At 43.6% G+C, this 57,671-nt stretch carries 48 protein-coding genes, 2 tRNA genes and 1 pseudogene (2 of these 51 only partly in view); 24 read left to right on the top strand and 27 right to left on the bottom strand.

Annotated elements, in window-relative coordinates; all coding sequences use genetic code 11:
* The 4 genes from fucP to KCV26_06880 form a co-directional block, all read left to right on the top strand.
* Nucleotides 1–264 carry the 3' portion of an L-fucose:H+ symporter permease gene (gene fucP / locus KCV26_06895; GenBank protein ID WZX38090.1) on the top strand. It extends 1,050 nt beyond the left edge of the window, so the window shows 264 of its 1,314 coding nt (coding positions 1,051–1,314); its start codon lies off the left edge, out of view; the stop codon is at nt 262–264.
* A gap of 166 nt (nt 265–430) precedes the next feature.
* On the top strand, nt 431–1,840 hold the full coding sequence (locus KCV26_06890; GenBank protein ID WZX38089.1) for a Gfo/Idh/MocA family oxidoreductase: 1,410 nt from the start codon (nt 431–433) through the stop codon (nt 1,838–1,840).
* 221 nt (nt 1,841–2,061) lie between these two features.
* Nucleotides 2,062–3,021 carry a BACON domain-containing protein gene (locus tag KCV26_06885; protein ID WZX38088.1) on the top strand — a complete coding sequence of 320 codons (960 nt, stop codon included), beginning with the start codon at nt 2,062–2,064 and terminating at the stop codon, nt 3,019–3,021.
* 19 nt (nt 3,022–3,040) lie between these two features.
* Nucleotides 3,041–5,584, top strand: a complete 2,544-nt coding sequence (locus KCV26_06880) for a hypothetical protein (protein WZX38087.1) — start codon at nt 3,041–3,043, stop codon at nt 5,582–5,584.
* A gap of 16 nt (nt 5,585–5,600) precedes the next feature.
* On the opposite strand, the gene KCV26_06875 is transcribed toward KCV26_06880, so the two are convergent.
* The gene (locus tag KCV26_06875; protein ID WZX38086.1) at nt 5,601–6,770 is read right to left on the bottom strand and encodes a helix-turn-helix transcriptional regulator; all 1,170 of its coding nucleotides are present in this window, start codon (nt 6,768–6,770) and stop codon (nt 5,601–5,603) included.
* 613 nt (nt 6,771–7,383) lie between these two features.
* On the opposite strand from KCV26_06875, the pseudogene KCV26_06870 reads away from it, so the two are divergent.
* From KCV26_06870 to KCV26_06850, 5 genes and pseudogenes are all read left to right on the top strand, one after another.
* A pseudogene (locus tag KCV26_06870) lies at nt 7,384–10,449 on the top strand (TonB-dependent receptor).
* 13 nt (nt 10,450–10,462) lie between these two features.
* The gene (locus KCV26_06865; GenBank protein WZX38085.1) at nt 10,463–12,187 is read left to right on the top strand and encodes a RagB/SusD family nutrient uptake outer membrane protein; all 1,725 of its coding nucleotides are present in this window, start codon (nt 10,463–10,465) and stop codon (nt 12,185–12,187) included.
* Between the two features lie 23 nt (nt 12,188–12,210).
* Nucleotides 12,211–12,678, top strand: coding sequence for a hypothetical protein (locus KCV26_06860; GenBank protein ID WZX38084.1), 468 nt, complete (start codon nt 12,211–12,213; stop codon nt 12,676–12,678).
* A gap of 135 nt (nt 12,679–12,813) precedes the next feature.
* Nucleotides 12,814–14,652: a right-handed parallel beta-helix repeat-containing protein gene (locus KCV26_06855; protein WZX38083.1), complete on the top strand. Its 1,839-nt coding sequence runs from the start codon at nt 12,814–12,816 to the stop codon at nt 14,650–14,652.
* A gap of 24 nt (nt 14,653–14,676) precedes the next feature.
* The gene (locus KCV26_06850; GenBank protein ID WZX38082.1) at nt 14,677–17,085 is read left to right on the top strand and encodes a glycoside hydrolase family 95 protein; all 2,409 of its coding nucleotides are present in this window, start codon (nt 14,677–14,679) and stop codon (nt 17,083–17,085) included.
* A gap of 3 nt (nt 17,086–17,088) precedes the next feature.
* On the opposite strand, the gene KCV26_06845 is transcribed toward KCV26_06850, so the two are convergent.
* Genes KCV26_06845 through KCV26_06835 form a run of 3 tightly spaced genes read right to left on the bottom strand, consistent with a single transcriptional unit; the run spans nt 17,089 to nt 21,209 of the window.
* On the bottom strand, nt 17,089–19,161 hold the full coding sequence (locus KCV26_06845) for a tetratricopeptide repeat protein (protein WZX38081.1): 2,073 nt from the start codon (nt 19,159–19,161) through the stop codon (nt 17,089–17,091).
* 57 nt (nt 19,162–19,218) lie between these two features.
* Complete coding sequence (gene tsaE / locus KCV26_06840; protein ID WZX38080.1) at nt 19,219–19,641, bottom strand: tRNA (adenosine(37)-N6)-threonylcarbamoyltransferase complex ATPase subunit type 1 TsaE; 423 nt, start codon at nt 19,639–19,641, stop codon at nt 19,219–19,221.
* Between the two features lie 23 nt (nt 19,642–19,664).
* Nucleotides 19,665–21,209 (bottom strand): PglZ domain-containing protein, encoded by a 1,545-nt coding sequence (locus tag KCV26_06835; GenBank protein WZX38079.1) that lies wholly within the window; start codon nt 21,207–21,209, stop codon nt 19,665–19,667.
* 190 nt (nt 21,210–21,399) lie between these two features.
* Here KCV26_06835 and KCV26_06830 point away from each other — a divergent pair, with 190 nt between their 5' ends.
* The 4 genes from KCV26_06830 to mscL all read left to right on the top strand — a co-directional run bounded on the left by KCV26_06830 (nt 21,400) and on the right by mscL (nt 24,811).
* Nucleotides 21,400–22,038, top strand: a complete 639-nt coding sequence (locus KCV26_06830) for a DUF1080 domain-containing protein (protein WZX38078.1) — start codon at nt 21,400–21,402, stop codon at nt 22,036–22,038.
* A gap of 20 nt (nt 22,039–22,058) precedes the next feature.
* Nucleotides 22,059–23,288 (top strand): ornithine--oxo-acid transaminase, encoded by a 1,230-nt coding sequence (gene rocD / locus KCV26_06825; protein ID WZX38077.1) that lies wholly within the window; start codon nt 22,059–22,061, stop codon nt 23,286–23,288.
* 132 nt (nt 23,289–23,420) lie between these two features.
* On the top strand, nt 23,421–24,299 hold the full coding sequence (locus tag KCV26_06820; protein ID WZX38342.1) for an amidinotransferase: 879 nt from the start codon (nt 23,421–23,423) through the stop codon (nt 24,297–24,299).
* A 95-nt stretch (nt 24,300–24,394) separates the two neighbouring features.
* On the top strand, nt 24,395–24,811 hold the full coding sequence (mscL, locus tag KCV26_06815) for a large-conductance mechanosensitive channel protein MscL (protein WZX38076.1): 417 nt from the start codon (nt 24,395–24,397) through the stop codon (nt 24,809–24,811).
* Between the two features lie 56 nt (nt 24,812–24,867).
* On the opposite strand, the gene KCV26_06810 is transcribed toward mscL, so the two are convergent.
* Nucleotides 24,868–25,635, bottom strand: a complete 768-nt coding sequence (locus tag KCV26_06810) for a TIGR03915 family putative DNA repair protein (protein ID WZX38075.1) — start codon at nt 25,633–25,635, stop codon at nt 24,868–24,870.
* Nucleotides 25,636–25,642: 7 nt separating this feature from the next.
* Nucleotides 25,643–26,905, bottom strand: a complete 1,263-nt coding sequence (locus KCV26_06805) for a putative DNA modification/repair radical SAM protein (protein ID WZX38074.1) — start codon at nt 26,903–26,905, stop codon at nt 25,643–25,645.
* A 221-nt stretch (nt 26,906–27,126) separates the two neighbouring features.
* Here KCV26_06805 and KCV26_06800 point away from each other — a divergent pair, with 221 nt between their 5' ends.
* Genes KCV26_06800 through KCV26_06790 form a run of 3 tightly spaced genes read left to right on the top strand, consistent with a single transcriptional unit; the run spans nt 27,127 to nt 28,496 of the window.
* Nucleotides 27,127–27,522: a hypothetical protein gene (locus tag KCV26_06800; GenBank protein WZX38073.1), complete on the top strand. Its 396-nt coding sequence runs from the start codon at nt 27,127–27,129 to the stop codon at nt 27,520–27,522.
* 9 nt (nt 27,523–27,531) lie between these two features.
* A complete protein-coding gene (locus KCV26_06795; GenBank protein ID WZX38072.1) occupies nt 27,532–28,089 on the top strand; it encodes an RNA polymerase sigma factor in 558 nt (185 codons plus the stop codon).
* 14 nt (nt 28,090–28,103) lie between these two features.
* A complete protein-coding gene (locus tag KCV26_06790; GenBank protein WZX38071.1) occupies nt 28,104–28,496 on the top strand; it encodes a hypothetical protein in 393 nt (130 codons plus the stop codon).
* 17 nt (nt 28,497–28,513) lie between these two features.
* Here KCV26_06790 and KCV26_06785 read toward each other — a convergent pair whose 3' ends face one another.
* The 3 genes from KCV26_06785 to KCV26_06775 all read right to left on the bottom strand — a co-directional run bounded on the left by KCV26_06785 (nt 28,514) and on the right by KCV26_06775 (nt 31,068).
* Nucleotides 28,514–29,386: a polyphosphate kinase 2 family protein gene (locus KCV26_06785; protein ID WZX38070.1), complete on the bottom strand. Its 873-nt coding sequence runs from the start codon at nt 29,384–29,386 to the stop codon at nt 28,514–28,516.
* A 292-nt stretch (nt 29,387–29,678) separates the two neighbouring features.
* A complete protein-coding gene (locus KCV26_06780) occupies nt 29,679–30,803 on the bottom strand; it encodes a Fic family protein (protein ID WZX38069.1) in 1,125 nt (374 codons plus the stop codon).
* A gap of 70 nt (nt 30,804–30,873) precedes the next feature.
* A complete protein-coding gene (locus KCV26_06775) occupies nt 30,874–31,068 on the bottom strand; it encodes a hypothetical protein (GenBank protein ID WZX38068.1) in 195 nt (64 codons plus the stop codon).
* Between the two features lie 511 nt (nt 31,069–31,579).
* Here KCV26_06775 and KCV26_06770 point away from each other — a divergent pair.
* The 6 genes from KCV26_06770 to KCV26_06745 all read left to right on the top strand — a co-directional run bounded on the left by KCV26_06770 (nt 31,580) and on the right by KCV26_06745 (nt 38,120).
* Nucleotides 31,580–33,025, top strand: a complete 1,446-nt coding sequence (locus KCV26_06770; protein ID WZX38067.1) for a site-specific integrase — start codon at nt 31,580–31,582, stop codon at nt 33,023–33,025.
* Between the two features lie 307 nt (nt 33,026–33,332).
* The gene (locus tag KCV26_06765; protein WZX38066.1) at nt 33,333–33,632 is read left to right on the top strand and encodes a helix-turn-helix domain-containing protein; all 300 of its coding nucleotides are present in this window, start codon (nt 33,333–33,335) and stop codon (nt 33,630–33,632) included.
* Between the two features lie 15 nt (nt 33,633–33,647).
* Nucleotides 33,648–34,145, top strand: coding sequence for a hypothetical protein (locus KCV26_06760; GenBank protein ID WZX38065.1), 498 nt, complete (start codon nt 33,648–33,650; stop codon nt 34,143–34,145).
* Between the two features lie 48 nt (nt 34,146–34,193).
* Nucleotides 34,194–35,156, top strand: coding sequence for a hypothetical protein (locus tag KCV26_06755; protein WZX38064.1), 963 nt, complete (start codon nt 34,194–34,196; stop codon nt 35,154–35,156).
* A gap of 588 nt (nt 35,157–35,744) precedes the next feature.
* On the top strand, nt 35,745–36,938 hold the full coding sequence (locus KCV26_06750) for a site-specific integrase (protein ID WZX38063.1): 1,194 nt from the start codon (nt 35,745–35,747) through the stop codon (nt 36,936–36,938).
* A 57-nt stretch (nt 36,939–36,995) separates the two neighbouring features.
* Entirely contained in the window at nt 36,996–38,120 is a 1,125-nt protein-coding gene (locus KCV26_06745; protein ID WZX38062.1) for a DUF1016 family protein, read from the top strand.
* 71 nt (nt 38,121–38,191) lie between these two features.
* Here the strand turns inward: KCV26_06745 and KCV26_06740 are convergent, their stop codons facing one another.
* Nucleotides 38,192–40,030, bottom strand: coding sequence for a S8 family serine peptidase (locus tag KCV26_06740; GenBank protein WZX38061.1), 1,839 nt, complete (start codon nt 40,028–40,030; stop codon nt 38,192–38,194).
* A 42-nt stretch (nt 40,031–40,072) separates the two neighbouring features.
* Nucleotides 40,073–40,684, bottom strand: coding sequence for a tail fiber domain-containing protein (locus KCV26_06735; GenBank protein WZX38341.1), 612 nt, complete (start codon nt 40,682–40,684; stop codon nt 40,073–40,075).
* 96 nt (nt 40,685–40,780) lie between these two features.
* Here KCV26_06735 and KCV26_06730 point away from each other — a divergent pair, with 96 nt between their 5' ends.
* On the top strand, nt 40,781–42,289 hold the full coding sequence (locus KCV26_06730; protein ID WZX38060.1) for an IS5 family transposase: 1,509 nt from the start codon (nt 40,781–40,783) through the stop codon (nt 42,287–42,289).
* A gap of 102 nt (nt 42,290–42,391) precedes the next feature.
* Here KCV26_06730 and KCV26_06725 read toward each other — a convergent pair whose 3' ends face one another.
* From KCV26_06725 to KCV26_06715, 3 genes are all read right to left on the bottom strand, one after another.
* On the bottom strand, nt 42,392–43,177 hold the full coding sequence (locus KCV26_06725) for a class I SAM-dependent methyltransferase (GenBank protein ID WZX38059.1): 786 nt from the start codon (nt 43,175–43,177) through the stop codon (nt 42,392–42,394).
* Nucleotides 43,178–43,262: 85 nt separating this feature from the next.
* Nucleotides 43,263–46,238 carry a TonB-dependent receptor gene (locus KCV26_06720; protein WZX38058.1) on the bottom strand — a complete coding sequence of 992 codons (2,976 nt, stop codon included), beginning with the start codon at nt 46,236–46,238 and terminating at the stop codon, nt 43,263–43,265.
* Complete coding sequence (locus KCV26_06715) at nt 46,219–47,190, bottom strand: FecR domain-containing protein (protein WZX38057.1); 972 nt, start codon at nt 47,188–47,190, stop codon at nt 46,219–46,221. The genes KCV26_06720 and KCV26_06715 overlap by 20 nt, the downstream gene beginning before the upstream one ends.
* Before the next feature lie 77 nt (nt 47,191–47,267).
* On the opposite strand from KCV26_06715, the gene KCV26_06710 reads away from it, so the two are divergent.
* Nucleotides 47,268–47,834 (top strand): sigma-70 family RNA polymerase sigma factor, encoded by a 567-nt coding sequence (locus KCV26_06710; protein WZX38056.1) that lies wholly within the window; start codon nt 47,268–47,270, stop codon nt 47,832–47,834.
* Here the strand turns inward: KCV26_06710 and KCV26_06705 are convergent.
* The 13 genes from KCV26_06705 to mutL all read right to left on the bottom strand — a co-directional run.
* A complete protein-coding gene (locus KCV26_06705) occupies nt 47,819–48,388 on the bottom strand; it encodes a hypothetical protein (protein ID WZX38055.1) in 570 nt (189 codons plus the stop codon). The two genes, KCV26_06710 and KCV26_06705, sit on opposite strands and share 16 nt — an antisense overlap.
* A gap of 148 nt (nt 48,389–48,536) precedes the next feature.
* The gene (locus KCV26_06700; protein ID WZX38054.1) at nt 48,537–49,112 is read right to left on the bottom strand and encodes a hypothetical protein; all 576 of its coding nucleotides are present in this window, start codon (nt 49,110–49,112) and stop codon (nt 48,537–48,539) included.
* A gap of 48 nt (nt 49,113–49,160) precedes the next feature.
* Nucleotides 49,161–50,129: a relaxase/mobilization nuclease domain-containing protein gene (locus KCV26_06695; GenBank protein WZX38053.1), complete on the bottom strand. Its 969-nt coding sequence runs from the start codon at nt 50,127–50,129 to the stop codon at nt 49,161–49,163.
* Entirely contained in the window at nt 50,126–50,482 is a 357-nt protein-coding gene (gene mobC / locus KCV26_06690; GenBank protein WZX38052.1) for a plasmid mobilization relaxosome protein MobC, read from the bottom strand. The genes KCV26_06695 and mobC overlap by 4 nt, the downstream gene beginning before the upstream one ends.
* Nucleotides 50,483–50,721: 239 nt before the next feature.
* Nucleotides 50,722–51,627, bottom strand: coding sequence for a toprim domain-containing protein (locus KCV26_06685; protein ID WZX38051.1), 906 nt, complete (start codon nt 51,625–51,627; stop codon nt 50,722–50,724).
* Between the two features lie 294 nt (nt 51,628–51,921).
* Nucleotides 51,922–53,133 (bottom strand): virulence protein, encoded by a 1,212-nt coding sequence (locus KCV26_06680; GenBank protein WZX38050.1) that lies wholly within the window; start codon nt 53,131–53,133, stop codon nt 51,922–51,924.
* A complete protein-coding gene (locus KCV26_06675) occupies nt 53,130–53,426 on the bottom strand; it encodes a helix-turn-helix domain-containing protein (protein ID WZX38049.1) in 297 nt (98 codons plus the stop codon). Before KCV26_06675 ends, KCV26_06680 begins: the two co-directional genes overlap by 4 nt.
* A 125-nt stretch (nt 53,427–53,551) precedes the next feature.
* The gene (locus KCV26_06670; GenBank protein ID WZX38048.1) at nt 53,552–54,391 is read right to left on the bottom strand and encodes a hypothetical protein; all 840 of its coding nucleotides are present in this window, start codon (nt 54,389–54,391) and stop codon (nt 53,552–53,554) included.
* Between the two features lie 188 nt (nt 54,392–54,579).
* A tRNA-Leu gene (locus tag KCV26_06665) sits at nt 54,580–54,663 on the bottom strand.
* A gap of 8 nt (nt 54,664–54,671) precedes the next feature.
* Nucleotides 54,672–54,744, bottom strand: a tRNA-Gly gene (locus KCV26_06660).
* A gap of 325 nt (nt 54,745–55,069) precedes the next feature.
* Nucleotides 55,070–55,522 carry a Rieske 2Fe-2S domain-containing protein gene (locus KCV26_06655; protein WZX38047.1) on the bottom strand — a complete coding sequence of 151 codons (453 nt, stop codon included), beginning with the start codon at nt 55,520–55,522 and terminating at the stop codon, nt 55,070–55,072.
* 24 nt (nt 55,523–55,546) lie between these two features.
* Entirely contained in the window at nt 55,547–56,512 is a 966-nt protein-coding gene (locus KCV26_06650; protein ID WZX38046.1) for an aldo/keto reductase, read from the bottom strand.
* Nucleotides 56,513–56,529: 17 nt separating this feature from the next.
* Nucleotides 56,530–57,671: the 3' portion of a DNA mismatch repair endonuclease MutL gene (gene mutL / locus KCV26_06645; protein WZX38045.1), read on the bottom strand. The gene runs 670 nt beyond the window's last position; the window shows 1,142 of its 1,812 coding nt (coding positions 671–1,812); the start codon falls outside the window, past its right edge; it ends in the stop codon at nt 56,530–56,532.

Below are 57,671 nucleotides of genomic sequence, written 5' to 3'. Positions count from 1 at the left end.
TCCGTTTTCATGTCGCTGATGTTCCCAACCATTTACGGGATCGCACTCAAAGGGTTGGGCGACGACTCAACGTTGGGAGCGGCTGGCCTGGTTATGGCCATTGTCGGCGGTGCATTGATGCCTCCCCTGCAGGGAGCCATTATCGATTTGGGCACCATAGCTTGGCTACCCGCCGTGAACGCATCGTTTGTTTTGCCATTTATCTGTTTCACGGTTATCTGCATTTACGGTTTACGGACAAACAGAAGGAGAATTATGGGCTGAAACAGTATATGTTATACAACATATTAAAGGATTATCAAAAAGTGGCAAAAATACACTATTTTTGTCTTCTAAACGGTTTACTTTTTTGTGTTTTTTATACACCGGCCCCAACTCCGGGCATATTTTCTTGTGAACACCTCCTGAATTAATTAAATAATTTAAAATAATGAAGCAACTGATTTATTTATTTACCATCACAGCCGTTCTTTTTGCATCCTGTAACACCGATTCGCAAAAAGGAAAAACGGCAGAAACTTTTCAACCCATCGAAACCAACGTTTCGGCTCGCCCTGCCGGACAAAAGCATGTAGTGGGATTGACCTCACCCAAAATGGATACCGTCCGTGTAGGGTTTATCGGGCTGGGAATGCGTGGCCCGAGTGCCGTACAACGATTCACCCATATACCGGGAGCAAAAATTGTCGCACTGTGCGACCTTCATCCCGACAGGGTTGAAAAATCTCAACAAATTCTCGACAAAGCGGGGGTGCCCCGTGCCGCAGCGTACAGCGGAAGCGAGGACGCCTGGAAAGAACTTTGCCAAAGGGACGACATCGATCTGGTTTACATAGCTACGGACTGGAAACGTCACGCTCAGATGATGATCTACGCTATGGAGCAAGGGAAACACGTAGCTTGTGAAGTACCGGCTGCTATGACCATGGAGGAAATCTGGGACGTTGTCAACACGGCAGAACGTACCCAGAAACATTGCATGCAACTCGAAAACTGCGTGTATGATTTCTTTGAACTGACCACACTCAACATGGCGCAACAAGGTGTTCTTGGAGACATCCTCTACGCTGAAGGCGCTTATATCCATCAACTGGAAGATTTTTGGGATTCTTACGAAAACGACTGGCGCATGGAATATAACAAAACACACCGGGGAGACATTTACGCTACGCACGGAATGGGCCCTGCCTGTCAGGTTCTCGACATCCACCGAGGCGATAAAATGAACTACTTGGTGGCTATGGACAGCAAGCCGGTAAGCATCCCCGCCTACCTGAAAGAAAAGCGAGGTGAGGAAGCACCCGATTTCAAAAACGGACAACACACCATGACTATGATTCGTACCGAAAACGGGAAAACCATCCATATTCAACACGATGTTGCCTCTCCTCGTCCATACAGCCGTATGTATCAGGTACAGGGGACCAACGGATTTGCGAATAAATATCCGAATGAAGGTTATGCCCTTAAAGCCGATGCTGTTGAAGCCGGCACTGTCCCCAACCACGAAAACCTGTCCGCTCACTCTTATGTGTCGGATGAAGTTAAAAAAGTACTGATGGATAAGTACAAACATCCGATTCACATCGAACTCGAAGAGACTGCCAAAAAAGTAGGCGGACACGGAGGAATGGACTTTATCATGGATTATCGCCTGGTCTACTGCCTGCAAAACGGACTTCCACTGGACATGGACGTATACGACCTGGCAGAATGGTGCAGCCTAGCCCCTCTTACGGCTTTATCGCTCGAAAACAACTCTGCCCCGGTAGCGGTTCCCGACTTCACGCGGGGGCACTGGAATGATGTAAAAGGATTCAGGCACGCGTTTGTAAATTAGGCTATTATTGATCACTGTTTTTATATTGTTTAACAAGGCCGCTCAACTGAGTCGGCCTTGTTTTTTTGCCCCTATTTTTGTCGGTTTTGTCCATTTTTTTGTGAAAACAAAAGATTTTTTTGTCTATTTGGGAAAAAACTCCGGCCGGTTAACACTATTTTTGCTGCCACGCTACGGCGCCAGCCGTTGAATAAATGAAGCATCAATACCTGTAAGATAATATGCATACATCAACACTCGCACTATCTGTCGCGGCCTTGATTTTATTTTTTTTGCCCGGTTGCGGCAAGGGTGAAATCCCCGGTGGAGGGGAAAACGAGACAATCACCCTGGAGGTATCCACCTCACCCATCCACTTCGCCGCTGAAGGAGGAAGCAAGGAGATCACAGTCGTAACGAACGCCAAAAGCTGGAGCGTCACATCCAGCAAGAGCTGGTGCACGGTCAACAAGGGAGCCTCCAACTTCACGGTAACTGCAACTGAAAACAAGGCTTTCGCCCCTCCGGAGAAAGCAATCCTAATCGTTGCAGCTGAGGGAACCGCCAAAAAGGTGACCATCGAGGTGACGCAAGATGCAGCCGTAGAGCCCGAGGAGGCTTACATCAGGCCGGTTGTCGATAAGGTGATCATGAATTATCAGGGGGGTAATAACGGAATTGGGATTGAAACCAACGTAACCGGCTGGAGCTATCGTTCTGATCAGTCCTGGTGCCTACTTGAAAAAATTTCGGACGAAGGCATTAACATCACCGTTGATGAAAGTTGGACGGGCAACATTCCCCGACAAGCCTTGGTCACCCTCTATGGGAATGAGGGCGACTCGCTCGCCTCCATCACGGTTTACCAGGATCCTTTGCCGGAGCTCGACCTCTTCTCCTCTCATGGGAACACCAACATACCCCTCCCTTCATACGGCGGCACCATCGTGGTCACGGTGATGACCAACGTGACCGAGTTCACCCTGGGATATGTTGGAGAGTGGTTGCAGGTGAATAAGATCAACGATACGCAGTTCACCATCACCTCAACGCCCAACAACAGCACCCAGATGAGACCGGAGCAGGAGATCATTGTCTATGCCAGCACGCTGACTCGAAAACTATGGGTATACGAAGAAGAGGCGGAAGAGGCTTCCGACAATGATGATTACGATTACAATGACCCCACGGGATGGGATTAACCACAAACAGCACCGCATCATGAAGAGAACAGATAAAACAAACAACCTGATAAAATCATCCCTGCTGGTGATTGGCCTCGCACTACTGGGATGTACCAACGAGCCTTTTGAACAGGGAGCAGCTCCCGGCGACAACGTATTGACAGCTACCATCATTGACGGTGAAGAAACGACCCGAACCGCAGTGATTGATCAACCCGGCATCAAGGCAGAAGTCCGTTGGGAGGTGAACGACCGGATCGGCGTCTTCGGCAAGGGAGGGGGTAGCAACCTGCTCTTCACTGCCGGAGTGGATGACATCCTGGAAAACGGCAAAAAAGCCCGGTTCAGGACAACCGGCAGCATGCCCACGGGCGAGGTGACGGCCTATTACCCCTATCGGGAGGGAACTTCTATTGGCAACAACAGCGAGTTGACGCTCACCTTCCCGGCCACACAGCCTTATACCCTCAAGGAGCGGGTGTCGCAACCCTATGCCCCTGCTAATTTCATGGCCGGCAAGGGCAGTGCGTCGGGCATCGGCTTCCGCAACCTCTTTGCGCTGCTCAAGGTGGGTTACAGCGGTACTGAGGGTGACCGTCTGCGCAAGGTACATTTCCGGGATCTCTCGGGGAGACCGGTTAGTGGTTCTTTCACGGTGGCCTGGAACGAGGATCTCCCGGAAGCACGCTTCCCGGAGAGCGGCAGCGGCCCGGCACTCATCCTTACCGTAGACTGTGGTGAAGGGCTAGAGCTCGATGGCACCCTACACCATTTCTATCTCTTTATCCCTCCCCGCGATTATACCAAAGGGTTTGAGGTGAAATTCGTGATGGATGACGGCAGGGAAGTGATAAAGACGATCGGTACGACATCTGGAAAAAAGATTGAACGCAGCAGGGTCTACCCGGTGGGCGAGACAGTCACCGCATCGGACGAGGCGGAATATAAACTGCAGGAGGATGCTACCCTGGTCGATGCTGACAGGATGGATTACATCGTGGATGCCCGACTGGCGAGCTACGACAAGTGGGTTGGTGAGGTGAAGTTCGAGACCCATACCCTCTTTATGACGGTGAAAAAAGAATTTGAGCCCAGGATGGGTGAGGTATTGCTTTTCAATACTCCCTCCAAATTGTTCCCGGAAGGATATATCGGCAGAATCGTCTCGGTGGGCAACCCGGAAAGCGAATACATCGCCGTGGTGGCTGAACCGGTGAACGATATCACCGAGGTATTTGAGGAGCTCTCGCTGGGAGAACCGATCTGGAACGAGGATGGCTCCCTCAACGAAGAGGGTGGTGTTGAGTTGGAACTAGGGGCCTATCTCAGCCGGGTGGAGACGCCCGACGGGGAAGCGGTGAGCTTCACCCGGAACGGTTCACAAATTGAACTTTCTATGCCTGCAACAAGGGCCAGTGGAAGAAAAAACTACAACTATTCCTCCGGCAACATGAGCTTTACGCTGGAGCCTGGCGACAACTCCGAAATTGAGGTTTCGGCCAGCATGGATCTCAGCATGCGGCTGCTGGTGGGCATCTTCGACAAGAAACTGCACTATTTCCATGCCAGCATATCGCCCGACATCCAGCTTTCGGCCGATATGACCGTTCAGGTGGAAGCCGATGCAGTGGACAAATCGTTCCACCTGCTAACCGCCTATTTCGCCCCCATCCCCGTGCCGCCGCTCACCATTGTACCGGTGATCCATTTTTACGGTGTTGCCGGTGTGGGGGGAGAAGTAGAGATCAGGGCAGGTATGAGCTACAGTGCCGCGATGGATCTCGGATTCTCCTACAACAGCAACGAGGGATTCAGAACCCGCAGCACCACCCGGGCGTCCAAGTTCAGCGAGAATGGCCTCTCCTTCACGGGTGGAGAACTGTCGAGCAGCGTGCACACCACAGCAGGCGTAAGGGTAGATGCGGGCATCAAGGTATGGGGCGTGATGGAAGCGCTTTGCAGTGCCGATGCACGCATGAAGTTGGGATACTACTGGGATGTCTTTGAACAGACCCAGAAGATGTCACTCAACACCGAGAGCAAAATCAAGGGATCGCTCACCACGCTGGGAGGTGTCTTCAACTACGAGACCGATGAGCTGACGCTGGAAGGAGATCCCATCTGGGAGCGGTACTTCTCTCCCCTATGCGATCTCAATGCCAGTGATGTCAACTTGTCGGCCGACAGCACACAGGTTCATTGCAAGTTCAAGGTGATGCGCCACCTGTTGCAGCCGGTGCAGATCGGAGCCATCCTATACAGCGGTGTACCATACGGCTATTTGGAAAGCGGGATGCCGTATGGCTTCAAACCCACAGAAAAGATCATGGAGGTTGATTTCGGACAAAGTTACATTGGATCGGGCATGTCACGACGGGAGGACAACAGGGTTGTGTATGATAATTTCGAGCTGTATGAACATACCTTCCGTTTCACACCCGAGCCCGGAGGTTATTACGGCATCCTTCCGGCTAATGGAACTGTTGGCAGCGGAAATTTCGGGGATATGCCGGTAAACAGCACGGACTACTATGGACTCAGGTATTTCACCTTTCGGGGAAATAAGCTCCCGGCCGATTAATGTTGCTTTTGCACCCCTAAACCTGTTTCCTGAATTTGCCGGGTGGGATTCCGTTCTTCTTGACAAAAGCGCGGTAGAACGAGCTGCTCCCGGAAAAACCGGAGTTGAAAGCAACCTCATCGATAGTCAGGCGGAACTGCTCCGGTGAAGAGAGCACTGCTTCGGCGTAGCGAACGCGGTAATCGTTCACAAAATCGCAAAAGGTCATGTCCCGCCTGTGGCGGATCAGCCTGGACAGGTAAGTGCGGTTGGTTCCCAACTCCTGGGCCACATCGTTCAACCGCAGATCAGGGTTTTTAAAGATCTGATCCTCCTCGAAAAGGGTTTCCAGCTTCGATAGGAGCTGGTCATATTCCATCCCGGTCATTGCCTCACTCTCCGACTCAACGCCACAACAGCACTCCCCTTCCTGCTGATCCTGACACAGGTCACGGATAGAAAAATGTTGCCGGTAACCCACATAGCTGATACCGAAAAGGGCCATCGAGTGAGCAAGGGAGGGAAGGGCCAGAAGCGAGGGATGATCTGAAAAAAAATGCTTCCCCACAACATTGGATACCAAAGAAATCAGGGCTGTCAAAACCAGAAAAAACAACAACGTCCTGATTTTGGAGATCTCCCTGTTTTCCACGTTTGAATAGAAAGCGTGTACTTTCTCGTTGAAAAGTCTGATCAGACGAAGCCCGAAATAGAGGGTCAGCAAAACTTCCATGGCAAAAATCACCTTGAACAGGACGAGCCTCATTACTTGAAGACGGACAAGCAATGGGTAACCGACCCTGTACTCCCGGTTATGATACAGTACCTCATGTGTGAACACATCAAGCTCAGCCGAACTCATCAGCAGGTAGAGTACAGTGGAAAAGGAGGAGAGCAGAATTGCAGGGATCAATATCCATCCCCACTTCCAGTCAAGCTTCAAATCCTCGGTCAACAGACGAATATAGTAGTAATACAACGGATAAACCGCTAGGGAAGTAAACACCCATACGCTGTCGAGCAAGCGATAAACCGAATAGTTGTGGTTGAAATAAAACCAGTGTGCAAGATAATTTACCAAAGCGACTCCTAAAAAGAGTGTGAGAAATCGCTTTGCAGTATCGTTTCTTCGGAAATCCAGCAAAAAGAGAATCAACCAAAAGAAAACAACGAACAGGGGCATCACGGTAAAAAAATAGTGTGTCATTTGTGTTAAAAGATCTGTTTTTGTAAAGTTAAGAATATTTTACTGTTTTGGGAAAAGACACCGGTAAAGCATTTCATTTTTTTATAATTTGAAAACGTTCTTTTTAAAAAATCAATCAACAACGGAAAGCAAATTATTTTTCGCCGCGTTAACGGAATTCAATAGGAACAGAATGTGTTTGAAAAGTAGGGAAGTAATTGACCGTGAAGAATTAGCCGATATTTAGTAAATATTTTTAACTTAAAAATTCATTGACTACGTATATTTAATTAAAACAGGGGTTATATATTAAATTCAGCATTATTTATGCTGTAAAACATATTTATTTTTGCTAATATATCCCAAAAAACAATATATCTTTGCGTCGTCACAGTACAGTTCAGGATGACACCCAAAATTTTCTGATTAAAAATTCTATTACGATTTGATTCACAGTCTTGCACGTATAGGGTAAGGTTGCTATTTTTTGAACTATTGCACACATACAACTAACATGTATCCGCTTTACTGTCTGACAGGAAATACTATGTACAACGACCAGATTGCTTAAATGATATCGAATCAACCAAATGAGACTAATGAAATGTGTATTAATTTTTAAAATGAGAACAGAATGAAAAAAAGACATTCAATTACTAAATGGAAAGGCCTGTTGTTCGCCATGCTGTGGACAATATCCTTAGGAATGTTTGCTCAAAACATTACCATTAGCGGTAACGTGAAAGACGATACCGGACTTGAGGTGATCGGAGCAACTATTATCGTGGAAGGTAATGCTACCACCGGTACCACTACCGATATTGACGGGAACTAGGTTCTGAATAACGTACCTTCAAACGGGAAACTGGTGTTCAGTTACGTAGGCATGAAACCGCAAACCGTAGCGGTGAATGGACGTTCGACTATAAATGTCTTAATGGTCTCCGACACCGAACTTCTGGATGAGGTAGTAGTGGTGGGATACGGAACAACGTCAACCCGTATGGCTGTTGGTGCCGTAACTTCGTTAAAAACAGATAAGATAGAAGATCTGCCCTTTACGAACACTGCATCAGCCCTACAGGGACGTACCCCCGGGTTGGTAATTGAGGCGGGCGGTGGCGCACCCGGCTCTAAGCCGCGTTTATCCATTCGCGGAGGTAAAACACCTTTATACGTTATTGATGGCGTTATTAGAAGCGAAAATGACTTTAACTCACTCAACTCATCGGACATTGAAAAATTGAGTATTTTGAAAGACGCAAGTGCAACTGCCGTTTACGGGTCAAGGGCTGGCGATGGGATTGTGCTTGTTCAGACCAAAAGAGGAAAACAAGAAAAAATTTCCATTCAGTATAGCGGTGGATTTGATTTCAGCAGACCCGTTGTTCTTCCCGAAAAATTGAACTCACTGGATTATGTGTTAGCCGTAAACCAAGCTGCAGAGTACGACGGAAGAACTTCGCTGCCTTATACTGAAGAAGACATAAAGAAGATTCGGGAAAACTCCGATCCTTACGGAAGCATTACAGCAAATACGGATTGGATGGGATTGGCTTTGAACAAATATGCATTTGGCAATAGGCACAACCTTTCCTTATCGGGAGTCAGCTCCAACGGTATCAATTTTTACACTGCCATCGGTTACCTGAAACAAAACTCGCTTTTTAAAGAATCTCACAACAACAAGTACGACCGGTTAAACCTTCGCAGTAATGTCTCCACTACCTTCAAAGAAATTGGCCTGGAGGTAGGCGTTAATATTGATGCTGCATTAGAAAGAAGAAATCCGACCGTTTGGGGGGATTACAGTGTGTGGTCGCAGTTGCAAAACGTGAAGCCAAACTATGCGGCGTTCAATCCCGACGGGACCTACACGTCAATTTCCATACACCCCCTGGTAATCCTGGACAAACGTGCCGGATACAATAATGAAAATGACAAATACCTCAACACACAAATTTACGCCAACTGGGATGTTCCCACTGTACAAGGATTACGATTCGGCGTGTTGGGTAATGTACGCTATGGAGATTGGAACCAAAAAATATTTCAATCCAAAGCTCCTCAATATCAACCCGATGGCCAAGCCGTCCCTTACACGAGCAACTACCTCAGAATGTCAAATTCAAGAGGAACCGACACTTCGTTTGACGTCAATGTCCAGTACAAAAAAACCGTGGATTTGCACAATTTTGAGTTGCAGGGTGTATACAGCTTCTTCAAGGCCTACAGTGAAAACTTCTGGGCACAACGGGAACGTTACCTGTCATCCCAGTTCGACCAACTGTTTGCAGGGGACGCTTCGACTCAAAAAAACTCAGGATCGGCTGAAGAGAGAGCGCGCTTGGGATATGTTGGGCGTGTGAAATACGACTGGAACAGACGTTATATGTTTGAAGGAAACTTCAGGGTTGACCAGTCCGACAACTTTCCTTCGGGAAAGAGAACCGGTTTCTTCCCTTCAGGAGCACTCGCCTGGGTAGTTTCGGAAGAATCATTCATGGATAAGCTCAGGGAAGACAATTTGATAAACTTCCTTAAGTTCAGGGCTTCGTATGGTGTTGTAGGGCTGGAAGACGGCGTAAGGTTCGGATACCTGCCGGTATACGACATGGAAGCACAGTCAACAATCATTGACGGAAAGTTCACCACTGGCTTCCGGGAAGGGCCGCTCGTATCCAACGACTTAAGCTGGTACACGAGACAGGTGTTTGACGTTGGCGCCGACCTATCTTTCCTGGATGACAGACTTTTTGCATCTATTGATTATTATTACTACAGAACAAAAGGATACTTGATTGCACCGCAGAACCGCTACACAACCCCGCTGGGTAAAAGTCTTCCTTTTGTTAAAAGTGAAAGCGCCCACAGAAGAGCCGGGCTGGAAGCCAACATCCGCTGGAAAGACAAAATTCAGGATTTCACGTATGACTTGGGAGTCAACCTCACCAGCTATGATGAGTTGTGGGAGAAAAAAGAAGATGAATCCCTGTCGAGTTTAATGAATCCGAATTCACGGGTGACACATGTGAAGAACTACTACGGTAGTGCTTACAAAACAAACGGGATGTATCAGACAATCGATGAGATCATCAACAATCCAAGACGCGAAACCGCGAATGCCTTGAAACCCGGAGACCTGTTTTTCGCGGATTTGAACGGCGATGGAAAAATTGACGGTGAAGACTTCCAGCGCATCGGAAAACCCACCTTCCCGTCATTTTCTTACGGGTTCGACTTTAATTTGGAGTACAAGAATTTCTTTCTGTTTGGATTATTACAGGGAACAGGAACTAGGTATAAACAGTTGTCCGAGTTTATGAGAGCTACGAATTCGGAGTACCTGACCTATGCATTTCAACTCGATTCATGGAGGCCGGACAACAAAGATGCCCTTTTCCCCCGTTTATCGACCTATCAGAACCTGAACGCCGGTCAAAACTACACGGTTTCATCCGATTTCTGGTACCACAACGCAGCCTATTTAAGGCTTAAGACAATACAGGTAGGGTATGACTTTAAAGACTTTTTGAAAAATAGCAAGTCAATTTCGTCCCTGAAAGTATCCTTAACAGGAACGAATGTACTTACGTTCTCTAAAGTAAACAAGTTTTATGACCCGGAAATTTCTGCTGAAACAGGATATGCCTATCCTACCCAAAAGTCTTATTCTGTTGTAGTAAATGTTACATTCTAAAAACATAGGAATTATGAAACTAAGAAATATTTTACAAATTATTGTTATAACGTCTGCCGTACTTCTTGGCTCTTGCCAGGATGCGTTGGACACAAAACCTCTGGATAAGTTCTCCGGGGATTTGGTATGGGCTGATGCCGTTACTGCACGCTCATTTGTAAACGATGCATACTCCATCAACAACAGGTTGATTCAGGATGATGAATGGTCTGACAACATGGTTCTGAACCCGTCACAGGGCGCTGCCAGCAACATGGTACAGGAAAACATCACCAACGAAACAGGTTTTGGCTGGAACATATTCGAAGACATAAGAAAATGCAACATGATCATTGAAAGGGTTACCAACTCTTCTTATCTCGAAAGCGATAAAAACGTTATGTTGGGTGAAGCCTATTTTCTGCGCGCCGTAACAAACTTTACCGCAGCACGTAAGTTCGGTAAAATAATGATTGTTGACAAAGTGCTTACTCCGCAGGATGATTTGAATCTTTCGCGCACGGCAACCATCAAAGAGACGTATGATTTCATTTTGAAAGATCTTGACCAGGCAGCAAACCTGCTTCCCGCCAACGTGTCAAAAGGAAGAGTAAGCAAAGGCGCTGCCTATGCATTAAAAGCGGAAGCTTGTTTACAAGGTGCTGCTTATCTTGAAAACAACTCAGACAAAGCAGGGTATTATCAACAAGGTAAAAAAGCCAGCGAGGACCTGTTCGCATTGGGTACATATGCATTGGACAATGATTATAAAAGCATGTTCAATACTTACTCGGGTGGCATGAATTCTCCCGAAATCATCTTAGCATCTTACAGGCTTGAAACCAACACCCAAATGATGAACACATGGATGCAAAATCTGACTCCGAATATGGGGGGGGACAAAGCAAAAGAGGGTGTTTTAGAAAAATGGCCGCTCGACAAACCGCTTGAAGGCTGGTTAGAGAAAACACCTTCTCAGGAAGCCACCGATGCCTATCTGGTGATTGACTCGGACGGAAATGCTAAACATTGGAGTGAGACATCTTACTACCAATCGTTTGAACCCGGAAAAAGCAGTGTTTTTAATGTGCTGTACACCAACCGGGATAAAAGGTTTCATGCGAACATTGTATGCGACAGCACCATGTATTTCACCTCACTCATTACAACAAGATTAGGGGGTAATGTAAACTATGCTTCCAACGTACAGCAAGACCGTCACATGACCAAAAGCGGGTACCTGTTCCGTAAAAACATTTACGAAGATAAATGGCTCTATTACAATGTCCCAACCAATTATCACTATGTAATGCTGAGGTTAGGCCGTTCATACCTCAATTACGCCGAACTGCTACTCCGGATGAATGGTGAAGGCTCTAAAGCAACCGCCATTGATTACATCAACAAAACCAGGGTGACTCACGGTGGATTGCCGACTCTAAGTCCCAGCACATCTTTGGCTGACACGTGGAAATATTACAAAATAGAACGTCGCGCAGATCTTCTTCAGGAGAACGATCGATATTGGTCACTCCTGCGTTGGGGAAAAGAAGAAGGATTGGATGTAATCCCCGAATTGGATTCAACGCCAAAAGCCATTTCAATTTCTGAAGACGGCAAGAGTTTTGAAATTATTACTGTACCTGTTGTGGCAGGAGCTAACGCCCGTCGTTTTACATCGAAAAGATATTTGCTTCCCGTTCCCAGAACAGAAACGGTAGAGAATCCAAACTTAACTCAAAATCCCGGTTGGGAATAAAGAACATACATAAAGCAAAAAAAATGAAAGCATATAGATTTTTATTCTTATTAATACTCTTCCCTTTCTTCACCTCGTGTCTGACGACAGGGCTGGAAGAGTTGCCCGTATACAAAGACGCTGAAATTACAAATTTCAAATTTGAATACCGTTGGTCGGAAAAAGAAGGAACAAGTGATTTACTCAAGGTGAAACCCCTCACCGTAAATTTAGCGATAAACAAGGAAAAACAAGAAATTGTTTGTAAAATCACAGTCCCGCAGGCAGATTCTCAGGGATTCACTGAAGCAGTTCGGAACAACGTGTCTCTGAACAACATTGTGGGTTTTTGCACAATTTCCACAGCAGCAACAATCGCTCCGATAGGGACATCTCCTGCACTGGGAAAACCCGCAGACTTCAGTCAGCCCAACATGAGCTACGAAGTAATTGCAGCCGACAAGACAACAAAAAAAACATGGAAGTTAATTATTGAATCTTTCAGTAAATAAACCTATCTTTGTTCTGCTAACTTTTGAAAGAGACTGTTATGAAATAACTTTCATTCAGTCTCTTTCGTTCAAAAATCAATTCTGATAAACCGTCACAATATACAGTGTACTCAGTTACAAACCGTCATAATAATTATGCTAAAAAACATCTATTTACTCTTTATCTCCTTGATAATCTGCACAGGATGCTCTACAAAACAACCGGAATATACATTCGGTGTGAAACCCGATACGAAAGAAGACGCGTCGGGTGCGGCAGTTAAACTGATCGGACAACTGCAAGCGCGGAAAGATACCGTGCACATTACCGTTAAAATTCCGAAAGGGCGGTACGACTTTTATCCAGACAGTGCTTTCACACGCGAATACTATATCTCGAACCACGACCAGGATAATCCCAAAAAGGTGGGGTTCGCACTCGAAAACCTGCAGAATGTAACCATCGACGGACAAGGTTCGGAGTTTGTTTTTCACGGACGCATGATCCCTTTTGCCATCCTGAAAGGGCAAAACATTACCTTGAAAAATTTCTCCGTCGACTTTGAACTTCCTGCCTTGCGCCAGCTCAACATACTCGAAGTGGATCCCGGCAAAGATGAACTGCTGGCCAAAATTTATCCCAGCGGAAATTACCGCATCGATACCGAAAAGCTTGTCCTTCTCGGAGAAGGCTACGAAGTAACCCCACAGGGCTCAATGGCATTCCGGCCCGACAAACGCCTGACCTACATACGTCGTGACGTAAATTTTAACCCGCTGTCGGTTACAGAAGCTTCGCCGGATATTTTACGCATCAAGGGATGGGAGCAGATAAAGTTAACAACGCCGGGTGAACGCTATGTCCTGCGTTCGTGGAAACGTCCCACACCCGGCGTCTTCATCAGCGAATGCACCAACACCGTACTGGAGAATGTTAAGGTACATTATGCCGAAGGGATGGGCCTGCTGGCACAGATGAGTGAAAATATCACTTTAGACCGGTTCTCCGTTTGCCTGAAAGGGGAAGATGACTCCCGGTTTTTCACCACACAAGCAGATGCAACCCACTTTTCGGCGTGTAAAGGGGTGATTGTTTCGAAAAACGGGCTCTATGAAGGAATGGCCGATGATGCCATAAATGTACACGGGACTTACCTGAGAGTCACCAAACGATTAAACGACACCACACTACAGGCCAGATATATGCATCCACAAGCATGGGGGTTCAAGTGGGGTGAAACGGGAGACAGCGTACAGTTTGTGGAATCGGAAAAGATGGAACGGGTAGGCAGTCACTTCAACACGATTACGTCGATCAAAGCTGTCGATAAACCTACCGAATTTGGAGCAAAAGAGTTTGAAATAACCTTTGCTGCCACACTTCCGCAGGAAATTTCCGAAACCGGAAAATTCGGGATTGAAAACCTGACGTGGACTCCCGAAGTAGTGTTTTCCGACAACATCATCCGCAACAATCGTGCACGCGGTGCACTCTTCAGCACACCCAAACGGGTAATCTGCGAAAACAACCTTTTCGACCATACCCACGGGACGGCCATCTTGCTTTGCGGAGACTGCAACGGCTGGTACGAAACCGGAGCCTGCAAGGAGGTGATCATTAGAAACAACCGGTTTATCAACGCCCTTACGGCAACCTACCAGTTTACAAACGCCGTCATTTCCATCTATCCCGAAATACCCAACCTCAAGGATCAACAGCAGTTTTTCCACTCGGGTATTGTTATCGAAAACAATACATTCGAAACGTTCGACCGTCCACTCGTTTATGCCAAATCGACAGACGGGCTGGTTTTTAGGAATAACACCGTCAGTTACAACACCGAGTTTGAACCGTTCCACTGGAACAAACATCCGTTCTTCTTTGAACGGGTCAGCAACGTTCTTATCGAAAACAACCGCTTCGAAAACGGATGGGATGCGGAGAAAGATATACGGACAGAACACTCGGCAGAAGATGCGGTCACCGTAAAATAATCCACCACTTAAATGAACAATCCGATGAAAATTTTATTCTCCCTCCTTGCAGCTGCGGCATTGCTTTCCTGTACGGCACCTGCTGAAACGGCCCAAGAACTCGCCCTGCGGTTTAACACGCCTGCCGCGGCGTGGGAAGAGACCCTGCCTCTCGGCAACGGACGTATCGGTATGATGCCGGATGGCGGTATTGACAAAGAACTTATCGTGCTCAACGACATTACTATGTGGTCGGGCAGCGAAGACCCTGAAGCGCTGAACCCCGAAGCACTCAATTATCTGCCGAAAATCCGGGAGTTACTGCTTACAGGAAAGAACGGGGAAGCACAACGCATGATGTACGATCATTTCCAGTGCGGCGGGCTCGGTTCTTCCGGCGGAAAAAGCAAAGATGCGCCCTACGGCTGTTTTCAAATGCTGGGGGACCTGCACATAAACTACTCCTACCCACAAACGGAAGATGCGGGTAATTACGTGAGGACACTTTCGCTCAATGACGCAGTGGCATCCACCGTGTTTATGAAAGGTGAAACCACCTTTACGCGCGAGTATATCTCCTCTCACGCCGACGATGTGCTGGCTGTCCACGTGGCTGCCGATAAGAAAGGGTCAGTCTCATTTGAAGTAAGCCTGAGCCGTCCCGAACGGGCAACCCTTTCGGTGCAAGAGAATACCCTTATCATGGAAGGGCAGCTCAACGATGGATACGATACCGATAAGGGTGTCCGCTACCTTACCAAGGTACAAATCGTGAACAAAGGCGGGGAACTGACCGCGGGCTCCAATACCCTGGCTATCGCCAATGCCGATGAGGCCGTCATCCTCATTTCCACCTCCACCGACATGCTCGACAAAGAGTACACGTCGACGGTAGACAGCTTGCTCGAACAAGCAAAAAAACGTTCGTTCGGAAAAATGAAACAGGCGCATATAGCAGCTTACAAAGAAAAGTTCGACCGTGTAGAGCTCTGGTTAGGCGAACAAGACAACACCACACCTACCAACGAGCGCCTTGCCGGTTTCCAGACAGACGATGATCCCGCATTTGCCGCACTCTATTTTCAGTATGGCCGTTACCTGATGATCAGCGGAACCGATGAGAACTCGCTTCCCCTCAACCTTCAGGGCTTGTGGGCCAACCAGGTGCAGACGCCCTGGAACGGCGATTACCACCTGAATATCAATGTACAGATGAACTACTGGCCGGTAGAAGTATGTAATCTTTCTGAACTGCATAACCCCCTGATCGATTTCACCCAATCGATTGTACCTTCGGGAGAAGCTACCGCCCAAACGTTTTACGGGGCCAACGGCTGGCTGGCTCACATGATGAGCAACCCGTGGAAGTTCACGGCACCCGGCGAACATGCTTCGTGGGGAGCGACCAACACGGGAGGAGCGTGGCTTTGTGAACACCTTTGGGAGCATTATGCCTTTACCCAGGATAAGGAATACCTGCGCACTGTTTACCCGACGCTCGCCGGGGCAGCGCAGTTCTTCCTCAGCAGCATGATTTCCGAACCCAGGAACGGATGGCTCGTCACCGCCCCGTCATCATCGCCAGAGAATGCATTTTACATGCCCGGGAGCGACGATCGCATTTTTGTATGCATGGGCCCGACCATGGACGTTCAGATCGTGAACGAACTGTTTACCAACGTACTGTCGGCGGCAGCAATTCTCGGTATCGAAGACGAGACAACCACCAATATCCGCGAAACACTGCCGAAACTTCCTCCCATGCAGATCAGCCCCGAAGGTTATTTGCAAGAGTGGCTCGAGGACTATAAGGAGGTTGATCCCAAGCACCGCCATGTCTCACACCTCTACGGATTGTATCCGTCGAATCAGATATCGCCTAACACTACCCCCGAACTGGCCGCAGCAGCTCGCGAAACGTTGGAACGCCGTGGTGATGCCGGAACCGGATGGTCCCGTGCATGGAAAATCAATTTCTGGGCACGCTTGTACGACGGGAACCGTGCTTTCAAGCTACTTAAAAGCCTGCTGGAGCCCACTTCCGGAAGTGAAGTAAACATGCACCGCGGGTCTGGAACGTACGCTAACCTATTCTGCGCGCATCCGCCGTTCCAGATCGACGGTAATCTGGGAGGTACTGCTGGAATTGCTGAAATGCTGATTCAAAGTCAAGACGGCTATATACAACTGTTGCCTGCCCTGCCAGACAAGTGGCCAACGGGAAGTTTCAAAGGCCTACGTGTCCGTGGCGGTGCCGAAGCGGCTGCAAGCTGGAGCGACAACCGATTGTCGTCTGCAACCATTAAGGCGCTAAACGACAATACATTCAAGGTAAAAATTCCCGGTTATGCGACAACGGTAAAACAGAACGGAAAAGAATTAACAGCCGAAAACGGGTATGTATCGGTAGTGTTGAAAGCAGGACAAGAGGCTAAACTGGAATTTATCCCATAGCGCTTACTGCATCCGTTTAATGATGCTGTACGATTCCACGATACCCAACTCTCCAGCCTTGCGGAGATCGTCCAACCCGACCGCAGTTTCGCCGATCGACAGCCGTGACAACCCCCGGTTGAAATAGGCTTCGGCAAACTGCGGTTCAATCTTTAACGCTTTGGTGTAACTGTCTATCGCAGCACGATAATCTTTTTCGAGGCTGTATATTTCGGCCATGTTGTAGTAGGCAAAAATAAAATTGGGATCAAGTCGCAGGATCGTTTCATAATCCTTTAAAATTGCATCGTACCGAAACGACTTCGTGGAGACTTCGGGCACTTTCGGCCGGGCAATCTGAGGCAACTCTTTCAACCTTTCCACCGGGTTTACGCCCACGGGAACTTCCTGAGCAACCGTCTCGGGAGGAAGCAACGGATCAAGCTCGAGTTGCTTGGTCATAATGACCGCACGTACAAAGTAAGGCTGCAGGAAATCAGGCTGCAGCTCAATAGCCCGGTTGATGTCTTTCAATGCATTTTCGTAATCCTGAACCAACATGAAATCCATCCCTCGGCCAAAGTAGAGCCTGGCATCGTTTGGCTGTTGCACCAACAGCCGCGAAAAATTATCGATAGAGCGGAAATGCGTTTGCACCTGTAACTCGTTCAGTGCAGCTTCGTTGTTTACCGCCTTGAGCTTCCAATTAAGATTCAGCAGATCGTTGGCTCTTTCCATTGATTCGGAGAAATAGACCGGCCGGCTCACTTCAAACCCTTTATCGTAATAGGTCAGCACAAACTTAGGCTCCAGCGCCACCTTTGTGTTCAGGTCCTGCACACGTCCACGCGATTCACGTTGGTATTTGCTTTGGTTTTTCTGCGATGCTTCCTTGTCGGCAACCACCAGCAGGTTAAATTTATCGATATCCTTATCCGTTTCTTCGCGGGTATCCTTCGATTCTGAAGCTAGCTTTCTGCCGTCCTCCGCATCCGTTGTGGCACGTTTTTTGGCCTTGGCCTCCTCATCCCGGGCAGCCAGGTAGTCGCGCTCCGCTCCGCGTAAATCGTTCAACTCGCGCTTCATTTCGGCCCGCATGTAATATCCGGTGAAAAAATCGGGATGGTCGTTGAGCACGACGTTTAAATCCTCTATGGCACTCGCATTGTCTCCAATTTCTGCGTGCAACATAGCCCGGTTGATGTACGCCATTGTGTTATCGGGTTCAATTTCAATAACTTTATCAAAATCCCTGATCGCCCGGTTGTTATCGGCAACCTGTGCACGCAGCAGACCCCGGTTAAACAGTGCTATCAGGTTATTCTCATCCATCTCGATCACCCGGTCGTAATCGGCCATCGCCCCACGCAGATCGTTCAGGTTATATTTTACCAATCCCCGGTTGATGTAATTTCCGGTAAAAAAAGGATCTAACCGGATAGCCTCATCCAGGTCGGCCAGCGCCTTGTTGTAATCCTTCATCTGAAATTGCAACAGCCCGCGTGCAGAAAAAGACTGTGCCGTATAAGGATCAATCTCGATAGCCTTGTCGTAATCGGCCAGTGCTTTCAGCGTGTCTTTCCTCTCCAGGTGCATCTGTCCGCGAGTAAGGTATCCGGGAACGTAATCTGGGAAACGGCGCAGCAACACTTCGAAAAACTTCTCCGCCACGTCGTAATGCTCCAATTCAACGTTCACAATGGCCATGTTCACCAACGTGAGACGGTCTTCGGGAAAAAACTCCAGGCTCCTCTGGTAATCGGTAGCCGCCAGTTCGTATTTCTCCTGGTTCTGCCTTGCCGCCCCGCGCAGCTGATAAGCCGACGTATAATAGGGGTTCCGTTCGATACAGAGGTTCGCATCTTCTTCGGCACCTTTAAAATCGTCGAGCATAAACTTCGACATAGCCCTGAAGTAATATGGGTCAGCCAGGTAAGGCTTGGCGCCAATCACCTGATTGAAATACTGTATAGCCAACACATAGTCTTCGAAGTAAAGGGCATTTTTCCCAATTGTCATCACCCGGTCGGTATTCACCTGCGAAGAGACAAAAAGTGCGGACAGAAACATACAAACGGATATAGCTATTTTTCTCATGTATATGGTAATTCTTTTTACTGAACTGACTATTGGATCATTTAAATCTCCATTCGTTTAATCGGGCTCTTTTGTTTCGATTGTCCGCGTGCCGGCATCAGTTCCGGTAATATAAACTTTTACGGTATTGCCGGGGAGAAGTGGCTCTACCAATTCCGGCCATTCGATAAAACAAAGATTTCCGCTGTAAAAATAATCTTCGTAACCGAAATCGAAAGCTTCTTCCAGTTTATGGATGCGGTAAAAATCGAAATGATAAATGGAATTTCCTTCGTTATCCCTGTACTCATTGATAATGGCGAATGTGGGACTGGTAATCGTTTCCTGCACGCCCAATCCTTCACAAACGGCTTTGATAAAAGTGGTTTTACCGGCACCCATTGCTCCATAGAAAGCAAAAACCTTATCGTTCCCCATTCCGGCAATAAATTGTCCAGCTGCCTTATGTATCTCGGATATATCACTTATTTTCAATTGCATACTCTTTTCCTTTTATTTTTTATTTACTTGGCTTGCAACGTTACCAGCGGAACAATCATCTCTTCCATGGAAATTCCACCGTGCTGAAACGTATTTTCGTAATACGAAACATAGTGGTTGAATTGATTCGGATACACGAAAAAATCGTCGCCAAGAGCAAAAATATACCTTGTACTGATGTTTCGTGAGGGTAAGCCTACTTTTTCGGGATGGGTAACGCTAAACACTTTTTTGGGATCGTATGACAGGTGCCGACCCACTTTGTAACGCAAACTGGTATTGGTATTTTTTTCACCTTCCACTTTTTGCGCATGACGCACACGGATAGTCCCGTGATCAGTGGTAAGCATTACCCGGTATTTTTTTTCCGATATCTTTCTCAACAACCCAAACAAAGGCGAATGGCGAAACCACGAACGCGTTAGCGACCGGTAGGCCGGCTCGTCGGGTGCCAACTCACGGATCATTTTCGATTCGGTCCGTGCATGAGAAAGTATATCTATAAAATTAAAAACTACCACATTCAGTTCGTTGTGTTCCAGTCCGGCAAAATTTTGCACAAGCCTTTCCCCTTCAGTATTTGAATTGATCTTGTTGTATGAAAACCGCTCCTTTCGCCTGAATCTTTCCAGTTGTGAACGAACCAGCAGTTCTTCCGACAAATTCTTACCCTCGTCCTCAACTTCATCCACCCACAGTCCGGCAAACTTTTTCGACAGCTGCAACGGCATTAACCCCGAAAAAATGGCATTACGGGCGTATTGGGTTGCGGTGGGCAAAATACTGAAATAAGTATCTTCGGTATATGTAAAATAATCCGACACCAGGTCTTTGATCACCAGCCATTGATCGAACCGGAAGTTATCGATCAGGATAAAAAAGAGTTTTTCACCCTTATCCAACACCGGAAAAACCCGTTGTTGAAAAACTTCATTACTTAGCAATGGGCCTGATCCAGCATTCAACAGCCAGTTTTCGTAATTTCGTTTCACGAACTTTCCAAATCCGGCGTTTGCTTCCGTTTTTTGCACGGTCAGCAGTTCCTGCAGCGGATGTTGCAAAAGAGCTAATTCAACCTCCCAGGAAACAAGTTTTTTATACAATGCGGCCCAACCTTCTGCCGAACGGCAATTATTCATTTCACCGCTTAGCCGGCCAAACTCCTCCCGGTAATGAATAGTGTTTGTTTCACTGATTATTTCGTTTTTCTCCAGTTTTTTTTTGATGGTCATCAGGATCTGATTGGGATTGACCGGCTTTATCAGGTAATCAGCAATTTTCTTGCCGATGGCCTTGTCCATAATACCTTCATCCTCACTTTTTGTGATCATCACTACCGGCAGTTCCGGATGAGAAGCAGCAATCTCGGAGAGTGTCTCCAAGCCCGTCAATCCGGGCATGTGTTCATCCAGGAAAATGATATCGTAAACCGAGCTCCGGCACATCTCAATAGCATCACGACCGCTATTCACGGTATCCACCCCGTACCCCTTTTCTTCCAAAAAAAGGACATAAGGTCTGAGTAGGTCAATTTCGTCGTCCGCCCATAGAATGTGCGCTTTTTTCATTTTTCCTTTAATGATTTACCTGCAGAAAATTGAGCAAAAATATGCATTTATTGCCTATCTCACAATCATTTTTTGCTTTTTTAGGACTATATCCCGTATCGTCCGTCTTTTATTACCCAAACCTGTCTATATTCTCAGCAATTTTACTTAACTTTGTTAACAAGATATCAACCATCTATTTATACAACAAATGAAAAAGACAAATCTACTTGTATTTGCAGTATTAATTGTTCTTGCTTCAGGCTGTGCGCAAGACAACGGAAAAATTTTCAACGGAAAAGATTTATCGAACTGGAACTTTGTCGTTGAGAACGATGCTGTTCCGGGAGACCAGGTGTACGCGGTAAAAGACGGACAAATCTCTATAAAAGGGGAGCCGTTGGGTTATATGTACACGAAAGAAAAATACGTCAACTACACCCTGGAACTGGAATACCGTTGGGCTGAAGAGGCCAGTAACAGTGGGATTTTTGTGCTGATCGAGGATCCTAAAAACCCGTTCGCCACAGGTGTTGAAATACAACTGGCAGCAGGCAAGGCTGGCGACTTTGTATTGCTCGCCGGATCCGACATGAAGGAGTATACGCTCCCGGAAGGTGTGACGGAACGTCCGAAATTCCCAGTCATCCAGAAAAAACGACCTTCAAGCGAAAATCCCGCCGGCGAATGGAATAAAGTAAAAATTACCGTTCAGGATGGAGTGGTAGACGTTTATGTGAACGACGTGCATCAAAACACGGGAACCGGACTGGTTAAAGAAGGAAACATCGGGTTGCAGAGTGAAGGAAAAGAGATTCTATTCCGGAACCTGGTCCTGACCAAGATGTGAAGTAATCAAAATCACTCTTTATGTTAATCACAGAAAAAGCACAACAATTTATCAATCAGGAGGACAGATTCGGGGCGCACAATTATCACCCGCTGCCCGTAGTACTGTCAAGGGGGAAAGGTGTATATGTCTGGGATGTTGATGGCAAAAAATACTTCGACTTCCTTTCCGCCTATTCTGCCGTGAATCAGGGACATTGTCACCCGAAGATCGTGAGGGCACTGACCGAACAAGCGGAAACATTGTGCCTTACTTCGCGCGCATTTTATAACGACTGCCTGGGCCCGTACGAAGAGTTTGTCCACCGTTACTTCGGTTACGACAAGATGTTGCCCATGAATTCGGGAGCAGAAGCCGTTGAAACCGGATTAAAACTCGCCCGAAAATGGGGTTACCTGAAAAAAGGAATCCCCGAAAATGAGGCCATTATTGTCGCTTGCGAAGGAAATTTTCACGGACGTACCATTACAATCGTTTCCCTTTCCACCGATGGGGAAGCCCGTGCCGAATATGGCCCGTACACGCCGGGAATTGAGGTCATCCCCTACAACGATGTGGATGCTCTCCAACAGATTTTCGAAGTGAAAGGCGATAAGATAGCCGGATTCCTCGTTGAACCCATTCAGGGTGAAGCCGGTGTTTTCGTTCCCGATGACGGATACCTGAAAGCTTGTAAACACCTCTGTGAACAGCACAACATACTGTTCATCGCTGATGAAGTGCAAACCGGAATCGCCCGCACAGGCAAGCTTTTGTGTTGTGACCACGAGGGAATTCGTCCCGACATCGTTATTCTGGGTAAAGCCATCTCTGGTGGCGTTATGCCGGTTTCTGCCGTGCTTGCCGACGACGAGATCATGATGACCATTAAACCCGGCCAGCACGGATCTACTTTTGGAGGATTCCCGATTGCCTGTAAAGTAGCTACTGCTGCGCTGGAAGTGGTAAAAGAGGAAAGGCTGGCGGAAAAAGCAGAGTACCTGGGAGAGATCTTCCGCAACGAAATGAGGAAGATTGACAGTCCGTTTGTACACCAAGTCCGCGGAAAGGGATTGCTCAATGCCATTGTTATAGAGCCTCACAACGGCAAGGAAGCCTGGGATGTTTGTCTGAAGATGGCCGAAAACGGTTTGTTGGCAAAACCCACACACCAACACATCATCCGCTTTGCCCCCCCGTTGGTAATCACGGAAGAAGAAATCAGGGAAGCAATTGAAATTATTAAGGAATCAATTAAAATGTTGGAGTAAATAGATTGAGAAAGATTGAGAAAGATTGAAAAAGATTGAGAAAGATTGAAACCGTCCTTAATCAATCTCAGTCAATCTGCTTCAACCTAATTCAATCTTATTATTGTTATGCAAACAACGTCAAGGATATTGATGGTCCGTCCGGCCCGGTTCGATTTTAACGAAGAAACGGCAAAAAACAACTATTTCCAGCAAAAGACAGGCCAGGAAGGAGTGTCGGAAAAAGCGCTGGAGGAGTTTGATGCCTTCGTGAATCTACTCCGGAGAAACGACGTGGAGGTGTTTGTCATGCAGGATACGGAAGAACCCTGGACGCCCGACTCCCTGTTTCCCAACAACTGGTTCTCCTCTCACCTTTCGGGGGAGCTGGTTCTTTACCCCCTGTTTGCCGAAAACCGCCGCCGGGAGAGGAAGCCACACGTGCTGGATTTCCTGCGCCGGAAGATGAACCACACTAAACTTATCGATCTCACACCGTGGGAGGAGAAAGGCGAGTTTCTGGAAGGTACGGGGAGCATGGTCCTTGACCGCGACAAACGGATTGCCTACTGCTGCCGCTCCCCGCGGTCGTCGGAAAAAGTGCTGGCTGATTTTTGTTCACGAATGAATTTCGATGCGGTGGTTTTTGATGCCGTCGACAAAAACGGAAACCTTATCTACCATACGAACGTGATGATGGAGGTAAGTACTCAGGTTGCCGTTGTATGCCTTGAATCAATAAGGAACGGGGAGGAACGCCAGAAAGTGGAATCGAGACTGAGTGCAACGGGAAAAGTTATCGTGGAGATCTCCCCGAACCAAGTGGAACATTTTGCAGGGAACATGCTGGAGTTAAAGAGCAGGAACGGAGCTCCCCTGATGATCATGTCGACTACTGCCCGGAAGTCGCTGACGATGCAGCAGGAAAAGACTATTTCGACCTATAATAAAATTCTTTCGCCTGAACTTACCACTATCGAAACCAACGGCGGTGGCTCTGCCAGGTGTATGATTGCGGAACTATTCCACTGATAAAGAGTGAAATTTATCGATAAAAACCATATATTCACATTTTTTTGTTTTCTTTGTGATGAAATGGAAAATTAACCTTTTAATAGATGAGTATTATGTCATTCAGAACAGAGCTTAAGGAATTTTTAATGCGCGGCAACGTAGTGGATATGGCCGTGGGTATTGTTATCGGAGCTGCTTTCGGCAAGATTGTCACCTCTTTTGTTAACGACATCCTGATGCCGCCCATCGCTATGCTGGTCGGTGACAGCAAGTTTGCCGAGCTGAAAGTGGTTCTTAAAGAAGCGGTCATGAGCGGAGCAGACGTTGTTGCCCCGGCGATAACGTGGAATTACGGCGCGTTCATCCAGGCGGTTGTTGACTTTGTGATTGTGGGCACAGCTATCTTCTTGGTGATCAAAGCCATGAACTCAATGAAGCGTAAAAAAGAAGAAGCTCCGGCTGCAGCTCCGGAACCCACCAAGGAAGAAACGTTGCTGACCGAAATCCGCGATTTGTTGAAAAACAAGTAAGAAAAGTCCGGGTAACTTTTTTGAACCGCCGGGCCGCCTATTGGCCGGGTGGTTTTTCACTGCATCTCCGTCAGGTACCTCCAGTAACGACGGGGCATGTGCTGCCGTTGCAGTTTCAGATTGATGCGCTCCTTAATAGTCGTGCTTTTAAAATATTCTTTCCACATTTGCTGAAAAAATGTTTCATCGCTAGAAAGTTTTTCTTCGTCGAGAACCCCGAGTCTTAAATCCGAGAGGTCCTTCTGCGAAAAGGAAACCTCAACAACGGACCGTGTATCGTAATACAAGCCGGTGTTGCGGTTTGTGTCGTAGATAATCCAAGGCTGGCCGGCATACCGGGATTGAAAATGCGAAACGATCAACGAGAGCACATCGTAACGCGGTGATACAGGAGCGAAATAAATCCCGTCGGCCGTTTCCTGAAACCGAACGAATTGTCGAAGCTGTTCGGCTTCTTTAGCTACTTTTTGCGCAATTTCTTTAATACGAAGCACATCGTCGTCGCCAAAATTCATTTCGACCCCCTCCGGATGGTCGATATTCTTACGAATGTAGCGGAAAAGCAACATTTCGGTTTCAGGTAATTCCGACAGCCAAACGCTTAACATCATGTTCTGCGCAATTTTCGAAAGTTTTTTTTCCAGTGCTTTCCATACACGTAGCGATTTTTCCTTTTCTGTAATTATACGATATTGCTCGTCAACGAACAACGGCTTTTGATCGGATTCCGAAAGGATAAAATCGGGAAATTTCTTCTGCTCGTATGCGAAAAACACGCAGGAGAGAAGGCCGTCGAAAGTTTTATCGTAGGTAAAAATTATCATTGTGCTATCACTCTCCCCAGTTAATCGAATACTGCAACAAATCTGCAGCCTGTTTTTTCTGTTTTTGGGAAACCTGTCGACGGACATACTGAGGTGTGAGTTCGTTCACGGTGCGCATTGGCAGTTCGCGGCACACGATGAAATACTGTGCCCGTTTCATCACTACTCCCATTTTTTTCAGCTGAACCGAGTTTAACCGCCCGTATCTTCGAGAGGCGACAATGAGTTTCGCTGATTTGACCCCGATTCCCGGCACACGAAGGATCATCTCGTAGGGAGCCGTATTTATATCAACAGGGAAAAAAGCGGGATTACGCAACGCCCAACCCATTTTTGGATCGATGTCCAACTCAAGGTCCGGATGTGCATCGTCTACGATTTCACTGGCCTTGAACTGGTAAAAACGCATCAACCAATCTGCCTGGTAGAGACGGTTTTCACGAACCAAAGGCGGTGTCGCGATGATCGGTAGCCGGTTGTCGTTTTTATTTACAGGAATATACCCTGAATAATAGACGCGTTTAAAAGAAGGGCGCTTATACAGGGCAGAAGCCAGCGTCAGTATCTGCTTATCGGAGTCCGGCGTAGCACCAATGATGACTTGTGTACTCTGCCCAGCAGGCACAAACTTAGGGGCAGAACGAAACTTCCTGCGGTCTTCCGCGCTTTCAAGCATCCCCTGCTGAATAAAGCGCATGGGCGCAAAAACACTTTCGTAATCTTTCTCAGGCGCAAGCAATTTCAGATTCTGTTCCGATGGGATCTCGAGGTTCACGCTCATCCGGTCTACATACGTTCCCGCCCGGGCAATGAGTTCCCGGCTTGCACCCGGAATACTCTTCATGTGGATATATCCGTTAAAACGATGTGTTTCGCGCAACAACCTCACCACACGAAGCATCTGTTCCATCGTATAATCGGGGTTACGCATAACGCCCGAACTCAAAAAAAGGCCTTCGATGTAATTTCTCCGGTAAAACTCAATAGTCAGTTCAGCCAATTCCTCGGCTGTAAAAGCAGAGCGCACGACATCGTTACTGCGCCGGTTGGAACAGTATGCGCAGTCATAAATACAGTGATTGGTCAGGAGTATCTTAAACAACGAGATGCACCGCCCGTCGGGAGTGAAGCTGTGACAAATGCCCCAGCCGGCGGCTGTGCCTATCCCATTCTTCACGCTTCCGCGGGAAGTTCCGCTCGATGCACACGACACATCGTACTTGGCGGCATCGGCAAGGATCTTCAATTTATCGAGCGTCTTTTCGTTCATGTCGGGGTTGCGAATTATGCTTTACAAAGAAAATAAATAGAAATGAATCCCACGAATTCAAAATCATAAAAATATTTGTCTTGTTGATAAATATTTCAACAACCTGATTTTCAAACAAAAATTAATCTTATTAAAAATATTTTTCTATTTTTGTAACCGAATGTTGTTTTCCTCTGTCTTATGGATGTAAACAAATTATTCACTTTTAAAAAATTGTAATTATGGAAGAATTATGGGTGCCAATCATAGCTATTCTCTGTACAATCGGGTTACCGGTTGGTTTCGGGATGTATTTGGGGTTAACCTCCATCAGGGCAGAGCACAAAGAACGAATGGACCTTATTCGCCAGGGGATAATCCCCCCGGAGCGAATGAAAAAGAAAGCCAATCCCAACCGGCTGGTATCTCTCAGAAACGGGATCGTACTTATTGCACTGGGTATTGGAGTAATCGTAGGGTTTCTCTGTTCGGAAAACCTGACTATCGGTCATGATAATGAATTCTGGATCATTGGAGCAAGCATTGTCTTCTTCCTCGGTTTGGGATACCTGACCTATTTCCTCGTGACGCAAAAAATGGCGATAGCCCAACCAAGAGAAGAACCCGAACAGGAATAATTTACCGCGATGAACGAGAATGAGCGTGTACAACAGGTGCTTTCGGGCAAAACTTCCGCGTTCACGTACTTCGTCGAAACCTACCAGGACATGGCGTTTACCATCGCCCACCGGGTTTGCGGCAATGTACAGGATGCGGAAGACGTTGTGCAGGAAAGTTTCGTAAAGGTATACCGCAACCTGCACACGTTCAGGAACGAAAGTAAATTCTCTTCGTGGCTTTACCGCATTGTATACAACACGGCAATAACGCACTCTAAATCAAAACTATGGTTGTACGACCAGGAGACGTCACTTTCGAACGTCCAGGAGATCTCGGATTTCGATACCGAAACGCAAATCATCGATTCCGAACGAACCGAAGCCGTCGCCAATGTGTTGAACAAGATGTCGAAAGGCGAAGCGCTGCTGCTTACGTTGTACTACCTGGAAGACAATCCGGTAAAAGAGATTGCCCGGATCACCGGACTGAATGAATCCAACGTGAAGGTGAAACTGTTCAGGGCCAGGCAGTCATTCAAAGAGTTATATGCAAGATATGAACGGGTCATACCCGATTTACAATAAAAACGAAACCGATCATGAACGAAAAGAACAACATAGTGCACGACGATGAGGAGTTTATCCGCGGAATGATGCAGGAGGCAAGAATGAAAGCACCTGAAAACCTGAAATACAGAATTATGCATCAGATTGAAACCGAAAACGCCCTCAAACCCCAACAAACACCGGTGAGACTAAGCGAACGGAAAGTACTTAAAGATTTCGTTGGCATTTTCGGACTGATGTATGCCGTTCTGGCTGCTCTAATCGGTGGGGCTTACCTACTCAAGGGAAAAGAGTTTGCCCTCTCTTCCGGATTTCTCTGGACGGTTATTCTTGTTGCTTTTGTTTTCAGCTTCTTCTGGCTGATGACACGGGTAGATGAACGACTGAATGACAAGAGAAAAGGGAATCATATCCCTTCAAAATAGAAAGAGGCCGGTCCGATCTATTCGCTCATTAATTGCTCCCGTGCCCTGGCGAGCACTTCGGGTGACTCTGCAGGAGGATAGTGAAGGTCAAGCGATTTAAACAATTCCAGAATTATATCGCCGACAGCAACACGGGCAAAAAATTTCTTGTCGGCAGGAATCACGTACCACGGAGCATAGGGTTTCGACGTTTTTTCCAACATCTCTTCAAACGCTTCATCGTACTTATTCCATTGCGAGCGGGCCTGCAAGTCGGCAGAACTGAATTTCCAGTTTTTATCCGGCTCGTCAAGCCTTGCGAGGAAACGCTCCTTTTGTTCTTCTTTCGATACGTTGAGGAAAAACTTTAAAATGCGCATGCCGTTGTCGTACCAGTGCTTTTCAATAGCATTGACAGCCGCGTAACGGTTTTCCCAAAATTGTTGATCAATCTCATCTACAGAACTGTACCCGGGGATACGTTCATTGAGAATCCACTGGGGATTTACTTTGGTGGCTAACACGTTCTCGTAATGTGAGCGGTTGAAGATCTCAATCATCCCCCGCTCAGGCAACGCCCTGTAGTGGCGCCACATGTAATCGTGTTCCAACTCGTTCTTCGTGGGAGTCTTGAAGCTGTGCACCCGGCATCCCTGGGGATTGATGCCCGACATCACGTGACGGATAACCCCGTCCTTTCCCGCTGCGTCCCGCGCCTGCAAAATGATTAACAACGAGTAGCGGTCATCGGCGTAAAACATCTCCTGCAGGTCTTTCAGTTGCTTGATGTTGTTTTCAATCTCTTTTCTGGCAGATTTCTTATCGAACCCGCCATCCTCGGAGGTGGCAAAATTCTTCAGGTTCACTTTTGAACCGGGCTTTACCTTAAATTTACCGTAATCAAAATCCATTTTTTGGGCAGTATTAGCGCCTACCGGATATCCGGAGACTTCGGTTTTTATTCAATATCCACAAAGTAAATAAAAAAAAGAATGTAACGGCAAAACTCGACGGAAAAAGATAAATCTGACTGTTTGAGAAGTTTGTCCTTACCAGATGATAGAAACAGGCGGTTTTTATTTATAACCGATTGCCTGTTTCGTATAACCAGACTGCGGTTGTCAAAGCTAAAATTGATACTATCGGAATTTTGATACTGTTTCCTTTCAATTTCTCCTACTTTGCTCATGGTTGGATTTATTTTTAATCTTCAAATAAGTTTATATAATCTTCAAACAGGTAAATCCTTCCTCTTTCAGCGCCAGTAATCTCTTTGATTACCTCGGCTTGTTCCAGCGTTTCTATCAGTTTGTAGGCTGTTCGTGGTGATTTGTCAATTACTTTTGCCACTTTTTGTGCGTCGATGGTCGGGCGGTTGTAGAGATAGTCTATCACTTTGTAGGCATCGCCGCTTCGGTTTCCAAATTCTTTCAGTTTGCGGTCAATCTCTTTTTGCAGCATCATGATACCGTCAAAAGTAGTCACTCCTTTTTTCGCAGTTTCGATGATTCCGGTCAGGAAAAACTTCAACCATTGATTCATATCGTTATGCGTGCGTACCCGCATTAAATTATCGTAATACAACATTCTATTACGCTCAAAAAAATCGGATAAATACAAAATCGGTCGTTTTAATATCCCTTTGTCCACCAAATAAAGCGTGATAAGTAATCTGCCAACACGTCCATTGCCATCCAAAAAGGGATGGATGGTTTCAAACTGATAGTGAATAATGGCGGCTTTGAGCAAATCCGGCAAATGATTCAGTTCGTCGTGGGCAAATTTTTCTATATCCGACATCAATTCAGCAACAGAAGTATGTACGGGCGGTACAAATACGGCATCATTTATAGTAGCTCCGCCTATCCAATTTTGACTGGTGCGGTATTCTCCCGGTTGTTTCTGTTCACCACGAACACCCTGAAGCAATACTTTGTGCGTTTGCTTGATAAGACGGCTCGAAAAAGGTAATCTGTGCAGCTGCAAAACTGCTTCGTTCATGGCAAGAATATAATTTTGCACTTCTTCCCAGTCGTCGCGTTTTTCTTTTTTTATCTCATCTTTATCTAAAAAAATCTCCTCCATATTGGTTTGCGTACCTTCGATTTTTGACGATTGAATAGCTTCTTTGGCAATATGCATCTGAATGAACAGGTCTATATTGACGTACTGAGAATACATATCCAACCTCCCAAGATGCCTGTCTGCCTGACTAAGCAGGCTGAGCAGATGCATATCGTCAACCTGCCAGCGCCTGTTAATAAAGCCGGGTTGAAAACTTTTATAATATCCCTGATTGATATATTTGCCGGAAACAAAGTCTTTCATAAAATAAAATGTATAATTAGAATCCCTCTTATTATACAAAAGTAGACAAAAAGTATAATAGTGACAAAATTTATTTTATGTTTTTCATAAAAAGTAAAATAAGCTGGATGTTAGTATACTTTGGTGTATCTTCTGCTACCGTACTATACGATTCATATTCTGCTACCAGCCGTATTCTTCCGGTAAGCAGTTCCTGCATCATTCCTTGTTTGATGAGTTCTGTTTTTTGCAAACGCTTTTCCAACAATTCAATATCTGAATCCATATCGGAAAGGATTTGGTATATGTAAATGCAAAATTTTATCGTCCCAATATCTATATTTCAAGTCAAAAAGGTCGATTGATTTTTTTAATCTATATGATGTAAACTCATTAATGAAATTTTGTAGGCGAGTAATGATTGCTTCCATAGCATAATTATTGAAATGATTAAAGGCTAAAATAAGGATAAAAGGAAAGATATGGGTATGCGATTGATTTAAAGCTATTTAAATCATATCTCTTGATTTCTTTGCCGTCCTTTTGGCGCTCCGAAAAAGAATCCGCTGACAATCAGTCGATTATCAGCGGATTCTTGTACTCGGAGCGGGACTACAAAATGTAATTTCAGTCTCTTTTCGATTTATCATAACTGCATATTATATTGATATTTATCAGTTTTAAAATTCAATGCAAATGTAATAAAATGTATTTAAATAAAGAAATATTGCCAGTAAATTGCCAGTAAAATTATTTAATGTAGTATATTTGTATCAGGATATTAAAATGATAGAAATATGGCTACTTTCAGATTTGAAGTAAATTCAAAGCCAAACAGGCAAGGCAAATTTACAATATTTCTTTGCATTACTTCACAGGGAATAAGAAAAAGGATAAAAACCACAGCTGAAATTTCAAACAGGGATAATTTTAATTTTGAAGCAAAGAACCAAAAATGGATCAGATCAAAAGAACCACAGTATAAAAAATTAAATGAAACCCTATCCGATGAATTAACCAATGCAAGGCAAGTCTATTCTGATTTGAAAAAAGAAGGCAGGGCTACTTCCGAAAATATTGCTTCCAAAATAAACTATGTAGAAAAAACATTCTCTTTCTTTAAATTTGCGGATGATTTTGCACAAGAAACATTTGATGCAGGGGACTATAACACATACAAGAAATATAATACCTTTTTAAATAAGTTGAAATTCTTTGTTAATGGCAGGAAGCCCGATGAACTGATAAAATACAAGGGGAAAGAGCTTCAGGAAGTTTTATCCAAATTCAAAAAAGACCTGAAATTTGATGAAATTACACTGGCATTTCTAAATAAATTCAAGGCATTTTTGCAAAAACAGCCAAATTCAAGAAATCCGAAATTAACACTACACCCCAACACAATCAGTAAACAACTGGATCAGTTTGCAAGCCTTTACAACAAGGGAATTAAGAACCTTTGGGGAGAAGGGCTGAAAATTGATTACAACCCCTTTAATGACTTTGAGCACACCACAACCCCCACCACTAAGGAAAAACTGTCTTATGAAGAAATAAGGACTATTCAGGCACTTAAACTGGATCAGGGGACAATGTTATGGCATTGCAGAAACTACTTCTTATTTGCATTCTATTGTGCCGGAATAAGGGCTGGGGATTTGATACAGTTAAGACAATCGGACATAGAAGAAGGAAGGCTGGAATATAAAATGGGAAAGAATGAAAGACAGAAATCTATCCGGTTACTTCCCGAAGCACTGGACATTCTAAATTTATACATGAATTTGGATAAACCTAATACAAATTATATTTTCCCTTTACTGGACAATAATGCTACTTATGCTATTGCAACCACACAAGAAGAAAAGGAACAGCTTCCGGCACAAGTCAAGAAGAAACTACTTCAGCAAGTAAACAGCAAAAACAGCCTAATAAATAACTATTTGCAGGACATTGCCAAACTGGCCGGGATTAATAAGAAACTTACATTTCACATTGCCCGGCACTCATTTGCAAACATTGCCCGGCAGAAGAAAGCAAATGTTTACGACATAAGCAAGGCACTGGGACACTCTTCCATTAAAATAACAGAAACATATCTTTCCAACTTTGACACAATAAGCCAGGATGAAACAATGGACAAAGTATTTAATTCAGATACAAAGGAAGAGATATTGGCATTACTGGGAAAAATGAAGCCTGAAGAAATGGAAATCCTAATCGGGAAGATCAGGGGGACATAAACTTCAACCCTCTTTATTGTATGTAAAAAACATAACAATTCTTATGCTAAGGGAATAATCAGCCTGGATTATTTCAGGAACTTTCCATTAATAACCCATCAGCACCAAACAACACATTATAATAAATCTGACACTCTGCAACATTTTCTATTCATTTTCATTACTTTAAAAACATTTATTTGTATATATCTTACACTTTTCATTTTGTTGAAAACTTTTAGGCAAACAAATTGTAATTCCTAAAACCCCTTATTATATTTGTTTTATTACATCAAAGCATCAAACATAAAAAAATTCAATTCACAAAATGCATACACAAAACAATCAAAGTTTTTTAATCACAGTTGTCCCACAAGACTGGCTGGAAGAAATGAAAGAAGGGCTGGAAGAAATGAAAAGCCTTATCATCAAACAGAAGGAAACAGAATTTGGGGAACAATGGATCGAAAGTCCGAAGGCAAGGCAAATGCTGGGAGTAAGTGCAAAGACATGGCAGACCTACAGGGATAACAGGATCATTCCCTTTTCACAATTTGGAAGGAAAATCTATGTTAAAAGGCAGGATTTGGAAGATTTTTTGCAAAGCAATTACATACCAGCTAAATAAAAGGAGGATATTAAAATGATTGATTTTTTTGAAAAGACTTTGAAACAAGCCACCTATGAATTAAAAGAGGGCACAAATTCAAGCTATTACAGGCAGTCTGGAACAACTATTCTTCCGAATAGGTTATCTATCAGCAAGGACAATGAAATGGCTAAAACAGCCTTAAAGGGGCGCAATATGATGCACCAAATAACAGGGCAGATGATAGGCACTTTCACAAAGAAAGAAACTTCAATCCTGAAGCAGTTTAAGCCCTATGTATGCAGAACACAAATTTGGCAAATGGATGACTACCCTTTATTTATCGGATATGGGACAATTGGAATATCCAATGAAAAGGGGAGGATTGACAGAAATTCCGATACTGGGGATTTGGTTGTATTTTACACACCGGACAGGGGAAAGACTATTCAAATATTCTTCTTCCCGGCAATGGAAAAAAAGCTGAATGAAATAATGAAATTTTTATCTGAAAAATATCTGTATAAAACAGATTTTCCTGAAGCAGCTTAAAACATAAAGGGGGATGCTTCACAGCTTCCCCTTTTCATTGGATATTAAATGATTGATTTTATTGAAATAACCAAACATTTGCAAGGCAAAGATAAGCCATTTCTGGGACATTTACAACCGGAAGCAGTTTATTCTTCAGGCTGGCAAACTTATTCCATTACAGGTTGTGAAAATATGGAATTAAGAGTGAATGAAACAACCGGGCTAATGAATTTGAAAGGAAGTGTAATGTACTTTTGGAAAGGGCACAATTTCACCTTTTCAAAAGTTGAATTTATTGAAGGAATTAAGTATTTGGAAAATCTTATCCGGCTTCCTTTATTTGATGCTACAGTAGATAAGTTTGAATATGGAACAATTATTCAGACAGAAAAAAAACCTAAGGAATATATACAACACCACAGGGAGGGAAAAGGAATGAAGCTATATTCCAACCCTAAAGACAAGGGGCATTTTAAAGCCTTTTCCGACACCAATACAAGACTTAAAATGTACGATGCAAGCAGGAATATAAAGATGAAACAGGGGCTTCACAGGCAACAAATAATTGCAGAAGCTGGCTGGACTTCTTCAGGCAATTTTCTGAAATGGGAAGCACATTATTTGAAGCCACATATTATTCTTAACAAAGGAATTGGAATAAGGCTGGCTGATCTTGTGAACCCAAACTGGGAAAATATATTCAAAGAAGATTTATACTTACAATATCAAAGACTAATTCCAATGAAATCATTAATAATTCCGATACACAAGAAAGACCTAACTACACAAGACATTCAAACAAGGTTTAATGCTGAAAGGGGAATAAATGAAGGCATGACACTGGAAGAGATCAGGAAAGAAATGTACCAGTACATTAATTCCCTTCCCGATGAAGTACTAAGCAAGGCAGATAAAGACCACCGGAAAAGACAGACCAAAGCCATACTGGATAAGTTGAAGCTGGCAGATAAAAGCCAATGGGACTTATCAGACAAGCTGGCAGAAGCACTGCACAATACTGGATCATAAGGGGGGATCATTTATTGAAGACCTGATTTAAGAAACAAACCTCTTCCCCCTACCTTTTCTTCAATGGACATATTTTCAGGCAATGGGGGTATGTTAAAATCAACCTTTCCTATTTTGGGGGGGGGCTTAATTTATGCAATAAAACTCAAAGATGAAGTTTAATATTATTAAGAAAAAACAAATTGAAATCGGGCGTAAATCGGCGGTGAAACGGCGGTGAAAACCTGACAAAACCTGAAATCAGAACCTTGCATTATGAATAAAAAAACAACACAAAAAACAATGAAAGTTGCAATAAAAAAGGCAGAATTGCCAGTAAGTTGCCAGTAATTAAAAACAATAAAGCCCTAACATACTTATATATCAGGACTTTATTTAAAATCAATCGTACTCGGAGCGAGTACCCAACCCCTAAAACAAGGGAAGGCAAAAGCAATCATAGCACTAAATATCAATTCATTATGATTTTCCATTATTTTCCGATTTTGCCAATTTTCACCCTTTTTTGTCGGTTTGGGCGCCCCCTGGGCACCCCAGAATTCCAGATTTAATTTCTATATTTGCAAAGTAAATAAAAAAAAGAATGCAATGGCAAAACTTGACGGAAAAAGCACCGACAACCCTAAGCTTATGCAGAAAGAGCTTAAAAATGGAACGTACAGTTTGTATCTCGAATATTATATGGGATATGTAAAAACCGTAAATGAGGATACCGGCGAAGAAATGGTGAGAAAAAGTCGAAAAAAGGAGTCGTTAAATCTGTATTTATTGAAAAACCCACGAACACCTATCGAACGCCAAACAAACAAAGAAACATTAGAGTTGGCAAAACAGATTCGCTATGAAAAAGAACAGCAGATGAAAGATGCTGCAACCGGCTATCGACTACCAACTTTCAAAAAAGTAAACATCTTCGATTGTATGGATGCTTATTATGAAAACTACACCAAAGGCGATAAGCGAATGATAAAGGCAGCCATAAAACGCTTCAAGGATTTTATCGCGTTAGAATATCCATTATACAAAGAGCGAATAAGTGGTGAGCAAATCGACAAGGCGATGATTGTAAAGTTTGTTGAATATTTAAAAAGTATTAGTAAAGGAGAAGGTGCTCTCACTCACTACAAGCGATTTAAGAAAATCATCAAACATCTCGTCGAAGAAGATTACATACGTAAAAATCCGTGCTTAAACGTTCAGTGCAAAGGTGACGAAGCTGCCCTCACAAAAGATGTGTTGAGTATTAAGGAAATTGAGCAACTTATAAGGACAACCTATCCGCAACAAAATATGGACGTTAGACGAGCTTTTATTTTTTGTCTTTACACCGGAATTAGGCATTGCGATGTAAAAGGCTTACGGTATTCTAATGTCGATTTTTCTAACAAATTACTTACTTTTAATCAGAAAAAAGCACAGGGTCAGAGTTCTAAAAGTTGGGTTAATACACCCTTAAACGATGGACTGCTCCAACTTATAGGTAAACCTGAAGTTAACGAAGAAGGCGTACAGATAGATAGCAAAATCTTTAATCTACCAAGCCAGTCGATGTGTTTACGATCGTTGAAATATTGGGTAAAACGAGCTAAAATTCAAAAGCATATCACCTGGCACTGCGCCCGACATTCGTTTGCAGTAAACATTTTAAATAACGGGGCAAATATTAAAACCGTTGCAAGCTTGCTGGGACATAGTGGCTTGCAGCACACCGAAAAATACACCCGTGCCGTTGATGAACTTAAGCAAAAAGCGATTGACAGTTTACCTGAATTAAAGATTTAAACGGAAAATATTTAACTTTGTAAAAGAGTTTACAACTGAAACAAAAAACTTCTCTCAATGGAACAAAGTATATCCATAAATTATGCTGACGTCGTTCGGCAAATAAAAAATGCGATTTTACAAAGTCGTTATAGGGCTGCAAAATTAGCTAATCGTGAAATGCTTTCGCTCTATTTCGGTATCGGGAAATTTATTTCCGAAAATAGCCGGAACCACTTTTGGGGAACCGGCGCCATTGAAAGTATTTCAGAAAGACTTCAACAGGAATTGCCCGGATTGAGAGGGTTTTCGCCCGCAAATATCAAACGCATGAGACAATTTTATGAAGAATGGCAACCATACTTAATCACTGAAAATCACATACAATCAATTCGTCCGATGCTGTCGGACGAAATTCAGATTGATTTGTTGGCCGCAAATCGTCCGACAGTGTCGGACGATTTAGAGATGGATACGTGGAATAGTTTTTTATCTGTTGGGTTCTCACATCATTATGAGATAATTATCAAAACCAAAACGTTAGAAGAACGCTTTTTTTACATTGGAAAATGTGCAACTGAATTTTGGAATTATAGGGTTTTACAAAACAATCTAAAATCAAATCTTTTTGCAAAACAAGGAAAACTTCCCAACAATTTTGCCATAACCATTTCCGATGCCGACTTGCGTCGGAAAGCACTCCTTTCGTTTAAAGATGAATATTTGTTGGATTACATCAATATTGAATCGCCCGACGACGAGGTGGATGAACGCGTACTCGAAAGTGAAATCGTGCTGAATATCAAAAACTTTATTATGTCGTTGGGAAAGGATTTTGCCTTTATCGGTAATCAGCATCGCTTTATTGTCGAAGACAGAGAATATTTTGTCGATTTACTTTTCTTCAATCGCCAATTGCAATGTTTGGTAGCGATTGACTTAAAACGGGGGGAATTTAAACCTGAATATCTCGGGAAAATGAATTTCTATCTTTCCGCCCTTGATGATTTGGTTCGGTTGCCGCACGAGAACCGTTCCATCGGCATTATTCTTTGCAAATCGAAGAAAGAAAAAATTGTGGAGTATGCTCTCAGAGATACATCTAAACCGATGGGTGTTGCCACTTACAAATTGGCAACGGAATTGCCGGAGAAATATCGGGGTGTTTTACCAGATGCGGAGGAGTTGAGAAGGTTGATGTGATAAACCAGGAAGAAAAACGGGATGAAATACTCACCCCGTTATTTTTGAACATAAATGGATTTGAATTATTATTATCGATAAATACTTAGTTGCGAACCGATATTTACCGTAAACGGTGGATTGATAGTTATCTGTTCTCCAAAATTCAAGGTCAAGTGTGCATTATTTGACACACTTACATTATTTGCAACTACATTCCACTTACCAGCAAATAAATTTGAATAAATACTTTGGTTTGAAAAACTAAGAGTTTCACTTTTTACCTTTGCTACAGCCGCGAAAGTATTCAACAAACCATATCCCACTTCTTGATTCCAAGTGCCATTTGGTCTTCCGCTTGTTGATGAATAGCTATAATTACCAACTTTTTGTGCAGTACTCTCAATAATGTCAGCAACTTGCCTTTGTGTCAACAATGGGTTTTCTGATAAAATTAATGCAGCAGTCGCAGCAACATGAGGACATGCGGAGGATGTTCCATTAAAAGTCAAGAAATAGTCTCCTGAACTGTATCCCGCACTTCCTGTTCTGTCTGTAGTTGGAATAAATACCCCCGGTGCGACAATATCTAGCGTTGTTCCAAAGTTACTTCCCCACCAGCTTTCGCCATCACAGGAAGTTGGACTTTTTCTTTCTCCACAAGGACTCATTGCCCCAACAGCAATGATATCTGGGATTGCATTGGCTGGATATCTTACAGCTGAATTATCATTACCTGTCGCAAAAACTACAACACACCCTCTGCCATTTCTACCATTTGATATTGCATTTTGAATAGCATCCGTTAGTATAGCCTGTGGAGTTGGTGAAAACCAAGAATTGGAAATAACAGAAGCGCCATTAGTCCTAGCAAAATTAAATCCATCTGCAACTTTCTGATTGTAGTCGGGAGCAGAAATTAAATTATTGCTTATAGACATTAATGGCGAATTAGATGCTATGCCTGCAACACCAAGATTATTATTCGATACTGCTCCTATTATACCTCCACAAGCAGTACCATGATTTCCTCTTACGATACTTGGCGATGTTCCTGTTTCTGTGTCATAGCTTATCGGGTGGATATTCAAATCCGGATGATTTAACTGAATTCCGTGGTCAATTACTGCAACAATAATTCCATTTGAACCGCTTGTGATACTTCTGGTGCCACAATATCTTATATCAAAGCCTAAAGTTCCGTTATTTTGTCCTGTATTCAACAAGTTCCATTGACTATTAAAGTGCGTATCATTAACACAACTTGTAATGATTGGTGTCATCAAGTCCGGATGTACTTCTGCAAACAAATTAGTCTCATAAAAAATATTTGCCATTTCCAAAGCATTTCCATTCGACATTTTTGTGCATCCTAGTGTATACCATAGCGGCATATATTCATTGTTTCCAATGATTTCAACGTTGAATTTGGTTGCCATTTCTGTAAGTATATCTATATCTTCTTCGGCTTTCAATTTTACATAGAACAAATGACTCAGTCCTAATTCATATCCATCCTTGGTTGTAAAATAAGGAGCTTCATAAAGAATTTCACTATATTTCATAAGAGATTCGGAAGTTTCAATGCTTGCCCACATTAAGGATGAGCCCAAAGTTGTTGCTTTTGAGTTTTTCACTTTGGGAGAGATTTTAACTTCGGAAGGCGAATCGGTAAATTTAAAATTAGCAAAATTCGCGTTCAACTTCATAACATCTTCTTGCCTAAAAAGGATGAATTTTTTCCTTTCGTTCTTATTCAACCCGATTTTTTTGCCTTGATACCAATAATAGTCGGTAATTTCTACCGCTCGGGTACTACTAATGTTCGTTTCTTCAATTGTCTCATTATCTAAGACTTGTTCATCAGAACAACCAACAAAGGTCAAAGACATGAAGAACAACACAGAAACGATAAATTTTATATATCTCATAAATATTACGGTTTAGATTATGCATAATGTATTATATAATATCTATTTAGCGGATTTCTTTAATTCGTTTACTTCTGCTTGAAGTGTTTTCACAGATTCAATCAACACCGGAATTAAAGCAATGTAGTTTATTAGTTTTTTGCCTTCATCATCTGTATATACAATGTTTGGCAAGATTTTTTCAACCTCTTGGGCGAGCAATCCAATTTCTAAATTACTGCTTCGCCCCATTTCTTTTTCGCCCGCAAACTGATAAGTTACAGGGCGCAGTTGGCTAATTACGTTTAAACCATACATCGAAGGGCGAATGTTTGTTTTAGCTTTAGCATCAGAATAGTTATACACATTTGCCACTTGAATACTGTTGAATGTGCTAGTTTTAGTGTTATAAAAAACGACTTGATTTCCTGTTCCAGCTATTCTCGGACTAGACGGAGAAACATCAAGTTGCAAGAATCTGTTTGTGAGAGACTTAAAATACATTCCACTTCCCTCAACTGTTTGTCCATAAAATTCATAAGGTTGAGTGTTTCCGATAGTCAATTTCCCATCAGAGGCGTATCTGATCTGGGATTGTGCTTTTGAGAACAAAAAAGCAGAAAGAACAATAAGCACGATGCTTAAACCAATTTTGTTAAATAGGGTCTGCTGAATAATGGATATTTATGCTGAAAATCAGCAAATTGATTGATATAAAATTTGTATAACTGCAAGAAATTGAGTATTTTTACTTCATAATCCTTGCATTTTATGATACGATACAAGAGCTCCAGACAGCTTTCAATTTCCGAGTTCAAGATGCCCTTCGAGGCAAAACTGGATGAGAATAACCGGTGGGTTGTTCTTTCAAAAATAGTTCCTTGGGAAGAGTTCGCCCGGCTTTATTACAAGAACTTCAAAAGCAACCGTGGTGCCCCCACCAAGGATGCCAGGCTTGTGCTGGGAGTAATCATCATAAAGCACATCATGAAGACAGACGATCGCGGGGTGATAGAGATGATCCAGGAAAATCCCTACATGCAGTATTTTCTTGGGCTCGAAGCTTTCACCCATGAACAGGTGATGACACCATCACTGCTGGTATCCATCAGGAAACGAATCGATCTGGACGTCTTTGAATCATTGACGGACGACTTGATAAGAAAAGGGTTGAAGCTGAAAGCCGGGGCAAATCAAGAAGTGGTTGACAAGGAAGCGACGGATGAGGAAGATGATAATGATGACGATCCCGATCCGCATCCCGGGAACAAGGGGAAACTTCAAATGGATGCTACAGTCTGTGATGCGGATATCAAATACCCCACCGATCTGGATCTGCTGAACGAGAGTCGTCAAAAGGCCGAGGAGTTGATTGATGAGTTGTGTTTAAAACTGGGTATTAAAGATAAACCCCGTACATACAGAAGGGTTGCACGCAAGGATTTTTTGAATGTATCGAAGATGAAGAGAAAACCTGCCAACGTTTTACGAAAGGCGATACGCAAGCAAATCAACTATCTGAAACGGGATGTACGAACTATCAATGAGATGCTGGACACCATAAAGGATGAACCGGTTCCTTTTGACAGGCGGCAACTGAAATATTTTTTTGTTATCCAGCATCTGCTGGAACAACAGGAGAGCATGTACAAGAAGAAGAGCCATCAAGTAGAAGATCGCATCGTGAGCATTCATCAGCCGCATGTACGTCCCATCGTGCGTGGCAAGGCCAAGGCCAAGACGGAGTTTGGCGCCAAGATCAACATCAGCCTGCTGGATGGATATGCCAGGGTGGATCATTTTGACTGGGATGCCTTTAACGAGGGGCAGGATCTTCAGGCACAGGTCGAACGCTTTAGGGAACTGACAGGGAAATACCCGGAGCTGGTTCAGGTGGACAAGATATATCTTACCCGGGAGAACAGACGGTTTTTGAAAGAGAAAGGAATCCGCTACACCGGGGAGCCACTGGGACGAAAACCGGTAAAAGAGATAAAGAGCAGATACCAAAAACGTAAAGAGCGACGAGAAGCGGCGGAACGCAATCAGGTTGAAGGGAAGTTTGGTCAGGGCAAGCGTGGATATGGTTTAAATGATATCCGCGCCAGATTGGCCACGACATCAAACAGTTGGATAGGGGCTATCATTTTTGTGATGAACCTGATCCGACATATGAGGGATATTCCCCTGTCTTATTTTGTCTCGTTTCTATCGAAACTGATGAAAGTGAGAAATATAAACATTTATCCACTCGGGCCACAAATGAAATTGTGTGCCTGATTGGGAATTAGTAAGCAGACCCTAAATAGATTTGTTTTCATAAAATAAAGTTTTTAAATGTGTAAATAGTTGTTTATTATTCTATTATTCAGATAATTATCATTAATCTTGATTTTTCTTATTCAAAATAGCAAAATACGATGTGGTAAAAAAGTTTCTCCAAACAGGAATAGCCGAAAATAATGAAAAGGTTTTGCGAGGTGTTAATCCAAACTTGCTCTCATAGTGTGGATTAATAAAATAATAAGCTTCGTCTACCTGTGTTAATCCGATTTCTTTGACGAGCTTTTTAAAGTGTTCAATTGTTGTCCTGCAATCTTTTATCTCTATCAATTCGGTTATTGTACGCTGATTTACCCCTGTTTTCTCCAATAATATTTTATATGCTTTTTCAGGCAAAAGATGAATAAACGGTAAAGAAGATATTATTTTATTGTGGCAAATTTGTTGATGTCCGCCAAATGGCATTTGCCACGGCGGAAAACCAACATAAATTAATCCATTACTTTTTAAGAGAGATGTGGCTATTGTCAGTAATCGTTTCTTGTCAAGCACGTGCTCAATAACATCGTGAATAATGATGATATCAAATTTTTCTTCAAAACTTGTTGTAAAAATATCTTGGTATAGGAAATTGCCTTGCAGTCCTTCTTCCTGAAAAAATTGTCTTCCCTCTTCAATTCTTACATCGGAAATATCAATCCCGGTTACTTTACATCCTCGCTTTGAAAACGGTTGCAAATTGCCACCTTCTCCACATCCAATTTCTAAAATATTGAGTTCCGGAATAATTTCTTTATGATGTTCTATAAATGGGAGAAAATATTTTTCGCATGTTTGTGCTAGCTCTTTAAAGTATTGTTTTCGGTTTCTATGTCGTTTTTGCATATAAATTACATCAGATTGATAATCTATATGTATTACGTAAAAACAGCTAAAAACCTAACCGATATCTTAGTTAAAAAAACGTGAATTAGAATGTGAGGTTAACAGAAAAGGAGAATGCTCTTTCATCGTATGTTTTATGAATAACCGGGTCGCGCCCTTCGTCATAATTTTCGGATTTGTGTGGAAGAAGATTTTCAGTCGGAAAATTATATTCATCGCGAACATAATCGTCGGGCGTGTTTGTGTAAAAAATTTCGTTGGCATTCAATAGATTTATCCCACTCAATTTAAGCGAAATACCATTTTTCAACCGATAACTTATCGCGGTTTCCAGCGAGTTAAACGGTGCGCGGTATTCGTGTCCGTGTGCGTTCTCACCCAACACAAAAAGTTGACGGCTACTTCGGTTAAATATCACATTCGCATTCAGGTTTTTCACTGAATAGTTAAGTCCAATGTTTAGCAAATAAGGCATCTGTCCCGAAAGCGGCCGTTTTTGTATGCTCTCGGTTTCAATAAACTCGTCTTTATCTCTCATTTCCATTCTCTTGCCGTAAACGGATGAACGGGTGAGCGTATATCCGGCAGAAAATTGAATGTTGCGTATAAAAACGGCATCGGCAATAAAATCCAATTGTTTGCGCGCATTTGCTTCGATGCCGTAATTAACTGCCTTATCCGAGTTTTGCAACACATACATTCGCTCGTCTTGCCGATATTCGTAAGTGGTACGTTCAATAGGATGCTTGATATGCCTGTAAAACAATCCGACAGAAATAAAATCGAACGCACCTAGTTGTTTTTCAATCTGAAAATCAACAGATTGAACAGACGATGAACGTATCGGACGGTTAACAGATGTACCGAGTAAATAGGTATCGTAAACAGGGAAAGGAACATAATCAGCCAATTGTGGATGAATAACGGAACGTTGATATCCCAAACGTACATTCAAATCTCTTATCGGCGTGAATGTAACGTTTGCCGATGGCATAAACTCCCATTTGCGCACAATGTTTTCGTAATTGGCACGCACACCCCAAATCACGCGTAATTTTTCGCTCCAACGGTGCTCCAACATCGCGAATGGGAAATGATCCATCATCGTTTTTTCAAAATTGTCTTGCTCAAACGTCCGATAAATTTCCGGTGCGGGTGTGTTCTTATACTGCAAAATCAATTCGCTGAATCCGTATCGGATGCGCTTGTAGTTGGCATTATATCCGGCAGTGAATTTACTTGCCGAATTTGCCCAATGAAAAGGAAACGAAACCGATGCTCCCATCCTGAAACTTTGTTCCCTATTTCGGTATCGTCCGCTCGATGCAGGGTAGATGTCTTTTAATTGAGGATTGTTGTGCAGAAAATACAAGAGTGAATCGTCGCGCAACGGCTTGTACATTTCCGAAAACGCGGCATCTTTCCGCTCACGTTGCACAAGCGTGTGCGATGCATTCCATTGTAGCGAAACGTTGCCGATGAGGTGCTGACCATCCAGCTTGTTCTGCAATAAACCGGAGAATGTAGGATAATTGAAAAACTGACGACTCAGGTTCTCGTCATTCTCCGGAATGTCTTCCAGGTGTTGCGATATTTCCGTTAAATCGTTATCGAAACTTCTCGTGAAAATATTCCGCAAGCTTATTCTGTTTTTGGCAAATTGCCATCCCACGTTCAGCATTCCGCCCGTAACCGCGTTGTAGCCGTATGTGTGTCCCGCGTTTCGGCTCTCGCTCATATTGCCCGTGTATTGCACGATGCTTTTCCATCTGCCACGTTGCGTATGTTCAATAATCGATTGCCGTTGCGTGTTTTGGTAAGAAAGAGAAAACAACAACCCGAAACGGTTGCCGTTATCAGATAATGTTCGTGTACGCCCGATAGTTACGGAATATTGTTGTGACGGTGGTGTTTTGCGGTCGTAAATCCGAAAATGTTCGGCAGGAATTTCTGTAGCATTTTCCGGTATTTCGCGACTGTGGTCGTCTAATCCAATAAAATCCCATTTGCCGTATTTTCGTCCGCGTTGGTTTTGAAAAGTACTTTGCGGATTCTGTTGGAGCTCTGCTTTCAGTTGCACGAAATTTCGTTCGGGAATGTCTTTTGTGACGATATCGGTCATTGCGCTACCGAAACTCGTGGGAATGTCGGGGGTAGCTGATTTCAACAAGCGGATATTATCCACCAGTGAAACGGGTAATAAATCGAAAGAAAAAATGTTGTACGCCGGATCATAGTTGGATATCGGAATCCCGTCGATGGCGATTTCATTCCATCGCCCGCCCGCGCCACGAACGATAATACCGTTATTTTCGGTGGTAACGATACCCGGAATGAGTTGCAGCGCATCGCGAACGGTGTTGGCGGCTGAGCGTTCTATTTCCTGTGCGGCAAGAACAGCACTCACGTAAGGTGTGTTTCGTTGTGCTCGCAATGCGCCGATAATGGTGTTTTCGGGCGGAATTTGAGTAACAACGATTTCGTTTAGCGAAACATTTGTTTCTTTCAGAGCCACATCCAAACGCGTTGTTTGTTTTGTGTTTATTTTAACGGATTTAATCTCTATCGGTTCATATCCCAAAAAACGGATTTCAATGTCAAAAACACCTGTGGAAAGCGGCATCGCATAATCGCCATTCAATCCCGTCATTCTTCCCTTTTGCGCATTCTTTACTTCGATGGTTGCACCTGCAAGCGGTACGCCAAACGTGTCGGTAATTTTGCCCGCCAGGTTTCCATAGGCGGGTTTTTCTTCGGTGCGACGGACGATTACAAAACGTGTAGCGTTGATTTTACGATAGGTTAGCGGTGTATTCCCGAGTGATAAACGCAGCCACGTTTCAATGTCGACAGATGTGGTTTTGAGTGGCGGAACTGAAATATCGGTTAAAAATTGCGACTCATACGTAATGGATTTTCCGGTTTCTTTGGCAACTTCGGCAATACGTTCGATACGGGAAAGCATAGTTTCATTTGGAAACGAAATGGTTTGTGCCAATACGTTTCCCACAAAAAATAAACCAAAAATTACAGATAGTATTTTAGGGAAGTTCCGTAGCATTTTGGGATTGGAAAACTATTTTATCGTCCGCAATTTGATAGGATAAATCATACAAGGTGGCTATTTCATCCGCTATTTCGTTTAGTGCGGCGGTTTTGTCGAGTGTTATGTTTATGGACATCGCTTCGGGTTGGTTTTCGAAAACAATATTTTTATCGTACAGTTGCCGGATGCGCAAGCGCAACTCTTCTGCCGTACCGTTTTCCAAAACGATTGTTCCCGAACGCCAGGCAGCTTTTTGTGCACTGTTTGTTGTTTTTTTCGAGAGTTCTTTTTCGGTTACGTTGTATATTGCCTGTTGGTTGGCTATAAGTTCTATGCTTGGGCTATTCTGAATGGAAACATTTACTTTTCCACTCAACACGCTCACTTCTTGAAGCGGTAATTCTTCGTAAGTCTGAATCGTAAAACTTGTTCCCAGCACCCGTACTTTTAAATCGTTGCGTAAGTGTACTACAAATGGGTTGTTAGCATCAGGTTTCACATTAAAAAAAGCTTCGCCTTCGTCAAGCCACACTTCCCGTGAGTTTTCACGTAACCTGGTACCCGAATTTAAAATGATTTGCGAACCATCGGATAAGGTGATATTTTTGATTGCATCGGTTGCAACATATTGTATTTCGTTATCTTTAGTTTGTTGAGATTGCGGTTTGTAAAACACGAATATCCCAATAACCAACAACGCAATACTCGCCACCGAGCCAATAAGAATAGGCGAGAGCCTGCGTTTTTTGGGGTTTTCAATTTTTCGGAAAATAAAATCGGTTGTTTCGGTATTTAATTCATCAATCAACTCATCGGTAATTTCGAACTCTTTTTTAGGAATAAAGGCAGATTCAAGCGATTCGATGACTTCATTCTCTGTCTGCGAAGTTTCTCCCCGGCGATATCGTTCGAACAAATCGCGCGTAATTGCCGCTTTTTCCTTAGCCGTTAATTTTTCTTCTTTCATTCTGTTGTCGACGGAACGTTTAGAACGGATAAAATTACTATTTTTGTTTCAGATTGCAAACCTCTGATGAAATATTATTGAAGGCAATTGAGAATAAAGACAGAAAGGCTTTTTCTCAATTCTATGAAAGGTATAGTCATACCGTTCTGTGTTTTGTTGTATCAAAGGTGCATAATAAAGAAGTGGCAAAAGATATTGTTCAGAATTTCTGGCTTGCTTTTTGGGAAAACCCGCGTATTTTGCGTACGAATAAAACCGGTTGTGTAAAAGTATATATGTTACAACACTTGCGTTTTCGTATTTACGATATGTATCGCATCGCTGTTCCCGAAACTATTCCGGCAGAAGATGCTAATATCGTTTCTTCTCTAACCTCGCACGAAAACATCGAAAAAGAAGAGTTGTTGCAAATTGTTCGCGATGCGTTGAAAAACAGTTCCACATTAAACCAAGATGCCTTTTGGATGCGTTTGGAAAATATTCCTGCCAAAGAAACTGCCGGCGAACTGAACACGACAACACAAACGGTTCACAACAGCTTTTCAAAATCTTTGAGAACTGTTCGCGAATACATCAAAAAACATTATCCGGAAATTGTGGCAAGTGGGATGAAACTAATTTTTGCAATTTACTTCTTCAAATAAATTACCCAATACCAGTCTTTTGGATTGCCTGCACCAACGCTTGGCGTGTACAGAAACAGTTTCGCCTTTTGATCGGGATTAGCGGCTAAAAACTCTCTCACTTTTACCAAACCCTGAATGGACTGCCACGCTTTACCATAATCCAATTCCCTGTTATCCGGATTAAATACGACTTCAAAACCGTTTGGATAACGTAGGTCGTAAGTTTTAACGTGTTCAAAAGAATTGGCAGGTTCAAGTTTTTCGGGAAACGTCATTTTGCCTAATCCCATCCAATGAATAGTACCAGCAAATAGAGTCTCATTCAATTCTTTGTAAATAAGTTTAACATTGCCAAAATCACTCGGTTCTACGTATTCGTTTATAATAGTAAAATTATCCGTTGGTTTTGAGAAACCGAATATGGTTCCACCTTCAAAAGTGTTCGTTGTGTAATCTACCTTTAGCATCAGAATTTGATTGGGTGCATCTGTGGCGAGATTTATATCCATATTATCAGAATTACAACCAAACAAGATGCCGATTAAAAATAGAAATAAGATTTTTGTTTTCATAAATGAACAGCTTTTAAATTTGTTCAAATATAGTTGATAAAAATGTTGTCTGTAATAAATAGATGAATTTTTTCGTAAAATGTTGCATCAAATACTAAAAAAATCGCCAATAACAGCAATAATTAACATATTAACTTCGATTTAAGCTTTATTTCTTGTATTTCAGTTGACTTTCAATTTTCTCTTTTTCTCTTTTTAACCTTTCCTCACGCTCCATTATCTTCGCCCGCTCTTCCACATTTTTCTCAAACGTTTCCACCTGTTTGCGTAACGTTTTAATTCCCTTGCTGTTTCTATTGAAATAAAAAACAGTATCTATGGCGGATAACTCTTCATCAGTGGCGTGGCCTATCATTTGGATGTAGCGGAATTTCAAATCGTTGTCCGAAAGCGTGGCATTCTGATTTCTTAGCGAATTATTCCAAACAGTCATAGCCAAAAGCATAAACATCATTGAAAAGAAAAAAGCCATTCCGAAAGTGGATGTAGGTGTAAATTCGATTTTACGTTTTTCGGTACGGATGGCGTTTTCAATGGCGTGTAGTTTCTCAGATTGGCTTTCGTAAACCCTTTCCATTGTCGATTTAAGTTCCGATATTTGCTCGTTATCTGTTTCTTCCGGCTGTTTTTGTCCGATTTTCTCGATTTGTTGGTTAGTTCTGTCCAACTTTTGGTTGATTTCTTCAAACATCATCAGGATGTTTTCGTTGTTAGTTGTAGTCATAAATTGTGGATTTTAGAGTTAGTTTTTATTGTTTTTGTAAATATTTTTTTATCTTATTCTGCTGATTTTTATACGACTTTGCACCTGTCGTTTTCTCGCTTTCAGCGCCAGGATATAGTCAGCAAGCGTAGCGTCGTAATGCGGGCTGCTCGGTTCGAGAAACGATCCCAGGGAATCCCCAAGAAATGAGAAAAGCGAGTCAATGACTCCGATTACTTCGTTGGTTAGCGATAGTTGATTATACAGCAAATTATCCAATTGTCGTTCGGATTCCTGTATCGTTTCAAGGGCGTTATCTTTGATTTCCCGGTCGATTTTCGAAAAACTGCATTCCCTGTCCACTTTTGAACCACTCATCCTTAAACCGTCTTTTTCGAAGATAATTCCCTGGATTTTGTCGGTACTTCCGGCGGTTTTAAATTGAAATGTGATGCCGTCGTTTTTCAATTGCTTTTCCAATTCCTCCCACGTTTTGCTTTTGGGAATGGCTCGTTGCAACGCATCGTAAATCTCGTACTTGATTTTATCGTTTCCGATCAGCCGTTCGCGGTTTACGTTTTCTTTTCCCGGGGCGAAGTATAAACCGTGTGCTTTGGTCAGTTCTTTGCAGACGCCGGTACTGCGGTATTTTTCGTTCTTGTCCGATATCAGCTTGCCGTCGTTATCAATGCGGTTGATGCAGAGATGGATATGCGGATGTTGGCGGTCGTGATGCCGGACAATCAGATACTGCGTATTTTTGATGTTCATTTTTTGCAGATAGGCTTCGGCTATTTCCACCATTTTTTCGTTGGTCAATTTATGCTTATCCTGTTCCGAAAAGTTGAGCGAGATATGCCAAACCGGTTTCTTCACGTTTGGGTGCATCGATGCTTGCATCTCGAAACTTTTCACCGTGAGTTCCTTCGGTTCCATTCGGACGCCTTCGGCTTTCAGTATTTCGGCTTTTTCCTTCTTGCTCATCATATAGCCGACTGCACCCGAAAAACTCGTTCCTTTTACGATTTTTGCCGTCATAATCGGATGCGTTTTAAGAGTTCGTCCAATTCGCTCATCAGCATTTTCGCCGTTGTTTCCACAAACCAAACGCCTTGCACGTGTGCCAATTTTACGAGTTGGTTCAGGTTGTTTGCCATTCCGCCGATTTTGCGGAGAATGGCGATTTGTTCCGACGAAAATCGTTGCTTCACATCTCTCGATAGAATCAATTCGCGAAGAAAATCGCACCGATTTTTGCAGGCAATTTTTGCCTTGCTTTTGAGTTGAAAATATTCGTTCGTGTTGAGTTTTAACGATAGCCGATACTTGCGTTTTTCGGCTAAACTTTTGGCGGGACGACCGCCTTTATTTGCGGGTATTTTTAATGTCATTTCTATGCTTGTTTATGGGTGAAAATGGAGACCAACGGGATGAAAAACAAGGTTTCGGGCTGCCCGAAACACAAACTTGCTTAGTTACATTTTTCGAGATCCGTGCTTCGTTGTTCATTCAACGAATTTAACCTTGCTTAGTTACATTTTTCGAGATCCGTGCTTCGTTGTTCATTCAACGAATTTAACCTTGTTTTCATCTCAATTTGTCCGGTTTTCGGATGTGCTATGGTCTGTAATTAGAATTTCATTCGTCTTGATTTTGCGATATTTTTAACCGGTTTTTGTCGGATCATCCGCTGCAAAAAGTCGTTTAAATCGTTATCGTTTGCATAGAGGTTGGAACAGTCGGTTACCGGAAACCCCATTTTTTTAAGTTTCTGCATTGCCGATTTTCCCCCTTCATCGTTATCGAGGTAAGCGTAAATTTGGGCGTGTTTTGAAAGAAACGGAAGAGCTTTTTCAAGGTTACTTGTGGAGTTCAACACCACTGCCGATTCCGGTAAAAGACTTTTTTCTTTCATCGGATACAAAGTCAGGTAGCTTAAAAAGTCGGTAAAACCTTCGAACAGATTACAGGTAGTTGAGTTGTGGTCAAAGGTGGTTATCGTTTTGGGGGGATAACATCCTTGGAAGTCGGGATTCCGAAGTTCAAACCCGCCTTTGTCGTTTTTAAATCCCAATGCAGAATACTCTCTGCCGTTTACATCGTAATAAACGGCTGTTAGGTATTCTGCCGTTAAGTGGGCGGGGATGCCTCGTTCACGGATATATCTTTCGAGGTGGGGCGGAAGGGATTGCTCCACGCGAAGCAATTTCATCCGTCCGGCCGATTCCGCCGGGGAAGAAAAAGCGGGCTTGACGATTACAGGAAAGTCGGCTTTTTCTTCCAAGTGTCTTACGGCTTGAATAAAGGAGCATTGTTTCATTTTCATTATCAAGTCGATAATGCTTCCGCCTTCTTCGCTTCCGAAGTCGCGCCAAAGGTTGTCTTTGTAATCGACTTTGAAGCTGGGTTTTCGATCGTTGCGGAACGGACTTTTGTACAGCGCATAAGTGGCATATTCTCTCGCGGGGTAGATGCCGTTTTCGGCTAAATACCGTTTAATGGAGTTTTGTTTGAGGTTTTCTATTGAGGTTTTCATTGTTGGTTGCTGTTTTAGAAGTTTATAAATTTTGGTGGTTTGTTTTTTTCTCTTACTACATACTACATCTGTTTAATTCATTGACAGTGAAAGAAAAAAGTATCGTTATTTTCTATTTTCATCCTACGACAGTTTTTGATTTGTCCTACTACATCGTGCGCCCGTGTAGTAATGTCGTAAGTGGGTCGTAACTTGTCCGAAAAAGATGTTACGACAGTACAACTCTTTTTCTTTCACTGTATTATTCTTTATTTTTTTAGGTTGTAGTAAGGTAGTAAGGCAAAATACTGAAAGTTAAAACGGCACGGGGATTACCTGTTTCAGCAAGTAACCCCAAACGGGTCTGCCGTTTACGCGTCTCGATTCCCTTTTGAACGAACTTTTACGCAGGGCTTCGCCCATCTGTTTTACGACAAGGCGGGTCGTACAAAAGGGTTGCAGGTAGTTGACAATATCGGTGGTGGTGTGAAAACAATCTTCGGTGTCACTCTCATCCGGTTCTTCATATCCCTTTATCAGCATTTCGTATTCCACCGTCTGCATCTGAAACTCGTTGTTGAAGTAGTTGAGTTCTTCCGTCTCATTCTTGTCGAACCAATACCGGAATCCCGATTTGTACAGCCGAAAAGCCTGGCCGTACACTTCATCCATATCGATGTCCTTCATCCTGTCGATATCGATGTGTAACGCTTCAAAAGGAAGAAAACGGCGGCTTCCGGTAGGATCGGTCAGAAAATCGTTCCCGTTTACCGATGCCATAAAGCTCGCCCGATGCGGATATTCTTCGATGTAGATATCATACGGACGGCGGTACTTGACAAAATTTACCGTGATGAGATTTTTCAGTTCGTTCTCGTCGCGCTTGTTCAATGCCCGGAGCTGGTCGTCGATGTTGATGAGCAGGTATTCTGCCATCAGGGTTTGGACGTCCTTGTTCTGCGGATCGATTTTACCGGTGAAAAGATAATTCTGAAGACTCTCGGGACAAAGCATATCCAGAAAAGTGGTTTTATACTCTCCCTGCCTGCCGGTCAGCACCAAACAAGTATGGTTTTTACATCCTGTATCGTCCATTGCATTGGCCACAACTGCCACCAGCCATTTCAGCAGGTATCCGTTCCAATTGTTGGTGTTTTTAACCGTTACGCATTTCGCCAGCTCCGTAATGGGTAACGTGTCGTCGTTGGATGAGTAAGCGGGCAGGTTTTGGAAGTATTCTTTTATGGGATTTACTTTCGGTGCAAAATTGCTCTCCAGGATGTTACGGATGTTGTCGGGCGAGGTATAGATGCCGCCTTTACTGTCCAATATGCGCCGGATGGAGTTGATGTCGAACTTGGTGAGTACGGAAAAGGGCTTCTCGGAGCCCTTCCCCTTATACTCTGTCCGGGATTTGACGGTATTGAAACGAAAATCGAACTCGCTGCGAAGAAAGGTTTCGATGCGCTCGTTTTTGGATTGCTTGTTGGATTGAAGATCCTTGTATTGAGCATTATCCCTTTTCATCGTCTCTTGCTATTCTTCAAAATATACGCGTTGGCTTCCATTTCGATTTGCTCCCGGGTTTTTACCGGATTTTGCCTGAGCCAGTTCTCCAGTTCTTCCCGTTCAAAATAGACCATCTTCCCGCTTGGTTTGTAATGCGGAATGGCACACGCCGATGTGAGTTTGTAGAGATAGCTTTTCGAAAAGTTGAGAAACGCGCACGCTTCTTCGAAACTGAGAATCTTCTTTGCCTGATACAGGCTGTTTTCTAATTGTTGGACGCGTTGTTCCAAAATTGATGTTGAATTTTCCATTTGTTTTTATTTTTAATAATGAATACAAATGGGTCTGCATACCCTTGTTTTTGTAATTACAAGGGCAAAAGTAGAGGATGAAAAGCAGGGGTGTAATTGACAATGGTTGAGTTATCAACCTATTCTCAATGATTTTTCAGTTCTTTGAGGTACTTGTCGATGATTTCCGAACCTTTCGGCGAGGAATCTTTTAATTCGGTTTTGGCGGAAGATAAATCTGTCTGGGTAAGTGGATTGTTTTTTCCGGAGGAAAGAAACAGGCGGTTTTTATCGATAACTGCTTGCCAATTGCGGTTTATCAGGCTGCGGTCGTCCAAAGCGGAGAAGAAATATACCAACAATCGGTTGTTGCGTGATTTTAGTGGCCGGGCAAGTGTGCAGGATAAAATATTTTCAAATGTTTCGGTTGTAATGCTTTCGGTAAATATACGGGCTTCGTTCACGCATTGAGTCAATAATTTTATTTGAGGAAGTGTAAACCCGGCTTCAAAAGTGGATTTCGTTTCCAATGCGGACAAAACTTGTGCAGGTTGTTCTTGGGGCAATTGCGATTGCAGGTAGGCGATGTATTTGGTTAAATAAATGGATGAAAGGATACCGGAGAAGTATGGAATTTGTTCATCGTAAATGGTGTTGTCGTTTTTCAACTGTTCAAAACTCAACGATAATTGTTCGGAATTCCCATACTTTTTTCTTTCATCGGGAGAAAGCGATTCGATAAACGTGCTTTCCCATAACACGTTTTTCAAATCGGAGAAATTGGTGATGATATGCAGGATAGGATGTTTTTCGTGAAGTTCGATAAGTTCAAGGGATGAATTGTAAATTTCTTCCTCGATGTGGGTATGCAAGGTTTCTTTATTCCAATACTCCGATTTTAGACCAAAAAGATTGATGGCTTTTTTTAACCGATACGAGGTGTATTGGTTTACGATTTGCTGAAGGCGGAGAAAAGTTGATTCCATAAATTATTCCGGAAAAGCATTATCGGCAAAAATAACGATAAAATGGAAAATATCAGGAATTTATTCTTTAAATTATTATCTGACCGTTAAAGATGCTTAAAGTTTTTGTTATTTTGATTTGGGCGCCCCTTTGGCGCCCCTAAGAAATACAAAGGGCTGCAAATCAACAGATTTACAGCCCTTTGGAGTACTCGGAGCGGGACTTGAACCCGCACAACCGTAATGGTCACAAGATTTTAAGTCTTGCGTGTCTACCATTCCACCATCCGAGCAGACCTTGAGCGGAAAACGAGACTCGAACTCGCGACCCTAACCTTGGCAAGGTTATGCTCTACCAACTGAGCTATTTCCGCAATTATTTATTCTCTGTTAAAAAAACTCCGGCAACTCTTCACCGGCTCCTTGCCAAGGTTAGGGGTATCTTTTCCTTCCGGGGCAAGGTTATGCTCTACCAACTGAGCTATTTCCGCAATTATTTATTCTCTGTTAAAAAAACTCCGGCAACTCTTCACCGGCTCCTTGCCAAGGTTAGGGGTATCTTTTCCTTCCGGGGCAAGGTTATGCTCTACAAACTGAGCTATTTCCGCAATGAATTGTCAATTTTTAAAAGCGACTGCAAATGTAGAAATGTTTCTTGATTAATACAAGAGAATCCGCCAAAAATTTGCACCCACAGGATCAATTTGTGATCACAAAAACTCCTTCACGCCCGAAATCCTTTCTCACCGTGTAACGTTGTAACGGTTCGGCGGACGGCCCCGACTCAACCGAACCTAACCCGTACATTGTAACAAACACACTGCCGCATTTGGGACAGACGGCCTTGCCGTTGTCGGCAGGCTGCACCTTGACCTCACGGTTATCTTCATGGGGACAACTAAGATCGTAGGCGAAGATCGATCCTTCAGCTGTTCTGAAAACCAGTAACCCTCCATACCCGGTTTGTTCTCCAACGGTTCTTCCCTGAACAAATGTCTTGTGGCCAAAAAACGTCAAATCGGAATCCAACCCGTTGACATCGATCCGGAAAAACACCCGGGAATAGGGAACCGTAAACCGGGATGCTTCATCTACACAGGAAACAACCGAAAGCAGAAGGGTGATAAAAAGAACAGGTGCAGATCTTCTCATTTCAATTCAGGAACAACGTTTAAGTTATAACGTTGCTCCGCCTAAAATATTGTCGATCAATGCTAATTCTTCCGATATGAAACGAAGATTGTTCAACGATCCCAGATTGTCCTGCAACTGTTTTACGTTCCGCGTTCCTACGATCACCGAGGTCACACGCTCGTCGCGCAACGTCCAGGCAACCGCCATTTCAGCCATAGTCTGTCCGCGGTCACGAGCGATCTCGTTCAATTTTCTCACTTTGGCGACTAACTCTTCCGTAACCTGCTCCTTTCTCAGAAACCCTGTAGGGTCGGCAGCACGGCTTTGATCGGGAATACCGTTCAGGTATTTATCGGTTAGAACTCCTTGAGCCAATGGAGAAAAGGCGATAAATCCGGAACCGAACTCACTGGTAACTGGCAGGATCTCTTCCTCGGGCTGCCGGTTGAACATGCTGTATTTACCTTGATAAATCAGGCTCGGGACATGCTGAGCGTTCAAATAGATCATGGCTTCACGGGCTTTGTCAGCCGGATAGTTCGACAAGCCCACGTATAAGGCTTTCCCCTGTTTCACTATGTCGATCAGCGCCTGCATGGTCTCCTCTATGGGCGTAGTTGAATCGTACCGGTGGGAATAGAAGATATCAAAATATTCCAATCCCGTACGTTTTAAACTCTGGTTCAGGCTCGCCATCAGGTATTTCCTGGAGGATCCGTTACCGTAGGGGCCGTTCCACATCAGATATCCGGCTTTGGACGAAATGATCATTTCATCGCGGTGCGAGGCCAGGTTTTCTTTCAGTATCTTTCCAAAATTGGATTCGGCCGAACCCGGAGGTGGACCGTAATTGTTGGCAATATCAAAATGGGTCACTCCCTGATCAAAGGCGTGGACAATCATGTTTCGCGCTTCTTCAAAATCGTCGGTATAACCGAAGTTGTGCCACAATCCGAGCGAAATCCGGGGCAACTGCAAGCCGCTCGTTCCACAAAATGCGTATTCCATAAGTCAAAGAATTTAAATTATTTCAGTTTATTTTCCATCTCGTCATCAGAAATGACGGTTATTATTGATTTTCCGTCGGGTGTGTGATTGGGTGACTGGCAGGCGAACAGCTGATCGACCATCCGCAGCATTTCTTCTTCCGTAAGTGATTTTCCTGCGGGAATAGCCGTGAAATTTGCCATCGACAACGCCAGTTTTTCATGCATCTGCTCCTGGATGTTGCTGCCGGTCTCCATGTTTTTATCGATCATGGAACGCACCAATGCCACAGCATCAACGTTTTGTAATTCCGACGGAATACCTTGAATGGCAAAAGAATTATTTCCCAAGTCACTCATTTCAAAGCCCAGTGCCTCCATATCTTCCTGAATTTCTGAAAGAGAAGAAGCTTCGGAAGAGGTCAGTTCGATTCTTTCGGGAAACAGCACCCGCTGAGAAATACCCTTTCTGTTGGTTATCTGGGAAAGGTACTTTTCAAAAAGAATACGAACATGTGAGCGATGCTGGTCAATAATCATCAACCCCGATTTTACCGACGTAAGGATATATTTCTCCTTGTACTGGTAATGTTTGGGTGAAACTAACGATTCGTTGGACTGAAAAAGGGTTGCGTCCGCATCGGGTGAACCGGACATTGGCTTTCCTTCATTTTCAAATCCCCGGTACATCTGTTCCCAGTCGAGCCTGGGTTTCGAAATCCGGGTACTCTCTCCGTATGAAGGTTGAAAAGGGTTGTAATCAGGATTGATATTCACTTTTGGCATCGAAGTAGACTTCGACGGGTCAAAAATAGGAATGTCGGGTGCATCTGCCGTATCAAAATCTATGCTGGGGATAGCATTGAATTTTCCGAGTGATTCCTTTACCGTTACCATCAGGATTTGCCATAAGGCACGCTCGTTCTCAAATTTCACTTCGGTTTTCGTGGGATGGATATTCACATCTATCGTATCCGGCTCCACTTCGAAATAAATGAAATAATTGGGATTCTCGGTAGCCGAAATCAACGGTTCGTATGCGGTCATGACCGCTTTGTGAAAAAAAGGATGACGGATGTAGCGGTTATTGACGAAGAAAAACTGGTTAGCTCTCCCCTTTCTGGCGAACTGCGGCGTTGAAACATATCCGTGAATTTTAGCCAGGGTGGTTTCTTCGTTTA

The organism is Petrimonas sulfuriphila (genome assembly GCA_038561985.1).
Classification (GTDB): Bacteria; Bacteroidota; Bacteroidia; order Bacteroidales; family Dysgonomonadaceae; genus Petrimonas; species Petrimonas sulfuriphila.
Note: the sequence above shows the minus strand (reverse complement) of the source record. Positions and strands in the feature narration are given on the sequence as shown.

Excerpts from the sequence above, each read along its gene's own strand:
- KCV26_06890 (WZX38089.1), top strand. The coding sequence starts at position 431 with ATGAAGCAACTGATTTATTTATTTACCATCACAGCCGTTCTTTTTGCA.
- KCV26_06885 (WZX38088.1), top strand. The coding sequence starts at position 2,062 with ATGCATACATCAACACTCGCACTATCTGTCGCGGCCTTGATTTTATTT.
- KCV26_06880 (WZX38087.1), top strand. The coding sequence starts at position 3,041 with ATGAAGAGAACAGATAAAACAAACAACCTGATAAAATCATCCCTGCTG.
- KCV26_06875 (WZX38086.1), bottom strand. The coding sequence starts at position 6,770 with ATGACACACTATTTTTTTACCGTGATGCCCCTGTTCGTTGTTTTCTTT.
- KCV26_06865 (WZX38085.1), top strand. The coding sequence starts at position 10,463 with ATGAAACTAAGAAATATTTTACAAATTATTGTTATAACGTCTGCCGTA.
- KCV26_06860 (WZX38084.1), top strand. The coding sequence starts at position 12,211 with ATGAAAGCATATAGATTTTTATTCTTATTAATACTCTTCCCTTTCTTC.
- KCV26_06855 (WZX38083.1), top strand. The coding sequence starts at position 12,814 with ATGCTAAAAAACATCTATTTACTCTTTATCTCCTTGATAATCTGCACA.
- KCV26_06850 (WZX38082.1), top strand. The coding sequence starts at position 14,677 with ATGAAAATTTTATTCTCCCTCCTTGCAGCTGCGGCATTGCTTTCCTGT.
- KCV26_06845 (WZX38081.1), bottom strand. The coding sequence starts at position 19,161 with ATGAGAAAAATAGCTATATCCGTTTGTATGTTTCTGTCCGCACTTTTT.
- tsaE (WZX38080.1), bottom strand. The coding sequence starts at position 19,641 with ATGCAATTGAAAATAAGTGATATATCCGAGATACATAAGGCAGCTGGA.
- KCV26_06835 (WZX38079.1), bottom strand. The coding sequence starts at position 21,209 with ATGAAAAAAGCGCACATTCTATGGGCGGACGACGAAATTGACCTACTC.
- KCV26_06830 (WZX38078.1), top strand. The coding sequence starts at position 21,400 with ATGAAAAAGACAAATCTACTTGTATTTGCAGTATTAATTGTTCTTGCT.
- rocD (WZX38077.1), top strand. The coding sequence starts at position 22,059 with ATGTTAATCACAGAAAAAGCACAACAATTTATCAATCAGGAGGACAGA.
- KCV26_06820 (WZX38342.1), top strand. The coding sequence starts at position 23,421 with ATGGTCCGTCCGGCCCGGTTCGATTTTAACGAAGAAACGGCAAAAAAC.
- mscL (WZX38076.1), top strand. The coding sequence starts at position 24,395 with ATGTCATTCAGAACAGAGCTTAAGGAATTTTTAATGCGCGGCAACGTA.
- KCV26_06810 (WZX38075.1), bottom strand. The coding sequence starts at position 25,635 with ATGATAATTTTTACCTACGATAAAACTTTCGACGGCCTTCTCTCCTGC.
- KCV26_06805 (WZX38074.1), bottom strand. The coding sequence starts at position 26,905 with ATGAACGAAAAGACGCTCGATAAATTGAAGATCCTTGCCGATGCCGCC.
- KCV26_06800 (WZX38073.1), top strand. The coding sequence starts at position 27,127 with ATGGAAGAATTATGGGTGCCAATCATAGCTATTCTCTGTACAATCGGG.
- KCV26_06795 (WZX38072.1), top strand. The coding sequence starts at position 27,532 with ATGAACGAGAATGAGCGTGTACAACAGGTGCTTTCGGGCAAAACTTCC.
- KCV26_06790 (WZX38071.1), top strand. The coding sequence starts at position 28,104 with ATGAACGAAAAGAACAACATAGTGCACGACGATGAGGAGTTTATCCGC.
- KCV26_06785 (WZX38070.1), bottom strand. The coding sequence starts at position 29,386 with ATGGATTTTGATTACGGTAAATTTAAGGTAAAGCCCGGTTCAAAAGTG.
- KCV26_06780 (WZX38069.1), bottom strand. The coding sequence starts at position 30,803 with ATGAAAGACTTTGTTTCCGGCAAATATATCAATCAGGGATATTATAAA.
- KCV26_06775 (WZX38068.1), bottom strand. The coding sequence starts at position 31,068 with ATGGATTCAGATATTGAATTGTTGGAAAAGCGTTTGCAAAAAACAGAA.
- KCV26_06770 (WZX38067.1), top strand. The coding sequence starts at position 31,580 with ATGGCTACTTTCAGATTTGAAGTAAATTCAAAGCCAAACAGGCAAGGC.
- KCV26_06765 (WZX38066.1), top strand. The coding sequence starts at position 33,333 with ATGCATACACAAAACAATCAAAGTTTTTTAATCACAGTTGTCCCACAA.
- KCV26_06760 (WZX38065.1), top strand. The coding sequence starts at position 33,648 with ATGATTGATTTTTTTGAAAAGACTTTGAAACAAGCCACCTATGAATTA.
- KCV26_06755 (WZX38064.1), top strand. The coding sequence starts at position 34,194 with ATGATTGATTTTATTGAAATAACCAAACATTTGCAAGGCAAAGATAAG.
- KCV26_06750 (WZX38063.1), top strand. The coding sequence starts at position 35,745 with ATGGCAAAACTTGACGGAAAAAGCACCGACAACCCTAAGCTTATGCAG.
- KCV26_06745 (WZX38062.1), top strand. The coding sequence starts at position 36,996 with ATGGAACAAAGTATATCCATAAATTATGCTGACGTCGTTCGGCAAATA.
- KCV26_06740 (WZX38061.1), bottom strand. The coding sequence starts at position 40,030 with ATGAGATATATAAAATTTATCGTTTCTGTGTTGTTCTTCATGTCTTTG.
- KCV26_06730 (WZX38060.1), top strand. The coding sequence starts at position 40,781 with ATGATACGATACAAGAGCTCCAGACAGCTTTCAATTTCCGAGTTCAAG.
- KCV26_06725 (WZX38059.1), bottom strand. The coding sequence starts at position 43,177 with ATGCAAAAACGACATAGAAACCGAAAACAATACTTTAAAGAGCTAGCA.
- KCV26_06720 (WZX38058.1), bottom strand. The coding sequence starts at position 46,238 with ATGCTACGGAACTTCCCTAAAATACTATCTGTAATTTTTGGTTTATTT.
- KCV26_06715 (WZX38057.1), bottom strand. The coding sequence starts at position 47,190 with ATGAAAGAAGAAAAATTAACGGCTAAGGAAAAAGCGGCAATTACGCGC.
- KCV26_06705 (WZX38055.1), bottom strand. The coding sequence starts at position 48,388 with ATGAAAACAAAAATCTTATTTCTATTTTTAATCGGCATCTTGTTTGGT.
- KCV26_06700 (WZX38054.1), bottom strand. The coding sequence starts at position 49,112 with ATGACTACAACTAACAACGAAAACATCCTGATGATGTTTGAAGAAATC.
- KCV26_06695 (WZX38053.1), bottom strand. The coding sequence starts at position 50,129 with ATGACGGCAAAAATCGTAAAAGGAACGAGTTTTTCGGGTGCAGTCGGC.
- mobC (WZX38052.1), bottom strand. The coding sequence starts at position 50,482 with ATGACATTAAAAATACCCGCAAATAAAGGCGGTCGTCCCGCCAAAAGT.
- KCV26_06685 (WZX38051.1), bottom strand. The coding sequence starts at position 51,627 with ATGAAAACCTCAATAGAAAACCTCAAACAAAACTCCATTAAACGGTAT.
- KCV26_06680 (WZX38050.1), bottom strand. The coding sequence starts at position 53,133 with ATGAAAAGGGATAATGCTCAATACAAGGATCTTCAATCCAACAAGCAA.
- KCV26_06675 (WZX38049.1), bottom strand. The coding sequence starts at position 53,426 with ATGGAAAATTCAACATCAATTTTGGAACAACGCGTCCAACAATTAGAA.
- KCV26_06670 (WZX38048.1), bottom strand. The coding sequence starts at position 54,391 with ATGGAATCAACTTTTCTCCGCCTTCAGCAAATCGTAAACCAATACACC.
- KCV26_06655 (WZX38047.1), bottom strand. The coding sequence starts at position 55,522 with ATGAGAAGATCTGCACCTGTTCTTTTTATCACCCTTCTGCTTTCGGTT.
- KCV26_06650 (WZX38046.1), bottom strand. The coding sequence starts at position 56,512 with ATGGAATACGCATTTTGTGGAACGAGCGGCTTGCAGTTGCCCCGGATT.